The sequence below is a fragment of the Streptomyces sp. L-9-10 genome (genome assembly GCF_004151105.1).
Lineage (GTDB): Bacteria > Actinomycetota > Actinomycetes > Streptomycetales > Streptomycetaceae > Streptomyces.
The window spans coordinates 1-57,671 of the sequence record NZ_PHRF01000089.1; the positions used below are offsets into that span (position 1 = coordinate 1).

The 57,671-nt window shown below is 72.1% G+C and carries 47 protein-coding genes; 10 read left to right on the top strand and 37 right to left on the bottom strand.

All coding sequences use genetic code 11. The features are described 5' to 3' along the window. Positions 1-569, top strand: a 569-nt coding sequence (locus tag CU044_RS20080; protein WP_129770098.1) for a lytic polysaccharide monooxygenase, incomplete at its 5' end; no start/stop codon positions are given. Positions 570-674: 105 nt separating this feature from the next. Here CU044_RS20080 and CU044_RS20085 read toward each other — a convergent pair. The 9 genes from CU044_RS20085 to CU044_RS20125 form a co-directional block, all read right to left on the bottom strand. Next, positions 675-1,580 carry an alpha/beta fold hydrolase gene (locus CU044_RS20085; protein ID WP_129770099.1) on the bottom strand — a complete coding sequence of 302 codons (906 nt, stop codon included), beginning with the start codon at positions 1,578-1,580 and terminating at the stop codon, positions 675-677. Positions 1,581-1,794: 214 nt separating this feature from the next. Next, entirely contained in the window at positions 1,795-2,817 is a 1,023-nt protein-coding gene (locus CU044_RS20090; protein WP_129770100.1) for a hypothetical protein, read from the bottom strand. After that, positions 2,814-6,368: a DNA polymerase III subunit alpha gene (locus tag CU044_RS20095; RefSeq protein ID WP_129770101.1), complete on the bottom strand. Its 3,555-nt coding sequence runs from the start codon at positions 6,366-6,368 to the stop codon at positions 2,814-2,816. The genes CU044_RS20090 and CU044_RS20095 overlap by 4 nt, the downstream gene beginning before the upstream one ends. 239 nt (positions 6,369-6,607) lie before the next feature. Next, entirely contained in the window at positions 6,608-7,789 is a 1,182-nt protein-coding gene (locus CU044_RS20100) for a S1 family peptidase (protein WP_193564020.1), read from the bottom strand. A 186-nt stretch (positions 7,790-7,975) separates the two neighbouring features. After that, positions 7,976-8,818 carry a DUF1684 domain-containing protein gene (locus CU044_RS20105; protein ID WP_129770103.1) on the bottom strand — a complete coding sequence of 281 codons (843 nt, stop codon included), beginning with the start codon at positions 8,816-8,818 and terminating at the stop codon, positions 7,976-7,978. After that, the gene (locus CU044_RS20110) at positions 8,815-10,158 is read right to left on the bottom strand and encodes an NtaA/DmoA family FMN-dependent monooxygenase (protein WP_129770104.1); all 1,344 of its coding nucleotides are present in this window, start codon (positions 10,156-10,158) and stop codon (positions 8,815-8,817) included. Before CU044_RS20110 ends, CU044_RS20105 begins: the two co-directional genes overlap by 4 nt. Next, the gene (locus CU044_RS20115; RefSeq protein WP_129770105.1) at positions 10,155-11,300 is read right to left on the bottom strand and encodes an LLM class flavin-dependent oxidoreductase; all 1,146 of its coding nucleotides are present in this window, start codon (positions 11,298-11,300) and stop codon (positions 10,155-10,157) included. The genes CU044_RS20110 and CU044_RS20115 overlap by 4 nt, the downstream gene beginning before the upstream one ends. A gap of 15 nt (positions 11,301-11,315) precedes the next feature. Continuing rightward, on the bottom strand, positions 11,316-13,376 hold the full coding sequence (locus CU044_RS20120) for an FAD/NAD(P)-binding protein (RefSeq protein WP_129770106.1): 2,061 nt from the start codon (positions 13,374-13,376) through the stop codon (positions 11,316-11,318). A gap of 401 nt (positions 13,377-13,777) precedes the next feature. Next, a complete protein-coding gene (locus tag CU044_RS20125; RefSeq protein WP_129770107.1) occupies positions 13,778-14,971 on the bottom strand; it encodes a DUF5685 family protein in 1,194 nt (397 codons plus the stop codon). Between the two features lie 237 nt (positions 14,972-15,208). Between CU044_RS20125 and sepF the strand changes: the two genes are divergently transcribed. Then, positions 15,209-15,643 carry a cell division protein SepF gene (gene sepF / locus CU044_RS20130; RefSeq protein ID WP_129770108.1) on the top strand — a complete coding sequence of 145 codons (435 nt, stop codon included), beginning with the start codon at positions 15,209-15,211 and terminating at the stop codon, positions 15,641-15,643. Between the two features lie 36 nt (positions 15,644-15,679). Here the strand turns inward: sepF and CU044_RS20135 are convergent, their stop codons facing one another. Both CU044_RS20135 and CU044_RS20140 read right to left on the bottom strand, forming a co-directional pair. Further along, a complete protein-coding gene (locus CU044_RS20135; protein WP_129770109.1) occupies positions 15,680-16,921 on the bottom strand; it encodes an acyl-CoA dehydrogenase family protein in 1,242 nt (413 codons plus the stop codon). 208 nt (positions 16,922-17,129) lie between these two features. Further along, a complete protein-coding gene (locus CU044_RS20140) occupies positions 17,130-18,881 on the bottom strand; it encodes an MFS transporter (RefSeq protein ID WP_129770110.1) in 1,752 nt (583 codons plus the stop codon). Between the two features lie 425 nt (positions 18,882-19,306). Here CU044_RS20140 and CU044_RS20145 point away from each other — a divergent pair, with 425 nt between their 5' ends. Next, positions 19,307-20,308 (top strand): phosphatase PAP2 family protein, encoded by a 1,002-nt coding sequence (locus CU044_RS20145; RefSeq protein WP_129770111.1) that lies wholly within the window; start codon positions 19,307-19,309, stop codon positions 20,306-20,308. Between the two features lie 157 nt (positions 20,309-20,465). Here CU044_RS20145 and CU044_RS20150 read toward each other — a convergent pair whose 3' ends face one another. From CU044_RS20150 to CU044_RS20160, 3 genes are all read right to left on the bottom strand, one after another. Further along, positions 20,466-20,681, bottom strand: a complete 216-nt coding sequence (locus tag CU044_RS20150) for an I78 family peptidase inhibitor (RefSeq protein WP_129770112.1) — start codon at positions 20,679-20,681, stop codon at positions 20,466-20,468. 342 nt (positions 20,682-21,023) lie between these two features. Continuing rightward, on the bottom strand, positions 21,024-21,983 hold the full coding sequence (locus CU044_RS20155; protein ID WP_129770113.1) for a YafY family protein: 960 nt from the start codon (positions 21,981-21,983) through the stop codon (positions 21,024-21,026). A 117-nt stretch (positions 21,984-22,100) separates the two neighbouring features. Beyond that, positions 22,101-23,033: a hypothetical protein gene (locus CU044_RS20160; RefSeq protein WP_129770114.1), complete on the bottom strand. Its 933-nt coding sequence runs from the start codon at positions 23,031-23,033 to the stop codon at positions 22,101-22,103. 634 nt (positions 23,034-23,667) lie between these two features. Here CU044_RS20160 and CU044_RS20165 point away from each other — a divergent pair. Together CU044_RS20165 and CU044_RS20170 are read left to right on the top strand one after the other, a co-directional pair. Next, complete coding sequence (locus CU044_RS20165) at positions 23,668-24,462, top strand: hypothetical protein (protein ID WP_129770115.1); 795 nt, start codon at positions 23,668-23,670, stop codon at positions 24,460-24,462. A 101-nt stretch (positions 24,463-24,563) separates the two neighbouring features. Further along, positions 24,564-24,917 (top strand): hypothetical protein, encoded by a 354-nt coding sequence (locus tag CU044_RS20170; protein WP_129770138.1) that lies wholly within the window; start codon positions 24,564-24,566, stop codon positions 24,915-24,917. A 125-nt stretch (positions 24,918-25,042) separates the two neighbouring features. Here the strand turns inward: CU044_RS20170 and der are convergent, their stop codons facing one another. The 5 genes from der to aroH all read right to left on the bottom strand — a co-directional run bounded on the left by der (position 25,043) and on the right by aroH (position 29,647). Then, the gene (der, locus tag CU044_RS20175; RefSeq protein ID WP_129770116.1) at positions 25,043-26,503 is read right to left on the bottom strand and encodes a ribosome biogenesis GTPase Der; all 1,461 of its coding nucleotides are present in this window, start codon (positions 26,501-26,503) and stop codon (positions 25,043-25,045) included. A gap of 73 nt (positions 26,504-26,576) precedes the next feature. Continuing rightward, positions 26,577-27,164 carry a lysophospholipid acyltransferase family protein gene (locus tag CU044_RS20180; RefSeq protein ID WP_129770139.1) on the bottom strand — a complete coding sequence of 196 codons (588 nt, stop codon included), beginning with the start codon at positions 27,162-27,164 and terminating at the stop codon, positions 26,577-26,579. 107 nt (positions 27,165-27,271) lie between these two features. Beyond that, positions 27,272-27,985 carry a (d)CMP kinase gene (cmk, locus tag CU044_RS20185; protein ID WP_129770117.1) on the bottom strand — a complete coding sequence of 238 codons (714 nt, stop codon included), beginning with the start codon at positions 27,983-27,985 and terminating at the stop codon, positions 27,272-27,274. A gap of 217 nt (positions 27,986-28,202) precedes the next feature. Next, complete coding sequence (locus CU044_RS20190) at positions 28,203-29,288, bottom strand: prephenate dehydrogenase (protein WP_129770118.1); 1,086 nt, start codon at positions 29,286-29,288, stop codon at positions 28,203-28,205. After that, positions 29,285-29,647, bottom strand: a complete 363-nt coding sequence (gene aroH / locus CU044_RS20195; protein ID WP_129770119.1) for a chorismate mutase — start codon at positions 29,645-29,647, stop codon at positions 29,285-29,287. The genes CU044_RS20190 and aroH overlap by 4 nt, the downstream gene beginning before the upstream one ends. A gap of 177 nt (positions 29,648-29,824) precedes the next feature. Between aroH and CU044_RS20200 the strand changes: the two genes are divergently transcribed. Then, positions 29,825-30,508: a nucleotidyltransferase domain-containing protein gene (locus CU044_RS20200; RefSeq protein WP_129770120.1), complete on the top strand. Its 684-nt coding sequence runs from the start codon at positions 29,825-29,827 to the stop codon at positions 30,506-30,508. A 58-nt stretch (positions 30,509-30,566) separates the two neighbouring features. On the opposite strand, the gene CU044_RS20205 is transcribed toward CU044_RS20200, so the two are convergent. The 11 genes from CU044_RS20205 to CU044_RS20255 form a co-directional block, all read right to left on the bottom strand. Next, positions 30,567-31,589, bottom strand: coding sequence for an ADP-ribosylglycohydrolase family protein (locus CU044_RS20205; RefSeq protein ID WP_129770121.1), 1,023 nt, complete (start codon positions 31,587-31,589; stop codon positions 30,567-30,569). Then, on the bottom strand, positions 31,586-32,326 hold the full coding sequence (locus CU044_RS20210; RefSeq protein ID WP_129770122.1) for an NUDIX domain-containing protein: 741 nt from the start codon (positions 32,324-32,326) through the stop codon (positions 31,586-31,588). Before CU044_RS20210 ends, CU044_RS20205 begins: the two co-directional genes overlap by 4 nt. 280 nt (positions 32,327-32,606) lie before the next feature. Beyond that, positions 32,607-33,812, bottom strand: coding sequence for a pseudouridine synthase (locus CU044_RS20215; protein ID WP_129770123.1), 1,206 nt, complete (start codon positions 33,810-33,812; stop codon positions 32,607-32,609). Continuing rightward, positions 33,812-34,411, bottom strand: a complete 600-nt coding sequence (gene scpB / locus CU044_RS20220) for an SMC-Scp complex subunit ScpB (protein ID WP_129770140.1) — start codon at positions 34,409-34,411, stop codon at positions 33,812-33,814. Before scpB ends, CU044_RS20215 begins: the two co-directional genes overlap by 1 nt. 86 nt (positions 34,412-34,497) lie before the next feature. Beyond that, on the bottom strand, positions 34,498-35,616 hold the full coding sequence (locus CU044_RS20225) for a segregation/condensation protein A (protein WP_129770124.1): 1,119 nt from the start codon (positions 35,614-35,616) through the stop codon (positions 34,498-34,500). Positions 35,617-35,663: 47 nt separating this feature from the next. Next, positions 35,664-36,266 (bottom strand): hypothetical protein, encoded by a 603-nt coding sequence (locus CU044_RS20230; protein ID WP_129770141.1) that lies wholly within the window; start codon positions 36,264-36,266, stop codon positions 35,664-35,666. Further along, positions 36,263-37,384, bottom strand: a complete 1,122-nt coding sequence (locus tag CU044_RS20235; RefSeq protein ID WP_030354916.1) for a ParA family protein — start codon at positions 37,382-37,384, stop codon at positions 36,263-36,265. The genes CU044_RS20230 and CU044_RS20235 overlap by 4 nt, the downstream gene beginning before the upstream one ends. A 382-nt stretch (positions 37,385-37,766) precedes the next feature. Then, entirely contained in the window at positions 37,767-38,882 is a 1,116-nt protein-coding gene (ald, locus tag CU044_RS20240) for an alanine dehydrogenase (RefSeq protein ID WP_129770125.1), read from the bottom strand. A 174-nt stretch (positions 38,883-39,056) separates the two neighbouring features. Next, the gene (locus CU044_RS20245) at positions 39,057-41,060 is read right to left on the bottom strand and encodes a tetratricopeptide repeat protein (RefSeq protein ID WP_345790142.1); all 2,004 of its coding nucleotides are present in this window, start codon (positions 41,058-41,060) and stop codon (positions 39,057-39,059) included. 872 nt (positions 41,061-41,932) lie between these two features. Beyond that, on the bottom strand, positions 41,933-42,559 hold the full coding sequence (locus CU044_RS20250; RefSeq protein WP_129770126.1) for an NUDIX hydrolase: 627 nt from the start codon (positions 42,557-42,559) through the stop codon (positions 41,933-41,935). A 98-nt stretch (positions 42,560-42,657) separates the two neighbouring features. Continuing rightward, positions 42,658-44,376, bottom strand: a complete 1,719-nt coding sequence (locus CU044_RS20255; RefSeq protein ID WP_129770127.1) for a CTP synthase — start codon at positions 44,374-44,376, stop codon at positions 42,658-42,660. 416 nt (positions 44,377-44,792) lie between these two features. Here CU044_RS20255 and CU044_RS20260 point away from each other — a divergent pair, with 416 nt between their 5' ends. After that, the gene (locus CU044_RS20260; protein ID WP_240045728.1) at positions 44,793-46,619 is read left to right on the top strand and encodes a glycoside hydrolase family 15 protein; all 1,827 of its coding nucleotides are present in this window, start codon (positions 44,793-44,795) and stop codon (positions 46,617-46,619) included. Between the two features lie 81 nt (positions 46,620-46,700). Beyond that, positions 46,701-48,329, top strand: coding sequence for a PucR family transcriptional regulator (locus CU044_RS20265; protein ID WP_129770128.1), 1,629 nt, complete (start codon positions 46,701-46,703; stop codon positions 48,327-48,329). Positions 48,330-48,388: 59 nt separating this feature from the next. Here the strand turns inward: CU044_RS20265 and CU044_RS20270 are convergent, their stop codons facing one another. The 5 genes from CU044_RS20270 to CU044_RS39640 all read right to left on the bottom strand — a co-directional run bounded on the left by CU044_RS20270 (position 48,389) and on the right by CU044_RS39640 (position 54,154). Beyond that, positions 48,389-49,480, bottom strand: coding sequence for a glycosyltransferase family 4 protein (locus CU044_RS20270; protein WP_129770129.1), 1,092 nt, complete (start codon positions 49,478-49,480; stop codon positions 48,389-48,391). 597 nt (positions 49,481-50,077) lie between these two features. Further along, positions 50,078-51,832: a DNA repair protein RecN gene (gene recN / locus CU044_RS20275; protein ID WP_193564019.1), complete on the bottom strand. Its 1,755-nt coding sequence runs from the start codon at positions 51,830-51,832 to the stop codon at positions 50,078-50,080. A 154-nt stretch (positions 51,833-51,986) separates the two neighbouring features. Then, on the bottom strand, positions 51,987-52,892 hold the full coding sequence (locus tag CU044_RS20280; protein WP_129770131.1) for an NAD kinase: 906 nt from the start codon (positions 52,890-52,892) through the stop codon (positions 51,987-51,989). Then, positions 52,889-53,704: a TlyA family RNA methyltransferase gene (locus tag CU044_RS20285; RefSeq protein ID WP_129770132.1), complete on the bottom strand. Its 816-nt coding sequence runs from the start codon at positions 53,702-53,704 to the stop codon at positions 52,889-52,891. The genes CU044_RS20280 and CU044_RS20285 overlap by 4 nt, the downstream gene beginning before the upstream one ends. Before the next feature lie 36 nt (positions 53,705-53,740). After that, positions 53,741-54,154, bottom strand: a complete 414-nt coding sequence (locus CU044_RS39640; RefSeq protein ID WP_240045729.1) for a hypothetical protein — start codon at positions 54,152-54,154, stop codon at positions 53,741-53,743. A 42-nt stretch (positions 54,155-54,196) separates the two neighbouring features. On the opposite strand from CU044_RS39640, the gene CU044_RS20295 reads away from it, so the two are divergent. After that, positions 54,197-54,544 (top strand): SCP2 sterol-binding domain-containing protein, encoded by a 348-nt coding sequence (locus CU044_RS20295; protein WP_129770133.1) that lies wholly within the window; start codon positions 54,197-54,199, stop codon positions 54,542-54,544. A gap of 39 nt (positions 54,545-54,583) precedes the next feature. Here the strand turns inward: CU044_RS20295 and CU044_RS20300 are convergent, their stop codons facing one another. Next, entirely contained in the window at positions 54,584-55,489 is a 906-nt protein-coding gene (locus CU044_RS20300; protein ID WP_129770144.1) for an ABC transporter ATP-binding protein, read from the bottom strand. Positions 55,490-55,553: 64 nt separating this feature from the next. On the opposite strand from CU044_RS20300, the gene CU044_RS20305 reads away from it, so the two are divergent. After that, the gene (locus CU044_RS20305; protein WP_129770134.1) at positions 55,554-56,480 is read left to right on the top strand and encodes a siderophore-interacting protein; all 927 of its coding nucleotides are present in this window, start codon (positions 55,554-55,556) and stop codon (positions 56,478-56,480) included. Positions 56,481-56,536: 56 nt separating this feature from the next. On the opposite strand, the gene CU044_RS20310 is transcribed toward CU044_RS20305, so the two are convergent. After that, the gene (locus tag CU044_RS20310; protein WP_129770135.1) at positions 56,537-57,610 is read right to left on the bottom strand and encodes an HAD-IIA family hydrolase; all 1,074 of its coding nucleotides are present in this window, start codon (positions 57,608-57,610) and stop codon (positions 56,537-56,539) included. Positions 57,611-57,671: the final 61 nt, after the last annotated feature.

Genomic DNA, 57,671 nt, shown 5'->3' on the forward strand with positions numbered 1-57,671 from the left:
TGGAGAGCGGGGCCTATGTCTTCGACGGCGTCGTCCCGAACAAGTCGGGCCGTCATCTGATCTACTCCATCTGGCAGCGGTCGGACAGCCCCGAGGCCTTCTACACCTGCTCCGACGTGGTCTTCGGGCAGGACAACGGCGGTGCGGGCGGCGCCGCGCCGGCCGCCTCCGCGCCCACCGACGAGAAGATCGCGGAAGGTACGGAGAAGTCCACCGTCGAGCACAACGGCCATGGTGACCTCGGTACCGACGCGTCGAAGGTCTCGGCGAAGGACACCCCGGCCACGGCCACCCCGGCCACCCCGGAGAAGCAGCCGGACACCGGCACGGACGGCTACTCCGACGCTGATGCCGGAGCCGAAGCCGGAACCGGAGCGGAAGCCGGAGCCGAGGCCAACTCCCTTGAGACGAAGGGCGCCGGCGGTCAGGACACCCTCGCGGAGACCGGCGGCGACAGCGCCACCTCCTACCTCGCGATAGGTGGCGCGGCGGCGCTCGCCATCGGTGCCGCGGTGGCCTTCGGAACCGCTCGCCGCAAGGCCGTATCGGCCGGGCGTCACAGCCGCTGACCCCCGCCGCACGGCACCGCGCACTGCCTTCCGCCACCGGGACTCCCCGGTGGCGGAAGGCAGTCGTGTGTCCGCAGGGAGTACGGGAGGGGGTACGGGTACGGGTCAGCCGATCACCGAGGCGCAGGTGGTCGGGGTGGCACGGGCGGGATCGAGCGCGTTGTTCACCTCGTGGAAGGCGATCCTGTCGATCGTCCCGATCGCCACATGCTCGGAGAGATCGACCGGGCACAGATCCTGGAGCAGCACATTCCGTACGTTGGGGCCGGTCAGGAACTGTGACCGGTACGGGGTGACCACCTCGTCGTACCGGGTGGCTATCACGGTGTAGCGCACCCCGGGAACGGTGTCGCCGCCCGCGTTGAGCTTGGTGAGGAAGGCGGATCCGGCCACCTGGTCGGCGAGCCCGGGGGTCTTCTCGTTCAGCAGCTCGCCCGCCCCGGGGAAGTACGGCAGCAGCCGGGAGAGCCCGAGCAGGGTGCTGCCGCGGTTGGAGGGGGCGAGGCCGACCAGGGCGTTCACCTTCGCCGCCCCGCCGAGGAACTTCAGGTAGTAGCGCGGCATCATGCCGCCCTGGGAGTGGCCGACGACATCGGCCTTCGCGGCGCCGGTGGCCGCGAGCACCTTGTCGACATAGGTGGCGAGCTGCCCGGCCGAGGCGTCGATGGGGCCGAGGCCGTGGAAGAACGGGACGCCGGGGAGCTGCCCGTAGTCGAGGGAGAAGACGCAGTATCCGCGGTTCACCAGATACGGGGCGAGGCCCAGCCAGTTGTCGATGGCGTTCCCGAGGGTGCCGTGGACGAGGACGACGGGACGGGGATGGGCGGCGGAGGGCTTGCAGGAGTAGTCGTTCCAGCCGCTGCTCGACGACGCGGGGACAGCGGGGGCGGACACGGACGTGGGGGTGGTGGGGGCCGCGGTGGGGGTCGCGGCGACGGCGGGGGTGGCCAGGGATGTAGCGGCCAGCAGCAGCGCGGTCAGCGGTCCGAGCGCGCGCTTCCAGGGCAGCATCGTGTGATCTCCTTGCGGCTCAAGGGAATTGGCGATGTCTGTCAGCCCTGTGGCCCGGACCACAAAGATGCTTCCGCTATGAAGTTACGCATGAGTAAGGTGAAGAAGGGAAGTTACGCGTCGGTAAAAAGTGCGACGCGTGATGCCGTCCGTTGCCAAGAGGCCGGAGAGCGGCAGGAGAACGGCCTGAGAGCGGCCGGAGATACGTGACGCGCTACGCGGCCAGCGACCCCGGCACGATCGCACGCGGGCCGAACTTCGCGCGGGCCCGGTCGGCCACCGCTTCGATCCGGCGGGCCCGGTCGTCCACCGGGTCGAACGTCAGCTGATGGGTGGCCTGTCCGGCCGGGACCAGCCCCTCGGCCCGTACCGAGAGAGCCCGTACCCGCGCCCGTTGCAGCCCGAGCGACTCATGGATCCGGTACGCGACGCCGGCGAGCGCCGCCGAGTGGGCGGTCGGCTCGCGCAGCGCGCGCGTACGGGTGGTCGTGGAGCGGTCCGCGTACCGCACGGTGAGTGTCAGTGAGCGGCACACCTGGTCCGTGCCGCGCATCCGGACGCCCAGTTCCTCGGTGACCGAGAGCAGCGCGCGCCGGTGCCGCTCCTGGTCCAGCTCGTCGCGGGAGAAGGTCCGTTCGGCGGCGAGCGAGCGGGCGGCGGCGTTCGGGGCGACTCCCGTACGGTCCACGCCGTGGGCCTTCTCGTACAGTTCACGCCCCATCCGCACCCCGGTGATCCGCTGGAGTGTCGACAGCGGCACGGCCGCGGTCCTCCCGATGGTGTCGAGTCCGTACGCGCGCAGCGCGCGGGCCGTCGCGGCGCCGATGCCGGGCAGTTCGCCGACCGGGCCGGGCTCCAGGAACCGTTCGATCGCGCGCTCGTCGTCCGCCACCACGAGCGTCGTGCCCGGCGCGGCCCGGCGCGCGGCCATCCGCGCCAGCATCGGGGTGGGGGCCACACCGATCGTGCAGCCGGTGCCGAGGTGCGCGAGCGCACGGACCCGCAGTACGGAGGCGATCCCGGCGGCGTCCTGTCCGAAGTACCGTTCCGCACCGCGTACATCGACGAGCGCGGTGTCGGGCGGCAGTGCCTGGACGGCGGGGCTGATGTCCTCGATCAGCCCGACCAGCGCGGGCAGCGTCGCCTCGGACCCGCCCCCGCCCCGGAGTTCCGGACCCTGGGCTTCCGGCCTTCCCCGGAGTTCCGGGCCGGAGTGGAACCGTATACAGAGGATCATCCCGCGCTCCCCGGGCTGGAGTGCCACAGCTTCCGTCCGGTCGGCAGCCCTTCGCCGGGCGGCTTGAGGTCCGCCCAGGGGTTCATCTCGTAGCCCGTGGGCAGATGGATGCGCCGGCCGTCGTCCCCCTGAGGACCGCCGGAAGGCGACGCCGGGGCCGCGGACGCCGGGGGCGCGTCCAGCGCGGCCGCGACCGCGTCCAGCCCGCCCTTCTCGCGCAGTTCCACCAGCTCCGCCAGGTTCCAGGCCGCCGCGCCCACCACGCTCAGACTCCGTGGACCGCGCCGCTGCACCACCCCGCGCACCAGCAGCAGCCAGGAGTGGAAGACGGTATGCGCGCACGCCTCGTGGCTGTCGTCGAAGAAGGCCAGATCGACCAGGCCCGTACCGTCGTCCAGCGTCGTGAAGATGACCCGCTTGCCGGAGCGGATCGGCGGGGTCTGGGTCGCCACCTTGGCGCCCGCGACCAGTACGGTCCTGCCGTGCGGCACCTCCCGCAGCCGCTTGGCCGACATCACCCCCAGTTCCTTCAGGAATGCGTAGTGGTCTCCCATCAGATGGCGGGAGGCGTCCATGCCGAGGACACCCAGCTCGGCGCTGAGACGCTCCGCGTCCCCCAGGTCGGGCAGTCCTGCGGGGGCGGTGCGCCGCCCGCCCTCCAGCGGGAGCTGGTCTCCGTACGCGCCCGCTCTCCGCTGCGCTCCGTGCAGTTCGGACAGATGCAGCAGCAGATCGCGCCGGTTGGCGCCGAACCTGTCCAACGCGCCCACCTGCGCGAGCCGTTCGGCCACCGGCCGGGCCGGTCTGGCCCGCTGCCAGAAGTCCAGCAGCGAGGAGTACGGCTGTCCCGCCTCGATCCGGGCCGCTTCCGCCTCGCTGATGCCATGGACGTCGGAGAGCGCCAGCCGCACCCCCCAGACACCTCCGGCCGCACCGGCCGCACCCGTCCCCGAGGCTCCACCCTCAGACACCAGTTCGATTCTATGAGCGACTGTCGAACGGTTCACATCCAACGGCAGCACCGGCACCCCCCGCCGCCGCGCGTCCGCGAGCAGCAGCCGCTTGGGATACATCCCCGGATCATGGGTGAGCAGCCCGGCGTAGAAGGCGGCCGGATGGTGCGCCTTGAGCCAGGCCGACTGATAGGTCGGTACGGCGAACGCGACGGCGTGCGCCTTGCAGAAGCCGTACGAGCCGAACGCCTCGATGATCTCCCAGGTCCGCGCGATGACCTCGGGCGTATATCCCCTCCGCCGCGTCCGCCGCTCGAACCAGGCGCGGATCCGGGCCCCCGACCCGGGGTCGGACAGCCCTCGCCGCACCTTGTCCGCCTCCTCCCGGCCGCAGCCGGTCATGATGTCCACCATCCGGATGATCTGCTCGTGGAAGACGACCACGCCATAGGTCTCGCGCAGCGGTTCCTCCAGGTCGGGATGGGGATGGCGGACGGGCGCGCGGCCGTGTCTGGCCTCGATGAACGGCCGCACCATGTCGGCGGCCACCGGTCCCGGCCGGAAGAGCGAGATGTCGACCACCAGATCGTGGAAGGTGGCGGGCTGGAGCCTGCCGACCAGATCGCGCTGGCCGGGCGACTCGATCTGGAAGCAGCCCAGGGTCTCGGCGGACTGGATCAGCCGGTAGGTCTCGGGGTCGCCCTCCGGCACCTGTTCCGGGTCGTCGATGTCCAGCCGCTCGCCGGTGGCCCGTTCGATCTCCCCGACGGCGTGCGCCATCGCCGACTGCATCCGTACGCCCAGCACATCGAGTTTGAGCAGCCCCAGCGCCTCGACGTCCTCCTTGTCGAACTGCGACATGGGGAAGTGCTCGCCGCTGGTCGGCACCACCGGGGTACGGCGCAGCAGCGAGGCGTCCGAGAGCAGCACTCCGCACGGGTGCATGGCGACCCCGCGCGGCAGCGCGTCCAGCGCCTCCACCAGCTCCCACAGCCGGCCGTGCTTCGTCCCGTCCCGCCGCAGCTCCCCGGCCAGTTCCCGCAGCTCGGGCAGTTCCTCCATCGCGGCGCGGGCGTCCCTGGCCCGGATGTGCGGGAAGGACTTGGCGATCCGGTCGATCTCGGCCGGGTCCATGGAGAGTGCGGCGCCCACGTCCCGTACGGCGTGACGCACCCGGTAGGTCTCGGGCATGGCGACGGCCGCGACCCGTTCGGGGCCGAAGCGGTCGAGGATCGCCCGGTAGACCTCCAGCCGTCGCGCGGACTCCACATCGATGTCGATGTCCGGGAGTCCGCGCCGCCGGGTGGAGAGGAAACGTTCCATCAGCAGTCCGTGCGCGACCGGGTCGGCGTGGGCGATCCCCAGCAGATGGTTGACCAGGGAGCCCGCGCCCGAGCCGCGCGCGGCGACCCGGACACCCATGCCCCGTACGTCGTCGACGACCTGGGCGACCGTGAGGAAGTAGGAGGCGAAGCCGAGCTCCTCGATCGTGCGCAGCTCGGCGTCCATCCGGGTCCAGTACGTCCGGTGGTCGCGGCGCCGGTCGTAGCCGCGCAGCACCATCCCGGCGGCGCAGCGCGAGCGCAGCACCCGCCCGGCGGTACGGCGGTCCGCGCCGACCAGCCGCGGTTCGGGGAAGTGGACGGTGCCGAGACCCAGATCGTCCTCGGGGTCGACCAGACAGGCGGCGGCGGTCTCCTCGGTCAGGGCGAGCAGCCGGTGCGCGGTGTCGCGGCGGAATCCGGCGGCCTCGGCGACCAGCTCGGCGGTACGCGCCATCCCCGCCGGGTCCTTGAGCCAGCGCTCCCCGCTGTCCAGCCCCCGGCGGGGGTCGATGGGGACCAGCCTGCGGGCCGCGTCGAGGACATCGGCGACCGGTCCCTGCCCGGCGTCGGCGTAGCGCACGGCGTTGCTGAGCACCGCGCGTACGCCCTGCTCGGTGGCGAAGCCGAGGGTACGGGCGGCGTGCCGCAGCGAGCCGGGGCCCGTGCCCGTACGTCCGTGATGCACGACCTCCAGCCGGAGCGCGTCGCCGTAGATCTCCCGCCAGGGCGCGAGCAGCCGGGCGGCCCGGTCGGGGCGGCCCGCCGCGAGGGCGCGGCCGATCTCGGAGCCGGGTCCGAGCAGCACGGTGAGGCCCGTGCCGAAGTTGTCCCGCCAGGGCAGCAGCGGACCGCCGCCGTCCAGTGCGTGCGCGCCGCTCCCCGAAGCGTGCGCGGTGTCCGCCGAGGCGTGCGCGGTGGAGACGAGCCGGCACAGCTCCGCCCAGCCCCGCGCGCCGTCGCGGGCGAGGAAGACCGCGCGGGGCGCGGACTCGTCGATGAAGGCGCCGCCGCGCACGGGCGTACGCCTGCGTCCGGCCGGGCCCGTTTCGCGCGCCCGCTCGCCCACCGCCAGCTCCACCCCGAAGAGCGGCCGTATCCCCTCCGCGGCGCATGCCTTGGCGAAGCGGACCGTGCCCGCGAGGGTGTCGCGGTCGGTCAGGGCGAGGGCGTCCATGTCCCGCTCGGCGGCGCGCGCGGCCAGCCGCTCCGGGTGGGAGGCCCCGTACCGCAGGGAGTACCCGGAGACGGTGTGCAGATGCGTGAAGCCGGGCATCCGCACCTCCTGGATCAGTCCGTTCTCAGTCCGCTCTCACCTCCCCCGCCTCTCCACCATAGACCAAGTTTCGAACGTACGTACGATGCCGCTGCGAGGGCCGGGCACCGGCCGCCCGATCAGCCGTGCGAGCCCTTCCCACCTGCGCCGACACCGAGGGAAGCGGCGCCGTGAACGCCCGGAGGGGCCCGGTCCACCACAGGTGTGGTGGACCGGGCCCCTCCTCTCAGCGGGTTCGGTCAGCCGATCTCGGCGCCGTACGCGGCGAGCGCCTCCGGCACCGGCTGGAAGAACGTCTCACCGCCCGAGGAGCAGTCACCGCTGCCGCCCGAGGTCAGCCCGAGCGCGGTGTCGCCCGAGAAGAGCGAGCCGCCGCTGTCGCCCGGCTCGGCGCAGACCGAGGTCTGGATGAGCCCGTTGACGATGTCGCCGCCGCCGTAGTTCACGGTGGCGTCGAGCCCGGTGACCTCACCGTCGTGCACCTGGGTGGTGGAACCGCTGCGGGTCACCTGCTGGCCGACGGTCGCGTCACCGGCCTGCGTGATCGCCTGCGTGCTGCCGTCGTAGAGGTTCACCTCGCTCGGGTGCTCCACCTCGGCGGTGTACTTGACCAGGCCGTAGTCGTTGTCCGGGAAGCTGGAGCCCTCGTTCGCCCCGATCTCGGTGCCCTGCGCGTCCGACCAGGTCTGGATGGACTCCGTGCAGTGCCCGGCGGTCAGGAAGTACGGCGCGCCGTCCTTGACCACGTTGAAGCCGAGCGAGCAGCGCCCGCCGCCGCCCGTGATGGCGTCACCGCCGGAGACGAAGGGCTTGAACTCCCCGGCCGTCTTCTTCAGTTCGGCCTTGTCGCCGAGCGCCTTCACCACGCCGCTGAGCTTGTCCCAGGACGCGCCCTTGACCGTACGGTCGGCCGTGACGACCACCTTGTTGGTCATCGGGTTGACGGCCCACGACGTGCCCGGGATGGTCGCCCGGTCCGCGAGGGTCTGCCGGGCGCTCTTCAGCTCGGCCAGGGAGTTCTGAACCATTCTGGCCTTGGCACCGGCCTGGCGCACGGTCTCGGCCGCCTGCTCGTTGACGACATTGACCACGAGCGCCTTCGACTTGGCGTCGTAGTACGTGCCGGCCGCGTCGGCGCCCAGGCTGTCGTCCAGGGTGGACGCGAGAGTTCCGGCCGCCGTGGCGGTCAGCGACTTCACCGTGAACCGGGGTGTGCTCTCACTGGCGTTCGCAGTCTGGAAGGTGACACCCGCGAGCACCAGAGCGACCGCGGCACCTCCCGCCATCGTCACTCGCTTCTTGGATATACGCCGATGATTCAACGTCAGCCTCCTGTGGGGGGACCGCGTCAGGCCATGTGGGGTGTACCTGACACGGAGGTTGAGGCGCCCACTATTCCGAGACTGACCAGTAACACACAAGGTCGACTTCAGGACGGACACTCGCGGCACCCCCGGTACGCCGCGTCACCGGCCGACCGCCTCACGGCAAGGGAAGTTCCATATGCGAACACCCGGTGCGATCACCTTGTCATCAGCGGGTGAGGACTAGTCCTGTCTTGAAATCACCCCTGTCCTCCTGGCGCGATCCACCCCCGGCCGGCGCCGTCAGCCCGGCAGCAGGTCGCGCTCACCCGCCGGTACGGCGATCGGAAGGGTGTTGCCGGGCGGCGGGAACGGGCAGATGAAGTGGTCCGCGAAGGCGCACGGCGGCAGCAGGGAACGGTTGAAGTCGACCGTCACCGTCCCGTCCGCCGCCGGGGCGGCGGGCCGCAGGAAGCGGAAGCGATAACTGCCGTTCCCGCTCGTGGTGTCGGCGAAGACCGCCCAGAGCGAGCCGTCCGGCTCGATCGCGACCTGGAGGGTGTGCTCCGTACCGTCGACGGTGAAGGCGATCTCACCGCCGAGCCCGAGGCCCCGCTCCCTCCCGTCGGCGTTCTCGACCCGGACCGTGCGGCTCGTGTCGTACGGCCGGAAGCGGCCCGGCAGCGTCCAGTCCCGGTCGTAGGGCGTGGCCTCGATGCCCCGGAACGCGCGCCGCGCGGCGGACTCCGGGTCGAAGGCGCGGACGGCCCAGAGCCCTTCGCGGCGCAGCACGACGAGCCTGCGCCCGCCGGCCGCGATCCGGGACTCCTCGAACGGACCGCTGTCCGCCGTCAGCCGGATCTCCCCGGCGAGCGGCCGGCCGTCGGCGGTCAGACCGTCTCCGTCCGCCGCTGTCAGCACCACCTCGTCGGCGTTCTCGTCCGCGCGCCATACCCCGGGAATATCCGGGAGTTGACCTTCCGGATGGTCGGCGAGCCAGTGCGTGCCGGTGAGCGAGAGCGGTCCGTACGGCGCCGAGACCGTGACCGTACGGCGCTCGCGCCACCTCTCCCAGTCCTGCGCGGCGATGGCGGACACCGCGGATACGGGGGATGCCGCAGATACGGGGGATGCATCAGTGCTCATGCCGCTGAACCCTTCCATTCGGGTACGGGAAGCCCGAGATGTGAGCGCAGGGTGGCGCCCTCGTATTCCGTGCGGAAGGCCCCGCGCTCCTGGAGAAGCGGTACGACCCGGTCCACGAAGTCGTCCAGACCGCCCGGGGTCAGATGCGGCACGAGAATGAAACCGTCCGCCGCCCCGGTCCTGACGAAGGTGTCGAGGCTCTCGGCGACGCTCTCCGGGGTGCCGATGAAGGACTGCCGCGCGGTGGTCTCGATGACGGTCTGCCGGATGGAAAGCCCCTTGGCCTCGGACAGCGCCCGCCACCTGGCGGCGACCGCGAGCGGATCACCGGTCCTCACCCGGCCCTGGACCAGCGAGGAGTCCGGGTCCGGATCGATCCCGGGCAGCGGCCCGTCCGGGTCGTACGCCGAAAGGTCCCGCCCCCAGACCTGCTCCAGGGCGAGGATCGCGTTCTGCGGGGAGACCTGCTGTCCGCGGATCTCGACGGCCCGCTCCCGCGCCTCCGCGTCACTGTCGCCGAGGACGCAGGTGACCCCCGGCATGATCTTGAGATCGTCCGGGTCCCTGCCGTACTTCGCCAGCCGGGACTTGGTGTCGGCGTAGAACGCGCGGCCCGCCTCCAGGGTGCCGTGGCGGGTGAAGATGACATCCGCGGCGGAGGCGGCGAACTCCCGGCCCTCCTCCGAGTCGCCCGCCTGGATGATCACCGGGTGCCCCTGTGGGGAGCGCGGGACGGTGAACTCCCCCTCGATCTCGAACTGCCGCCCGGAGTGGGCGAACGGGCGCGGTGTGCCGTACGGGACGCCGGGCGCCGGCGGCGTCCAGGAGTCCCACAGTTCCCGCGCGGTCGCGACGAACTCGGCGGCCCTGGTGTAGCGGTCGGCGCGGTCGAGATAGCCGCCGCGCCGGAAGTTCTCACCGGTGAAGGCGTCCGAGGACGTCACCACGTTCCAGGCCGCGCGGCCCGCGCTGAGATGGTCGAGGGTGGCGAGCCTGCGGGCCAGTTCGTAGGGCTCGTTGAAGGTGGCGTTCACGGTGGCGGCGAGACCGAGCCGGCCGGTGACGGCGGCCAGCGCGTTCAGCACGGTGAGGGACTCGGGGCGGCCGACCACGTCCAGATCGTGGACGAGGCCCTTGTGCTCGCGCAGCCGCAGCCCCTCGGCCAGGAAGAAGAAGTCGAACTTCCCGCGCTCCGCCGTACGGGCCAGCGCCTCGAAGGAGGAGAAGTCGATCTGGGACCTGGAACGGGGATCGGTCCATACGGTGGTGCTGTTGACCCCGGGGAAGTGCGCGGCGAGATGGATCCGTCTGCGCGGGGTACGGGAGGTGTCGGTCGTCATGAGGTTCCCCCGGCGGACGCGTACTGGTTGGCCGGGCGTGCGAGGCTCAGATGCTCGCGGAGCGTGCCGCCCGGATGGAAGGTGCGGAACAGACTGCGGTGCTGGAGCAGCGCCACCGTCCCGTTGACAAGCCGTTCGAGATCGCGCCGCGGCTCGGCGGGCGTGAGGTGGAAGCCGTCCACGGCGCCGGTGCCGTGCCAGGTGGTGATCAGGTCGGCGAGATCGACGGGGCCGCCTCGGTAGTGCGGTCCGGTGTCGCCCGCGGTGGTGCGCGGCGCGCTCTCCGGACCGGGCTCCCCCGGACGTTCGCCGTCGCCGAGATCGATGGTGAGCGCGGCGAGCACCCGCAGCGTGTCGGGGTCACGGCCGTGACCGGCGGCCCGTGACCGGAGCCTCTCCCGTACCGCCGCCGCCTCTTCGGGCCGGCCGGCCCCGACCAGGACGACATCCGCGTGGCGCGCGGCGGTCTCCTCGCTGTGCCCCTCGGTCGCGTCGATCACGGTGACGGGGTGGCCCTGCGGCGGGCGCGGCACGATGGACGGGCCGCGGACCGTGAACGTGGCCCCCTCGAAGTCGACGTAGTGCAGCTTGTCGCGGTCGATGAAGCGTCCTGTCGATATGTCGCGGATCTCGGCGTCGTCCTCCCAGCTGTCCCAGAGCCGGACGGCCACGTCGGCCACCTCGCCCGCCTCCTGCCACAGGGCGGGGGCGGGAGCGGCCGGGCGGCGGCCGAACAGCCGGGCCTCCGCCGGGGTGGTGGACACATCGACCAGCCAGCCCGCCCGGCCACGGCTCACCCAGTCCAGGGTGGCCACGGCCGCCGAGACATGGAACGGCTCGGTGTGGGTGGTGGTGACGGTGGGCACGAGCCCGATGCGTTCGGTCGCGGGCGCGACCCGGGAGAGCACGGCGAGCGCGTCGAGGCCGGGGCGCGCGAAGGAGTCCTGGAGCGTGACGAAGTCGAGGGCGCCCCGCTCGGCGAGCCGGGCGAGTTCGACGTACCACGCGGCGTCGTAGGCCCGCTGACCGCCGATCTCGGCGGCGAGATACAGCGGCCGGTGTGACGGGCGGTACGGCGGGCGGTGCTGCGGGGTGTGTCGCGGGGTGCGCCGAGGTCGGTGCGGAGGCCGGGTGGCGGTCATGACGGGCCTTGCCTTTCAGCTTCGGACGGGCTGCCCGTCCGGTGGTTGAGGAGCCGAAGCGGCCGTGGACGGTGTGCCCGCGGGCGGTGTGGCCGGAGACGGTGTGGCCGGAGACGGTGTGGCCGCGGCCGGGGGCCGCGCGAGGCCGGCGAGCAGGGTGAGCGCGGCCCGCGCGGTGGCGTCGTTCTGCCGGAACGCGGGGCCTCCCGTACGCGGCCGGGTGAAGGCGCCGCTGGACCGGGCGGTGGTGTTCGGGCCGAGCGCGAAACGGCGGGGATGCGGGGTGCCGTCGCGCTCCAGCAGCCGCCCGTCGTCGGGATCGACCCGGACCAGCCCCGCCGAGACCGCCGCGGCCCCCTCCTCGTACAGCGCGCGCAGCAGCGGGCTCCGGGTGCGTTCGGGCGAGGGGTCGGGCAGCCGGGCCTCGACGAGTGCGCGCGCCTCGACGTACTCCCCCGGTACGACGGCGCTGCCCGCCCGGAAGATCCCCCGCCGCCCGTCGGCCTCGACCGACATGTCCGCGCCCAGGAAGCGGACGACCCCGGCCCGGGAGAGCGCGAGCAGCTGGCGCAGCCGGGGTCCCGGCGGGCCGGAGGCGACATAGCTGAAGAAGCCGTGCCAGCTGCCGCCGGAGTCACCGAGGTCGCCGAGGCGGATCAGCTGGCCGTAGACGGAGAGCAGCCCGAAGAAGACGGCGAGGTCCGCGCTGTGGGACGGGTCGTGTCTTCGGCCGAGATCCGCGCGGATGTAGTCGCGCAGCCCGTCCTGGAGCGCGTCGTACGAGGGGAAGCGCAGCCCGTCCAGCGGCCGGTCGAGGGCGGCGAGATCGAGCCGGTCGGCGGGGTCGGGTACGGCCGCGCCGACCAGGGCGTCCAGCTCGGGGCCGCCGGCGTCGGCGGCGGCGTACTTCTCCTCGAAGTCGGTCCAGTCGACGCGGGTGCGTTCGGGGTGCGCGGTGAAGAGGCGGTGGTAGTACGCGAAGCCGAGCTCCTTGTCGATCAGCGGCCGGACATCGCGCCGGAAGTCGGGCGGCACCGGCCGGCTCAGCAGCGCGTCGATCTGCTCGGGCCCGAAGAAGCGGGGCAGCGGGGGCCGTTCACCGTCCAGCCCGTAGCCGATCTTGGAGTGGTACGGGACTCCGCGCCGCGACCCGACGTACAGGACCGGTTCGCGTCCCGAGGGGTGGTAGACCAGTTCCCCGTCGTCGTGGCCGGCGCTGCCCGAGTAACGTCCGCCGCGCCCTTCGGTGACGAGCACCATCAGATCGACGAAGGCGAGTCCGAAGCCGCGGACGAGGACGGGGTCACCGGCGGGCAGGGCCGACAGATCGCTGTCGGCGGTGAAGTCGGGCGGCAGGTGGATCAGTCCGTGCTGTTCGGCGAACCGGCTCAACTCCACCTGTTCCGCGTCCGGTTCGGCGTCGAGATGGCCGAGGGTCAGCACGACGAGGTCGGCGAGGAGCGGTTCGGTACGGTCCGCAAGCCAGACGCGCTGGCGTCCGCCGCGCGGGCCGGTGACGCGCACGGCGTCGGTGCGGTGCTGGTGGACGGTGACACCGGGCGGCAGGGAGGCGACGGTCTGTTCGTACACCCAGCTCAGATAGGCGCTCTGCACCCGGCGGCTGGGGAAGGTCTGGCCGGTGAGGGCGGCGATCTCGGCGCGGAGCCCGGACCCGTCCCCGGACCCGGGCGGAGCGAGCGCCTCCTCGGCCGCCTCGGCCGCCTCCGACTCGGCGGAGAGCCGCGCCCTGCCCTCCCTGATGTCCCGCGCCCACTCGTGCAGCGCGGGTCCGTGCCGTACAGGACCGGCCAGGGCCACCGTGTCATCGGTGAACATGGTCACGTCCTCGGCCATGGAGTTCATCCAGAGCAGCGGCGACTGATCACGGCGCCAGACCCGCCCGGCACCCGGCGGATGCGGGTCCACGAGATGGATGTCCAGCGGCAGACCGTCGTACAGGAAGCGCGCGTTGGCCGCGATACGCTCCAGAAAACCCGTGCCGCGCGGGCCTGTTCCGACCACGACGACAGCCGGGGTCGAGGACGGGGTGCGGACGGTGACCGAGGACACAGGCATGCGAAGGCTCCGTGGATACAGCGATCGAACACGGGAGTGCCTTCACAGAAAACTTCACACAAAACACAGGCGGACCGGCCCCTCAGCACGGTCCACTTGCCCCTACGAGGCTAAGTGGTGTGTACGGCCGGTTGTCAAGCTTGTCCGTACTGTGAGCCGACCGTCTCGGCTTGGTTGACGCGGAAACGGATGCCTGTTCCACTTGGCTCATGTATTCGCAGCAGTGGCTGGTCACGCGCTCCCACATCGACTTCGGTCGCGTGTGGTCCTCTTCCTGTTGAGCTGACGCCCTGCACGGCCTCCCGTACTTCCGGCGCTCGCGCGCCGTTTCCCCGCGTGCCTTCACACGCAGAGCGTCACGCTTCTCCCTCCCCTCGCCCGCCCGTCAGCCCGGCCGCCCGTCAGCCGCAGTCGCAGCAACTACAGGCGTCACAGCAGTCGCAGCCATCACAACAGTCGCAGCAGTCGGACTGGTCGCAGCAGCCCTCACGCTTCTTGCGTGACCACGGGCCCTCGTACTCGTCCGCACAACAGATTCTGCAGGTACAGCACAGTCCGACGAAGACCGCGCAGCCGGCCAGGAAACCGCGCCTGCCCGGCCTCGGCGGCGGCTGCTGCCCGAAGCCGGGTGGCAGCCCTCCGTCCTGACGGACCGGGCCGCCGGGGGCGCCTGAGCCGCCGTGCCCTTCGTGCGCGCAGGCCGTCGTGCCGAAAGCGCGGTCGGCGGAGGCCCGCAGTTCGTGCGCCAGCAGCACATGCGCCAGCCTGCCGTCGGTGAACTCCGCGTCCCGCAGCGCGAGCCGGATGCCGTGCACCGCGTCGTCGGCGAGCCGCCGCGCCTCCGCCCGGGACGTACCGGTCGCGGTGAGCGGGTTCCACGCACCCGACGCGGCGTCAGCCGGCTGGTCCTCCACGGCGTCCAGCAGATGCGCGAGCCGCCCGAAGAGCCGCCCGGCCTCGGCGAGCGGGGCGCTGTTGCCCGGCCGGCCCGCCAGCACGGCGGTGTACGCGAAGGCGGCGGCGGTCGCCGTCTCGGTCGGCTCGGTGACGGCGAGCAGCGGGGTACCGGGACCGGCCACCATCTCGATCCCCTGCTGCCGCTCGACGGCGTCGACCAGTACGGCCGTGTCGAACCCCAGCTCCGCGCCGGTGCGCGCGCCCGCCCAGTCCCAGCCGTGGGCGACCCGGCGCGCGGCGGCGGCCAGCGGCCGGCGCCTCAACAGCCCGTCCCCGTCCGCGACGTGGTCCCGGATCTTCGCCGAGGCGAGCACCAGTGACACGGAGGCGGCGAGCCGCGCGCCCTCGCCCCTGGCTATCGGCGCCGTACGCATACCGCGCAGCGGGCAGGGGCCCGCGGTACGCCGCTGTCGCGCGGCGCGTTCGGTCTGAGCCTCCGTCAGAACCGAGACGATCAGGCCGTCGTAGTTGGTGACGACCCGGGAGAACTGCCCGTGGTCCGCGCGAAGTGCCAGACAGAGCCCGCAGAGATGGGCCATCCACTCGGTTCTGAGCCCGTCGGCGAGCCGGTGCGCGCATGGTCTGACGATTCCGAACACGACAGTCCCCCGAGAGTCGTTCACAAGTGCGTGACGCATCGTACCGAGCGAACGGTTCACCCGTACGTCCCCAGCCTCACCCATCTGGCCCGAACGTACTATTTTGTACCGACTCAGGCCCTGTACGCTGGAAGAACCTTGACGAACCGCCACATCTTCTGCACCAGTACCGTCACGAATCATCTGCGCGCCGACTATCCCCTTGGCGCGCGATCCGCATGATGGTCGACCATAGGGATAGGGAACGTCATGTGACCGCGGTGAAAGGAGGCGTCCATGGGATCGGTGCGCAAGGCGAGTGCCTGGCTGGGCCTCGTTGAGGACAACGACGAGCGTTACTACGACGACGAGTACGCCGAGGGTGCGGAGAACGGCGACAACTGGCGGACCGACCCGCGCGTACGGGTCGTCGCCGAGGCCGCCCCGGAGCAGGACCGCAGAATCGCCACCGTGTCCCCGGACAGCTTCCGGGACGCCCGGACCATCGGCGAGCTCTTCCGGGCCGGCACCCCGGTCATCATGAACCTCACGGCCATGGAGCCCGCCGACGCCAAGCGCGTGGTGGACTTCGCCGCCGGGCTGATCTTCGGGCTGCGCGGCTCGATCGACCGCGTGGCCACCCGGGTCTTCCTGCTGAGCCCGGCCGACACCGAGATCGTCACCGGTGAGGCCGCGGGCCACGGCAAGGACGGCTTCTTCAACCAGAGCTGAGCAGGGCGCTCACCGGTTCGCCCGGTACCGACGGGGTCACCGGAAGGCGTCGAGGCCGGTGAGCGCCTTGCCCAGCACGAGCTGATGCATCTCGACGGTGCCCTCGTACGTGAGCACCGACTCCAGGTTCGTCGCATGGCGCATCACGGGGTACTCCAGCGAGATCCCGTTGGCGCCGAGGATGGTCCGCGAGGTGCGGCAGATCTCAATCGCCTCCCGCACGTTGTTGAGCTTGCCGAAGCTGATCTGCTCGGCGCGGAGCCGGCCCGCGTCCATACGCCGCCCCAGATGGTGGGCGAGCAGGATGCCCTTGTGCAGTTCGAGGGCCATGTCGGCCAGCTTGGCCTGGGTGAGCTGGAAGCCGCCGATCGGCCGGCCGAACTGCTCCCGGGTCCTGGCGTACTGAAGCGCCGCCTCGAAACTGGCGCGCGCCGCGCCCATCGAACCCCAGACGATTCCGTACCGCGCGTGGCTCAGACAGCTGAGCGGACCGCGCAGTCCCATGGCCTCCGGGAGGACGGCGTCGGCGGGCAGCCGTACATCGTCGAGGACCAGTTCACTCGTGACCGAGGCACGCAGTGACCACTTGTGGGTGATCTCCGGGGCCGAGAAGCCGGGGGTGCCCGCCGGGACCAGAAAGCCGCGAATGGAGGAGCCGGCGGCGCTGGACTCGTCGGTCCGCGCCCAGACGACGGCGACCCCCGCCACCGACCCGTTGGTGATCCACATCTTGCGGCCGTTGAGCACCCAGTCGGTGCCGTCCCGCTTGGCGTGGGTACGCATTCCGGCCGGGTCGGAGCCGTGGTCGGGCTCGGTGAGTCCGAAGCAGCCGATGATCTCGCCGGCGGCCATGCCGGGCAGCCAGCGCTGTTTCTGCTCCTCGGAGCCGAAGCGGTGGATCGCGTACATGGCGAGCGAGCCCTGTACGGAGACGAGGGAGCGGATCCCGGAGTCGGCGGCCTCCAGCTCCAGGCAGGCGAGTCCGTACTGGACGGCGGTGGCACCCGCGCAGCCGTATCCGGTCAGGGACATCCCGAGCGCGCCGAGTCCGCCGAGTTCACGGGCCAGTTCACGGATGACGGGCAGTTCGCCGCGTTCGTACCACTCGGCGATGTGCGGCAGGACCCGGTCGGCGGCCCAGGTCCGTACGGTGTCCCGGATCGCCAGGTCCTCCGGTTCGAGCAGATCATCGAGGCCGAGAGGGTCGCCGGGGTCGAAGGGCGGGGGCTTGGCGACCGACGACGCGGACGGTGCGGTCGGTGAGGACGGTGCGGACATGGGACGGCCTCCGGCGGCTCGCACGGCTCTGACGAGCTGTAACTAGCGGTGCTAGTTACAGCTCGGTGACGACGGTACGACGCGGTGTGCCGCGCGTCCAGACACACCCCGGTCGCCGCGTCCGCGCGTCAGCCGTCCCGTGGGCCGTCCTGCGGGCCGTCCTGCGGGCCGGACACGGGGGCGCCGGCACGAGGGGACGCCGGTACGCCTAACGGGAGCCGCGGCCCGCCGGGACCGCCGCCTCCGAGGACTCACGTGCCGCCGTCGGCGCTCTGCGCGGCTGGGGCGGCCGTGGCTCCTGCGTGCGGGACGGCCGCGCCTCCCCGGACTCCGGCGCCTCTCCGGACGCTTCCTCGCGCGCCTCGCGCGCCTCGGTCGCCTCGGTCGCCTCACTCGTCGCCTCGGTCGCCTCCGGGGGCGGGCACTCCATGATCCTCGGCAGCCGCAGCGCGGCCAGCGCGCCGAGCAGCAGCAGCCCCGCGCTGACGAACAGCGTGACGTGCAGACCGTGGACGAACGAGTGGCGCGCGGCGGTACGCAGACTCTCCCCCGCCGGTCCACCGAGCCGGGCAGCGACCTCGTAGGCCTCGCCGAGCGAGTCGGACGCCGCCGAACCCGCCGACGCGGGGACACCCCTGACCGACGTCAGCGCGGGCGCGTACACCGCGTTCATCACGCTGCCGAGCAGGGCGATCCCCATGCCCGCACCCAGCTGGTACGAGGTCTCGCCGATGGCCGCGGCGCCGCCCGCCTGGTCCGCCGGAGCCTCGCTGAGCATCGACTCGTACGCGCCGAAGAGCGTGGTCTGAAGCCCGAAACCGAGCAGGACGAACCCCGTGGTCAGCAGCCCCGGCCGGTCGTGCTGGCCCATCAGTACCAGCAGCAGAACGGCGCCCGCGGTCAGTACGAAGCCCGAGGCCACCATCCGGCGCGGCCCCACCCGGCGCAACGTGGCCGAGCCGGTGACCCCCGCGGCCATGGCGGCGAAGGTGAGCGGCAGCAGCCGCAGTCCGGTCTCCAGAGGACTGAGTTCCAGCACCAGCTGGAGGTACTGGACGGCGATCAGCTCCAGGCCGACCAGGGCCAGCATGGCGAGGACGATGCAGCCGACGGAGACGGAGAACGTGGGCCTGGCGAACATCCGCATGTCGATCAGCGGATGCGCCCTGCGCCGCTGCCTGCGGACGAAGAGGACGAGGAGGGCCGCGCCGACACAGAGCGGGCCGAGGGTCTCGGGGCCGAGAGGCCCCTCCCCGGCGCCGAGCCGCTTCACCCCGAAGACCACCCCGAGCACCCCGGCCGCGGCCATCAGCGCGCCGAGCACGTCCCAGGGCCCGTCGCCGCAGCCCTTCGACTCGGGCAGCACCAGCCGGCCGAGCGGCAGCAGGAGCGCCAGCAGCGGGAGGTTGATCAGGAAGACCGAGCCCCACCAGAAGTGCTCGACCAGGAAGCCGCCGAGCACCGGGCCGAGGGCCGCCCCGATGGCGGCGACCGCCGTCCAGACGCCGATGGCCATGGCGCGCTCGCGCCGGTCGGGAAAGACGTCGCGCAGGATGGAGAGCGTCGCGGGCATGATCATCGCGCCGCCGACCCCGAGCAGGGCGCGCGCCACGATCAGCACCAGTGGCGTGTCGGCGAGGGCCGCGACGGCCGAGGCCGCCCCGAAGAGCGCGTATCCGATGAGCAGGACCCGGCGTCTTCCGATGCGGTCGCCCAGCGTGCCGAAGAGGATCAGCAGCGCGGCGCAGACCAGTGGATACGCGTCCACGATCCAGAGCAGCTCGACACCACTGGGCCTGAGGTCCGCGGTGACCGCCGGGACGGCGACATGCAGCACGGTCGCGTCGAGCGCGACCAGCAGCAGGCTCACACAGAGGACGACCAGGACGACCCAGCGGTTGGCACCCCCGCGGACCCCGGCCACGCGCAGCCGTGCGCCGGCCGTGGTGCTCCCGGACATCTGAGTACCTCCCAATGCGTCCCTCGCGCTCGGCGGGCCAGCGGGGACACGGGGTCCCTCGGAGCGGCCCGGCATCGACGGGCGAGTGAGCCGCCAGCGTACGCGAGTGAACGCGCGCGCCGCGTGGCGCATCTCTCACCCTTCCGGCCGACGAGTGTGGCGTACGCCACTCCCGCCCGCCAGGGCCGGGACTCCGGGCGCGCACGAGCGGGAGGGAAATTCCGTGCGACGCCCCGGTGAACTAATTCTGTTCCACACAAAGACGGTTCCGGGAACGGCGTGTCGATTAATAGGGCCGAAGGTCCCTTCGATTTCCGGAACGCCCCCTGATAAACCACTCTCCGAGACGCACTCCACATCACATCGTCATCACAAAGAGACCGGATCGACCGGTTCACTCGCTCACTCGCTGTAACGTCGATTGGGTGCGTACCGACATCTTTGCCCGTCTGGACCGGGAGCCGGAACCGCCGAAGATAGAGATCCCGCGGATGAGCCGCACCCGCAAGGCTCTCTTCGGCGGGACGCTGGCGTTCTATCTCGCCATCGTCGTTGCCGTGCTCGTCTCGTCCTCGCTGGTGATCCTCGACTGGAAGGTCATGCTCTTCCGGCCCTATCAGCAATGGCCGGAACTGCATCCTTTTCTCGACTACTTCGTGGTCCTGGGACAGCGCGGCCCCACGGCCGTGATGATCGCGGCCTGGCTGGGCTGGCGCTCCTGGCGGCAGCACACGCTGCGGCCGCTGCTGGCCCTCGGCACGGCGTTGCTGCTGCTCAATGTGACCGTCGGGGCGGTCAAGCTCGGCCTGGGCCGGCTCGGTCCCCACTACGCGACGCAGATCGGCTCGGCCGAGCTCTTCGCGGGCGGCGATATATTTCCTTCGGGACACACCGCCAACGCCGTGGTGACCTGGGGAATCCTGGCCTATCTGGCCACCACGCCCCGGGCCAGGCGCTATCTGTCGGTCATGTCGGCCGTGGTCGCGCTGGGGGTCGGCGCGACGACCGTCTACCTCGGTACGCACTGGCTGAGCGATGTGCTGCTCGGCTGGGCCGCGGGGCTGCTGATCCTGCTGGCGCTGCCCCTCTTCGAGCCGCTGATCGGCCGGGCCGAGCTGGCGATCTTCGCGGTCCGCGAGCGGTGGCGCGCGCGCCGCAGGACCACGCCGTCGACCCCGGTCGCCTCCGGGGGCCCGCGGCCCGCGGCGGTCCCGCAGGAGGCGTCGGGGCTGGGCGACGAGCCGCCGTGCGGGCCCATCGGAGCAGGTCACGGCGGCCACCCCGGTGCCGGCCGTACCGCCGGCACCGTCGCGGGCACGGGTCAGCTCACCCAGACGAAGCCGCACACGGTGCGCTCGGAGCGTACGCCGATCACCCCGGCCGGCAGCCGTCGGCCGGGGCACTCGCGGCCCATGACGGGCGGCTGACCGCCCCCGAGGACCGCGGGGGCGGTACGCACGGCCCCACCCGCGTACGCAGGAAGGCCCCGGCTCCGGCCGGGGCCTTCCTGCGTGCGCGCTGCGTGCCAGGGGGCCGCCGGAAGGCCGTCAGGAGGCCGTCAGGAGCCCGCGGCGGGGCCGCCGGTCAGCCGAGCCAGCAGCGGATGACCCGGCCCGCCTCGACCTCGAAGTTGAGCCGGCCCGCCACGAACTCCATCGTGATGATCGAGCCCGGGGGCAGCGCCCTGACGGTGGTCCAGCCGCGCTCGCGGGCGCGCCGTTCGGCGCTCCCGGAGTCGAGTCCGACATAGGACTCGGGGGCGTCGTCGGGCTGTCGGGGTGGAGTCGGTATCGGTGACATACCACTCACCGTAGGCGCCGGGGACGGTCGAAGGAAGGCGAACGGATACCTCACCCGTATGCATCTCGTCCCCCCGCGGTCACACTTGTGTCACAGGTTCCGACGCGCTCCGGATGCGAACCGCGTCACTCTTACGGCCCCTTCACATCCGACTTCTTAGAAATTCCATACCTCGAAGATCACATAAATAGCCCACCCGGAATTCCACCGCCCGCGACAGTCGTTTTCCGGCCGACCGCGGAAATCAATTGATGGACCGTCGAGGAATTCACGAGTCCCCCGCACAATCCGCCGCCCGCCGACACGTACCCATACCTGTACGTTCCCGTCGGCGCGGGCGTGTCAGCCCAGGGCGCGGGACAGCCGGTCCCGCAGGGCCCTGAGGTGCCCGGTCAGCTCCGCTGGCTCGATCACCTCGAAGTCGAAGCCGAGCAGCGCCAGATGGATCGCCATCACATCCAGGCTCGCCGCCCCGGTCCGCAGCAGACAGCTGTGCTCGTCGACCGCCTCCAGGACGCCCGTGGACGGTGACACGTCCTGGGCCGCCTCCTCGGCGGACACGTGCAGCCGGATCACGGCCGACGTGGCGTAGGCCCGGGTGGAGACGCCCCGCGAGACATACGCGGCGAGGTCCTCGGCGGGCGGGGTGCGCGGGGTGAAGCGCGGTCCGTGCGGCGGTGTGGGGGTGATCCGGTCCACCCGGAACGTGCGCCAGTCGGCGCGGTCCAGGTCCCAGGCGACCAGATACCAGCGGCGTTCGGTGCACACCAGACGGTGCGGCTCGACGGCGCGGCGGGTGACGGAGTCCTCGTGGTCGCGGTAGGCGAAGCGCAGCCGCTCGCTGTCCCGGCAGGCGTTGGCAACCTCCGTGAGGACGCCGGGGTCGGCCATGGACCCCCGCGGCCCGCGCAGCATCGGCACGGTGAAGGAGTTGAGGGCGCTCACCCGGCGCCGCAGCCGGTTCGGGAGCACCTGTTCCAGTTTCGCCAGGGCGCGTACGGAGGTCTCGCCCATGCCCTCCACGCCGTTGCCCGCGGCGGTGCGCAGGCCGACGGCGACGGCGACGGCCTCCTCGTCGTCCAGCAGCAGCGGCGGCAGCTCGGCCCCCGCGCCGAGCTGGTAGCCGCCGCCCGTGCCAGGGCTGGCGTTGACCGGGTAGCCGAGTTCGCGCAGCCGGTCGACATCGCGCCGTACGGTGCGCGGGGTGACGCCGAGCCGGTCCGCGAGGTCGGCGCCGGACCACTCGCGGTGGGCCTGGAGCAGTGAGAGCAGGCGCAGCAGTCGTGCCGAGGTCTCCAACATGGGCCCCAGTCTGACCCCACTCGCGGACAGCTTCTGTCCGCAAGTCCGCAAATCCGCAAATCCGCAAGTCCGGCGGACGCCGTCCGCCGGAGCGTTCGGCTCGCGGGTCCCTGCCGGTCAGCGCGTCGGCGTCGGCGTCGGCGTCGGCACGGGCGCGGCGGGCACGGGCGCGGGGTCCAGCCGTACGCAGAAGTCGTTGTCATGGGTGTAGCCGGGGGCGGCCAGCCAGCCGTCCGTGCCGTGCGACGCGGAGACGCCGTGTGCCGGATAGACATGGATCGCCCGCTTGTCCCAGATGTCGTCGAGGATGCGGGAGACCCGTATGCCGGCGGCGCCCGGCGCGGGCAGCAGCCACAGATCCCAGTGCCTGCGGTCCCGGCCCGGCCCACCCCGCTCGCCCGGCTCTGCGGCCAGCGGTCCGTACGGCAGGGTGAAGGCGAACACCCCGCCCCGGCCGGTCACGGCCACCCGGTGCGTACGGTCGCCGCCGCGCAGCCGGGCCTCGGCCCGCGCGTGCTCCCCCAGCTCGGCTCCGTACAGCACGCCCTCGACCGACATCCCGGCCGGCTCGCAGCGGACCGTCCCGGCCTCGGCGTGCGGTGCGCGGAGCCAGGTCCTGAGGGCGAGCCGGCCGTCCGCGGTGGGGTACGGGACGCGGGCGGCGACCGGGCCCGCCCCGGGCACCCGGTCGATCAGCGCCCGTACGTCCCTGATCCCGGGCCGCACGGGCAGGTCGCCCGAGGCGCCCGTGAAGACGTCCCAGTGTCCTTCGGCCAGTTCGACGGTGCTGGGCAGGACGGCGCGCAGCCGCGCCCGCCCGGCTCCGGTGACGGCGGGACCGGTCAGCGGCAGCCGTACCTCGTCGTCGCCGCCACCCCACGCCTCGCCGCCGGGCGCCCCGTCGTCGTGGCCCGCGCGGCGGCGCAGCACCAGCGTCGCGTCGGGGCGGGCCGCACCCGTGATGTCGAAGGTGATTCCCCCCGCCGAGTCGGCGATGCAGTCGGCGGTGCACACGGCGGGCGACGGCCGCCCGCTGGGTCTGCTGGTCATACGGTTCTGCCCTTTCGGATCACATCTGCTGCCTTGTCCCCGGCGGTGAACGCCGCCGGGTAAGGCGCCGCCGCCGCGGCACAGCGCGTCGCGGGGCTTCGCGCCCCCGGACGCCGTAGGGAAGGCCGAGAGATGCATGACGTGCCGGGCCTCCCTGGTCCGTGCGGTTTCGGCCGGTCCCTGTTCGGGCCGACTGGGCAGATGCCGACTGGGTAGATGCGGAAATGACCCACATGGTGCCGAGTCGGAGCAGATCCGTACGTTCACGCGCCGGTACGGCACCGGCGAACCGCGTGGACACACCCCGGACGCCACACGCACGCCGCCCGGACCGGACGCCGGGACCACCGAAGGGAGCAATGAGATTCAGCCACCCCATTGATTCGCTGATTTCCCGATTTGTCGACCTGTCCATCTGTCCGTGTGTGGATCAGCGCGTCGGCGTACCGGATCAACTTCCCTTCGCCCGGCAGATGTTGGGCGGCACCGGGCCGTTCCGGCCGACGGCCCACGCCCCGCCCGGGATGGTTCGATTCCGTTCCCCTTCGCGCGTGACCCGGGCGACGGCTCGCCCGTTGTCTTCTGTACGAGCCGGGAACAGCCCGGCCCACGCACCGAGTTCGAGGAGCCACCCGTGCCGCGCATGCTCGATGTCAGCGAGGACGTACGCGCCGAGATCGGCGACGAAGAAGCCGATCGGCTGCTCTCCGGCGAGAACTCCCCGGGCAGCTACGACTGCACGTCCTGCCGGACCCCCGGCGACTCCGAACAGGAGCGGACCAGCACCGTGCTGTTCGTCGGCGAGGAGACCGCCGTTCTCGCCTTCGCCCACGCCACCTGCATTCCCTCCCAGGTCGTCCAGGTCGCCGAGGACCAGCTCCAGGGGGCGGTCCGGTCGATCACGGGCGGCGAGCCCCAGCCCGAGGGAGCGCGGGGGGTCCCGGCCGCGGGCTCCAACCAGGCCGTGCTCGGGGTCACCAGCGGTCTGGTGCTGATCGAGGGCGATCTGCACCCCGCGCTGGTCGTCGAGCCGACCGCCCCGATCGTCCGGCCCGGCTCGGAGGCCACCATCGACGAGTTCCTGCCGCTCCTCATCGAGCAGGGCTTCCAGCCGCTCGGTGATCTGAACCAGGTGCCCGCCCCGCTGCCCGGCTGGTCGGTGCTCCTCGCGATGGGGCAGCTGCACGCCGTACTCCAGCCGGGCACCGGCGGCGGTACCCCGACCGCGTGGTGGCAGGCCCATCAGCCGCTCCAGGTGACCGAGGGCTGGCGGACCGCCGCCAACAAGTCGCACACCGTCCTGGTCTTCGCCGCGCCGGTCGGCTCCATCGGCCAGCAGCCCCGCGAGGACCTGCTGCGCGACGCCCTGGAGAAGGCCGCGGCCAACGGCAAGCTGGTCGCCGCGGCGATGCCGCTGGCCGGCACGTGACCGAGGCCACGCGCCGCGCCCGCCCGCCGCTCCGCATCCCGGCGACGGCGAATTCCCAGGGCAGCCCGCATCCGACGGGCGACGAGGTCGTTGGCACGTACGTGCACTCATACGACCCCACCCGCCAGCAGTACCAGAGCCATATCCCTTCCATGCGCCCCGCGCAGGATGTCGCGGACGGGTTCTCCACGACCCCGATCTACGACGCGCTGTACTCCGAATTCCGCCGGTCCTTCAGGGCACTGCCCGGTGACCGCAGCAATGAGGAGAACCTCGGCTTCACGGCCTTCGGCACCGGGCTGCACGCCGCGCGTGGCGGGTACGGCGCCCACTCCGGACTCGGGCACACGCCGTACCCCGGATCCTGGCAGCGTGATCCCCGGCAGCACTCGGGACGGCCGGCTCAGGCGGCGCTTCCCCCCGCCCTTCCGCCGGGCCCCCGCCGGGGCAGATGACCGCGCCGAGAGCGGTGGGGCCCGGTACGGAATCATCCGTACCGGGCCCCACCGCTCTCGGCGTGCTGTACGCCGGGTTCCGCCCGCCTACTTCTTGCGGCCGCGCTTACTTCTTACGTCCGCGCTTACTTCTTACGTCCGCGCTTCTCGCGCACCCGCACGGAGATATGGATCGGGGTGCCCTCGAAGCCGAACTCCTCGCGCAGCCGGCGCTCCACGAAGCGCCGGTAGCCGGCCTCGATGAAGCCCGAGGCGAAGAGCACGAAGCGCGGCGGCTTGGTGCCCGCCTGCGTACCGAACAGGATGCGGGGCTGCTTGCCGCCCCGTACCGGGTGCGGATGCGCGGCGACCAGCTCACCGAGGAACGCGTTGAGCCTGCCGGTCGGGACCCGGGTCTCCCAGCCCGCGATGGCCGTCTCGATCGCCGGGACCAGCTTCTCCATATGGCGGCCGGTACGCGCCGAGACATTCACCCGGGGGGCCCAGGCGACCTGTGCCAGCTCCGTCTCGATCTCCCGCTCCAGGTAGTAGCGGCGCTCCTCGTCGAGGGTGTCCCACTTGTTGTACGCGATGACCAGGGCACGGCCCGCCTCGACGGCCATCGTGATGATCCGCTGGTCCTGGACGCTGATGGACTCGCTGGTGTCGATCAGTACGACCGCCACCTCGGCCTTCTCGACGGCGGCGGCGGTACGCAGCGAGGCGTAGTAGTCCGCGCCCTCCTGGAGATGGACCCGGCGGCGGATACCGGCGGTGTCGATGAACTTCCAGACGACGCCGCCCAGCTCGATCAGCTCGTCGACCGGGTCACGGGTGGTGCCCGCGATCTCGTTGACGACGACGCGGTCCTGGCCCGCGACCTTGTTCAGCAGGGACGACTTGCCGACATTCGGGCGGCCGATGAGCGCGATACGGCGGGGGCCGCCGAGGGCTGTGCCGAACGTCTGCGCCGGGGCCTCGGGCAGCGCTTCGAGCACCGCGTCGAGCATGTCGCCGGTGCCCCGGCCGTGCAGCGAGGAGACCGGGTGGGGCTCGCCGAGTCCGAGCGACCAGAGCGCGGTGGCGTCGGACTCGCCGCTCGGTCCGTCGACCTTGTTGGCGCAGAGCACGACGGGCTTGCCCGCCTTGCGCAGCAGCCGGACCACGGCGGCGTCGGTGTCGGTCGCGCCGACCGTGGAGTCCACGACGAAGACGACCGCGTCGGCGGCCTCGATCGCGTACTCGGCCTGGGCGGCGACGGAGGCGTCGATGCCGAGGACGTCCTGCTCCCAGCCGCCGGTGTCGACGATCTTGAAGCGGCGGCCCGCCCACTCGGCCTCGTAGGTGACCCGGTCGCGGGTGACGCCGGGCTTGTCCTCGACGACCGCCTCGCGGCGGCCGATGATCCGGTTCACGAGAGTGGATTTGCCGACATTGGGGCGGCCGACGACGGCGAGGACGGGCAGCGGTCCGTGACCGGCCTCATCGATCGCCCCCTCCACCTCCTCGGCTTCGAAGCCCTCGTGAGCGGCAAGCTCCATGAAGTCCGCGTACTCGGCATCGCCGAGCTCTCCGTGCTCGTCGGCGGAGTCGATCTGGTCGTTCATGAAGTCCGTACCTCGTTCATCGTGATCGGTGCGCCGCGGCACGCGGCGCACTACTCAAGTACTCAACTGTCCGCTAGCGCCCGGTCAGGCGCCTGGCGTTTTCCAGGTGGACGGTCAGCCGCTCCTGGATCCGGGCGGTGGCGTCGTCCAGCGCCCTGCGGGTACGCCGTCCGGTGCCGTCCCCCGCCTCGAAGGCGTCGCCGAAGACGACGTCCACGCGGCTGCGCAAGGGAGGCAGCGCCGGTATCAGCCGGCCCCGGCGCTCCGTACTGCCCAGGACCGCCACCGGCACGATCGGCGCCCCGGACCGTACGGCGAAGTACGCCAGTCCGGCGCGCAGTGAGGCGAAGTCTCCCTCGCCCCGGGTGCCCTCGGGGAATATCCCCAGCACGCCGCCGTCCCTGAGCACCCCGAGCGCGTCGGTGATGGCGGTGCGGTCGGCGACCGTACGGTCCACCTTCAGCTGCCCGATGGCCCGCAGGAACGGGTCGAGCGGGCCGATGAAGGCTTCCTTCTTGATCAGGAAGTGCACCGGACGGGGCGCGGTGCCCATCAGCATCGGGCCGTCGATGTTGTGCGCGTGGTTGACGGCGAGGATGACGGGGCCGTCCGCCGGAACCCGCCACGCGCCCAGCACCCGCGGGCGCCACAGGCCGTACATCAGCCCGATGCCGATGCCGCGCCCGACCGCCGCGCCCTTCTCCGAGGCCGGGGCCGGGGCCGCGCCCTTCGGGGACGCGGCTCTGGCCGCCGGCGCTGACGGTGTGCTCACTTCGCGGCCCGCTTCTCCTCGACCAGGGTCACGACACACTCGATGACCTGCTGGAGCGTGAGCTCCGTGGTGTCCACCTCGACCGCGTCCGCGGCCTTCGCGAGCGGGGACGTCGTACGGCTGGAGTCGGCCGCGTCCCGCTTGACCAGGGCGTCCTTGGTGGCGGCGACATCGGTCGCCTCCTTGCCCTTCAGCTCACCGCTGCGCCGGGCGGCGCGGGCCTCCGGGGACGCGGTGAGGAAGATCTTGACGTCGGCGTCCGGCAGCACGGTCGTACCGATGTCACGGCCCTCGACCACGATCCCGTTCCCCGCCGCCGCGGCGATGGAGCGCTGGAGCTCGGTGACGACGGTCCGCACCTCGGGCACGGCGCTGACCGCGCTCACCTTGGAGGTGACCTCCTGGGTACGGATCGGACCGGAGGCGTCCGCCCCGTCCACGGTGATCGTGGGGGCGGCCGGGTCCGTCCCGGAGACCAGTACGGGCTTGTCCGCGGCGGTCGCGACGGCGGCGCCGTCCGACACGTCGACACCGTTGGTGATCATCCACCAGGTCATCGCACGGTACTGCGCGCCGGTGTCGAGGTAGCTCAGCCCGAGCTGGGCGGCCACGGCCTTGGAGGTGCTCGACTTGCCCGTGCCGGAGGGCCCGTCGATGGCGACGATCACAGCGGCCGGTGCGGTCCGGGCGGGGGTTGCTCCGTTGTCCACGGGGGTCGGACACCTTCCTGGTTCATGGGGGTGGATGCGCGGGGACGCACATACGCCCCCGCACAAGGTTACCGAGTACTCAGGACCCCGAATGCACCCGTTCGGCGGGACGCGGGCCACCGCGCGTGACTGCCGCGGGACCACCGCCGGATCGCCGCCCGGCCACCGGCCGATCGCCACCGGACCCCGGACCACTGGCGGCTCGCTCGCCGCCGGACTACTGCCGGATCGACCAGCCGCGTTCCCGCAGGGCCGCCGAGAGCCCCGGGGCCGCCGACGGCTCCACCATCAGCTGCACCAGACCCGCCTGCTGCCCGGTCGCGTGATCGATCCGTACGTCCTCCACGTTGACCCCGGCGCGGCTCGCGTCCGCGAAGATACGGGCCAGCTCGCCCGGCCGGTCGCTGATGAGGACGGCCACGACCTCGTACGTCGCGGGGGCGGCGCCGTGCTTGCCGGGCACCCGCACCCGTCCCGCGTTGCCGCGCCGCAGGACGTCCTCGATCCCGGCGGCCCCTCCGCGCCGCTTCTCCGCGTCCGAGGACTGGAGCGCGCGCAGCGCCTCGACCGTCTCACCGAGGTCGGCGGCGACCCCGGCCAGTACGTCGGCGACCGGGCCGGGGTTGGCGGAGAGGATCTCGACCCACATCCCGGGGTCGGAGGCCGCGATCCGGGTGACATCGCGGATGCCCTGGCCGCAGAGGCGTACGGCCGTCTCGTCGGCCGCCTCAAGACGGGCGGCGACCATCGACGAGATCAGCTGCGGGGTGTGCGAGACGAGGGCGACCGCGCGGTCGTGCGCGTCGGCGTCCATCACCACCGGCACGGCCCGGCACAGCGCGACCAGTTCCAGGGCGAGGTTCAGCACCTCGGTGTCGGTGTCCCGGGTCGGGGTCAGCACCCAGGGGCGCCCCTCGAAGAGATCGGCGGTCGCGGCCAGCGGTCCCGAACGCTCCTTGCCGGCCATGGGGTGCGTACCGATGTACGCGGCGAGATCGAGGCCGAGCGCCTCCAGCTCGCGCCGGGGGCCGCCCTTCACGCTGGCCACGTCCAGATAGCCGCGGGCCACGCCGTCACGCATCGCCGAGGAGAGCGTGGCGGCGACATGCGTGGGCGGTACGGCGATGATCGCGAGGTCGACGGGGCCCTCGGGCGCCTCGTCCGTCCCCGCGCCGAGCGCGGCGGCGGTCCTGGCGCGGGAGGGGTCGTGGTCGCTGAGATGGACGGTGACCCCGCGGCCGGCCAGGGCCAGCGCCGCCGAGGTGCCGATCAGGCCCGTACCGATGACGACGGCGGTTCTCACTGGGCGATGTCCTTGCGGAGGGTGGCCGCGGCGCCGAGGTAGACGTGCGCGATCTCGGACTTGGGCAGGTCGGACTCGATATGGGCGAGGATACGGACGACGCGCGGCAGGGCGCCCTCGATGTCCAGTTCCTGAGCGCAGATCAGGGGGACGTCGACTATGCCGAGCCCGCGGGCCGCGGCGGCCGGGAAGTCGCTGTGCAGATCGGGCGTGGCCGTGAACCAGACGCTGATCAGATCGTCCGCGGTGAGCGCGTTGCGCTCAAGGATCGCGGTGAGGAGCTGCCTGACCTGGTCGTCCATGTGCCCGGCCTCGTCCCGCTCCAGCTGGACCGCTCCGCGCACCGCTCGTACCGCCACGACGTTCTCCTCAGTGATCGAGTGCTCGTCCCAGGGTAGTCAGCCGCGCGGAACGGGGGCGCGGCGACCTTTCCCGCCGACGGGAGCGGGCCCGCTCGCGCCCCGGCGCGAGCGGGCCCGCCGGGCCGCCGGAAAACCACTCGGACCCCTGCCCGGTGCCCCCGTAGCCTCTCCCCCATGACCTCGCCGGAAGCGCTCGTCCGTGAACACACCGTCTACGCGTGTGTGATGGGCTCGCGCGCCTTCGGACTCGCGACGGAGGGCAGCGACACGGACCGGCGCGGTGTCTTCCTCGCCCCGACCCCGCTCTTCTGGCGCTTCGAGAAGCCGCCGGCCCATGTCGAGGGCCCGGCCCCGGAGCAGTTCTCCTGGGAGCTGGAGCGCTTCTGCTCCCTCGCCCTGCGCACCAACCCGAATGTCCTGGAGTGTCTGCACTCCCCGCTCGTCGAACGGATCGACGACACCGGCCGTGAACTGCTCGCCCTGCGCGACGCGTTCCTGTCCCGGCGGGCCCACCGGACGTTCGTCCGCTACGCCGAGGGCCGGCGCCGGAAGCTGGAGGCGGACGTACGCCTGCACGGCGCCCCGCGCTGGAAGCACGCCATGCATCTGCTGCGGCTGCTCGCCTCCTGCCGGGATCTGCTGCGTACGGGCAGCCTGGTGATCGGCGTCGGCCGGAACCGGGACCACCTGCTGGCGGTCAAGCGGGGCGAGGTCCCGTGGCCGGAGGTGGAGCGCCGGATGACCCGCCTCGTGGCCGAGGCCGACGAGGCGGTGTCCCGCTCCCCGCTGCCGGCCGACCCGGACCTCGCGCGCGTGGAGGACTTCCTGACCCGCGTGCGCCGCGCCTCAGCGCTCTGAAGCACGGCGCTCTGAAGCACGGTGCTCGGAACATGTGCGGGCGGTCCGCTGACGCGGCTCAGGAATCCCAGAGCGCTCCCAGCGCCATCAGATCGCCGTGGTACTCGATCCGCTCCGCCCACTCCCGGGGCCACGCTCCCGCGCCCAGATGGGCGCCCGCGAACGCGCCCGCGAGGCAGGCGAGGGAGTCGGAGTCGCCTCTTGTGCAGGCGGCGCGGCGCAGGGCGGTGACCGGGTCCTGGGGGAAGAGGAGGAAGCAGAGCAGACCGGTGGCGAGGGCTTCCTCGGCGATCCAGCCGTCTCCGGTGGCCAGACAGGGATCGGTCTCCGGCGAAGGGGCGCGCAGGGCCGCCTGGAGGCGTTCCAGGGCCTCCAGGCACTCGTCCCAGCCCCGGGCGATGAAGGTCTCGGGCGTGGGATCGCCGGAGAGCGTCCAGAGGTCGCCGAGCCAGCGGTGGTGGTAGCGCTCGCGGTTCTCGTACGCGTACGAGCGCAGCTGGCCCACCAGCGCCTGCGGCTCGCCGCCGTGCGCCAGCAGACAGACCGCGCGGGCCGTCAGGTCGGAGGCGGCGAGCGCCGTCGGATGGCCGTGGGTGAGCGCCGCCTGCAACTGCGCGGCGCCGCCGCGCTGTTCGTCGCTGAGGCCGGGGACGAGTCCGATCGGCGCGACCCGCATGTTGGCGCCGCAGCCCTTGGAGTGCGTCTGGCTGGCCCGCTGCCAGGGGCGGTCGCTGTCGAGGAGCCGGCAGGCGGTGAGGCAGGTGTTGCCGGGGGCGCGGTTGTTGTCCGGGGAGTGGTACCAGCGGACGAACTCGTCGCGTACCGGCCGCTCCAGCCGCAGCGGACCGAGCACGCCCCGGTCCATCGCCGTCCTGATCCCGCGCGCGAACGCCAGCGTCATCTGGGTGTCGTCCGTGACGAACGCGGGCTCCGGCAGCGCCATCTCGCGCCAGGGACCGCTCTTGGCGAGGATCGACGGCACGTCGTTGAACTCGGTGGGGAAGCCCAGCGCGTCACCGAGCGCGAGCCCGATCAGCGAGCCCGTGGCAGCCTGTTTGGTCTGGGCCCTCGCGATGATCATGCCTTCCGTCCTTCCGGTCGCAGCAGAGGTGGGTGCAGCGTGGTGGCGGGGCCCGCGCGGTACAGCGCCGCCGGTTTCCCCCGGCCACCCGTCCGGCGCGGCGGCCCCTCCACCGTCTGCACGAAATCCGGCGTGGTGAGGACCTTGCGCCGGAAGTTGGGGCGGTCGAGCTCCACGCCCCAGACCGTCTCGTACACCTGCCGCAGCTCCCCGAGCGTGAACTCGGGCGGGCAGAAGGCCGTGGCGAGACAGGTGTATTCGAGCTTGGCGCCGACCCGGTCGTAGGCGTCGGCGAGGATGTGTTCGTGGTCGAACGCGAGCGGCCCGCGGGCGCCGAACTCCACCCACTGGGCGCGGGCGGCGTCCCCGCCGCCGCGCGGCTCGGGCAGGTCGGGGACGAGCGCGGTGTACGCCACGGACACCACCCGCATCCTGGGGTCGCGGTCCGGATCGCTGTAGGTGCGCAGCTGCTCCAGATGGAGCGCGCCCGCGGTCGGCGCCGACAGGCCCGCCTCCTCGGCGAGTTCACGGCGGGCGGCCTGTCCTGCGGACTCCCTCGGCCGTACGAAACCACCGGGCAGCGCCCAGTCGCCCCGGTACGGTTCCTCACCCCGCTCGATGAGGAGTACGTGCAGCCGGCCGAGGCGCACGGTGAAGACGGCGAGATCGACGGCGACCGCGAACGGCTCGAAGGCGGCGGGGTCGTAGCCCCCCGGCGCCCGCCCCCGAGCCGTCATGACCGCTCCGGAGGCCGAGGTCCTGTCCGGTCGGTCCTCGCGGGTCCGTGAGGACCGACCGGACCGGGCCTGGAGCCTGGGCCACCCCCGTGGGTCCAGGTCCACCGGCCGTACGTGCGCACGGCCGTCCGACTCGTGATCGCGCGACGCACGGCCACCTCCTTAATGGTCACATTGACTATAAAGCTGAACGCGCCGTCCGCACAAGGGAGAAGCCCGCGGCCGTCAGGCCGCGGGCTTCTCGATGTCCGGCGTGTCCGGGGAGGACGCCGTGGGCGTGTTACAGCCCGACTTCCTTCATCAGCATGCCGACCTCGGTGTTGGTGAGGCGGCGCAGCCAGCCGGACTTCTGGTCACCCAGCGGGATCGGGCCGAAGGACGTCCGGACGAGCCGGTCGACCGGGAAACCCGCCTCGGCGAGCATCCGGCGCACGATGTGCTTGCGGCCCTCGTGGAGGGTGACTTCCACCAGATAGTTCTTGCCGGTGTTCTCGACGACCCGGAAGTGGTCGGCCTTTGCGTAGCCGTCCTCCAACTGGATGCCGTCCTTCAGCCGCTTGCCCAGATCGCGCGGCAACGGGCCCTGGATCGCGGCGAGATAGATCTTCTTGACGCCGTACTTGGGGTGCGTGAGGCGGTGGGCCAGCTCACCGTGGTTGGTGAGCAGGATGATGCCCTCGGTCTCCGTGTCGAGCCGGCCGACATGGAAGAGCCGGGTCTCGCGGTTGGTGACGTAGTCGCCGAGGTTCTGCCGCCCGTCGGGGTCCCCCATCGTGGAGACGACCCCGGCCGGCTTGTTCAGCGCGAAGAAGAGATGCGACTGCGCGGCGACGGTCAGCCCGTCGACCTTGATCTCGTCGCGGTCCGGGTCCACGCGCATGCCCTGTTCGAGGACGATCTCGCCGTTCACCTCGACCCTGGCCTGCTCGATCAGCTCCTCGCACGCGCGGCGCGAGCCCATGCCGGCGCGGGCGAGGATCTTCTGCAGCCGCTCGCCCTCCTGCTCGGCGCCCGGGTTGGTCCTGGGCGTCTTGACCGAGGGCCGGTCCGCGTACCGGTCGCGGTTGCGCTGCTCGATCTTGGCGTCCAGCTCGCGCGGACGGGACGGGGCACCGCGCCGCGGACCGCCGCGGCCACCGCTCTGCGAAGGCTTGGGGCCGCCCTTGGCACCACCGCGTGCCGCCGCGCCACGGGCACCGCCCTGACGGGAGCCCCCGCCGGAGGAGCCGCCCGCGGAACCACCGGAACCGCCGGAACCGCCGGAGCCACCGGAACGGCGCGCGCCGGCGGGTGCCCCGGACGCGCCGGAACCACCGGTGGGGCCGGAGCGGCCGACGTCGTAACGGCGCTCCTCGGGGCGGGGTCGGGACGGCCGCTTCCGCTCGTCGTCCCGCCCGCTGCCGGCTCCCCGGTTGTCCCGGTCGCCGCCGCTCCCGCCTCCGCCGCTCCTGTTGCCGCTGCCGCTGTTCCTGCCGTTGCTTCGCATCAAAGTTCCGTCTTGTCGTCTGCGTGGGTATCCGGGGCGTCCGGATCGAACGACGGAACGCCTTCCTGGCTCTCGGCCTCGATCGCGTCCGCCTCGGGGAGGAAGGGCGCGAGCTCCGGGAGCTCGTCCAGGCCCCGCAGGCCCATCCGCTCCAAAAAGTAGTTCGTCGTCCTGTACAGGATCGCACCTGTTTCGGGTTCCGCGCCCGCCTCCTCCACCAGCCCGCGCTGGAGCAGGGTGCGCATGACGCCGTCACAGTTCACTCCGCGCACCGCCGAGACCCGGGAACGGCTCACGGGCTGGCGGTACGCGACGACCGCCAGCGTCTCCAGCGCGGCCTGGGTGAGCCGGGCCTGCTGGCCGTCGAGGACGAACGCCTCCACGGCGTCGGCGTACTCGGGCCGGGTGTAGAAGCGCCAGCCGCCGGCGATCAGCCGCAGCTCGAAGCCCCGCCGCTGCACGGTGTACTCGTCGGCCAGCTCGCGCAGCGCGTCGGCGACGGCCCGCCGGGGACGGTCGAGGACCTTGGCGAGATGCTCCTCGGTGGCGGGCTCGTCGACGACCATGAGGACCGCCTCCAGCGCGGGCTTGAGGTCCAGGTCCGCGACCGCGCCCGACGACGAGCGCTCCGCCGCCCGCGCCCTCGCCTGTTCCCGCTCCCGTTCCCGTTCCCGCACCCTCTCGCTCACACCGTCACCTTCTTCTTCTCGTCCGTTCCCTCGCCCGCCCCGTCGGCCGGCCCGGACTCACGGTCGAACTCGTCCGTGACGGCGGCCTCCACGTCACCGTCCCCGCCCGTCCAGCGGACCATGAGCGAGCCGAGCGCCTCCTCCTGGTCCAGGGCGACGGCCCGCTCCCGGTAGAGCTCCAGCAGCGCCAGGAAGCGCGCCACGACGGTGAGGGTGTCCGCGGCGTCCTCGGTGAGCGCCTGGAAACTGATCTCGCCGCGCTCCCGCAGCCGCGCGACGACGATCCCCGCCTGTTCCCGCACCGACACCAGGGGCGCGTGGATGTGCTCCACGTATACCTGCGGTCTGGGCTTGGGCTGCATCGCCTTCACGGCGAGCCGGGCGAAGCCCTCGGGCCCGATGCTGATGATGACCTCGGGGAGCAGCGCGGCGTGGTGCGGCTCCAGCCCGACGGTACGGGGGTAGCGCCGTGCCTCGGCGTCCAGGCGCTCGCTGAAGATCTCCGCGACCTGTTTGTACGCGCGGTACTGGAGGAGCCGGGCGAAGAGCAGGTCCCGCGCTTCGAGCAGCGCGAGATCGGCCTCGTCCTCGACCTCGGCGGCGGGCAGCAGCCGGGCGGCCTTCAGATCCAGCAGGGTCGCCGCGACGACCAGGAACTCGGTGGTCTGGTCGAGGTCCCAGTCCGGGCCCATGGCGCGGATGTGCGCCATGAACTCGTCGGTGACCTTCGACAGCGCGACCTCGGTCACATCCAGCTTGTGCTTGGAGATGAGCTGGAGCAGCAGGTCGAAGGGGCCCTCGAAGTTCACCAGCCGTACGGTGAACCGCCCGTCACCGGGCGCGGACTCGGACGCGGACTCCGACGAAGGCTCGGGCGAAGGCACCGGTACCGGCTCCGGCGCGGGCGAAGGGTCCGGCTCCGGGTCCGGCACGGAGGCAGGCTCGGGCACCGGCGGCGGTTCCGGTCCGGCAGCTGGCTCCACCACGGGCTCCGGTACCGGCACAGGCACGGATACGGGAGCGGGCCCGGAAACCGGCTCGGGCGCCGACGCCCCTGGCCCGCGGCCCAGAGTGCGGCGGGACGGGCGGTGGAGACCGGGGGGCGGGGGCGGCATCGGGGTCCTGAGGGCGGGAGCGGAGGGACGGCCCGCGCAGGCTATCCTCAGCGCCCGCGCAGGCGCCGTACGAGGATGCTCGCGTCGCCGCGCGATTCGAGGTCGGCGAGGACCACGGCGACGGCCTCGCGGACGATCCGGCCACGGTCCACGGCGAGTCCGTGCTCACCGCGCAGCACGAGCCGCGCGTGTTCGAGGTCCATCAGTTCCTCGGCCGAGACATAGACCGTGATCTTCTCGTCGTGCCGTTCGCGTCCGCTGGGGCGGCGGTTGGCGCCACGTCCCCGGCGGCGCTGCTGCCCGCCCTGCGGCCCCGCGGCCTGCGTCTGGCCCTGTGCCTGCCCCTGGCCCGCGGAGGCCGCGGAAGCGGCCTCCTGCGGCCGTCGCCCCTTCACGGAGGAGGCCGCCTGCTCGGCGTCGGCGGTCCTGCTCCGGGACGGCTCCTGGGCGTCCGTACCGGCGGCGGAGTGCTCCTCCACCGCGGTGGAGGAGGAGGCGCCCGCCGCTTCGCCGGACGGATCGCTCTCCCCCGCCGGAGCGGGCACCCGGGGCTCGCCGTTGGCGTTCCTGCGCCGGTCCGCCGGCGGGGAGGACTGGAGCGCCATGCCGCCGGTGGTACGGAACAGTTCGTCGGCCCCGGGCAGACTCACTCGGCGTGACACCGGGCGAGCACCTCCCTGGCGAGCTGGCGATACGCGGCGGCGCCGACGGAGTTCGAGGCGTACGTGGTGATCGGCTCACCGGCGACCGTGGTCTCCGGGAAGCGAACGGTCCGTCCGATCACCGTGTGGTAGACGTGATCGTCGAAGGCCTCGACCACGCGCGCGAGGACCTCACGGCTGTGCACCGTACGGGAGTCGTACATGGTGGCGAGGATGCCGTCGAGCTCCAGCTCGGGGTTGAGCCGCTCCTGGACCTTCTCGATGGTCTCCGTCAGCAGCGCCACCCCGCGCAGCGCGAAGAACTCGCACTCCAGCGGCACGATCACCTTGTGCGCGGCGGTCAGCGCGTTCACGGTCAGCAGACCGAGCGAGGGCTGACAGTCGATCACGATGTAGTCGTAGTCCTGCATCAGGGGCTTCAGCGCCCGCTGGAGCGTGGACTCGCGCGCCACCTCGCTCACCAACTGCACTTCCGCGGCCGAGAGGTCGATGTTGCTCGGCAGCAGGTCCATGTTGGGCACGGCGGTCTTCAGCAGCACCTCGTCGGCCGCCATGCCCCGCTCCATGAGCAGGTTGTAGACGGTGAGGTCCAGCTCCATCGGGTTCACGCCGAGACCGACCGACAGGGCTCCCTGCGGGTCGAAGTCGACGAGCAGCACACGCCGGCCGTACTCCGCGAGCGCGGCACCCAGGTTGATGGTCGACGTCGTCTTGCCGACGCCGCCCTTCTGGTTGCACATCGCGATGATCTTCGCGGGGCCGTGGTCGGTGAGCGGGCCCGGGATCGGGAAGTACGGCAGGGGACGCCCGGTCGGGCCGATCCGCTCGCGACGCTGGCGGGCCGCGTCGGGGGCGAGGGTGGCCGCGTACTCGGGGTCGGGCTCGTACTCGGCGTCGGGGTCGTAGAAGTGCCCCTCGGGCACTTCGTCGTAGTCGGCGAATGGAGTGGACTCTCGGCCACCCTCGTTGCCGGCCATGGCGTTCACGTGTTGGCCGTCCATCATCTGGTGGGCTGTCGTCATGTGCTGGTGGGTGGCGAAGGTGCGGACCGCTACGGAGCCGACAGCCTTGAGCCCGGACGACGGGCTCTGGCTCCTCACAGGCATTCCTGGTTGACCACCCCCGGGAGTAAATGTCGACTCATTCACAAGTCGTCTTACCTCCTTGGACGGGACCAGGAAACTTATCGATAGGTCAGCGTGGCACCATGCCGACGGTTGGCGACTCTATGGCGTGTCACCGCTTCGCAGCAACACAATCCGCCGGACCCGGCCCGATGTGTCGGCAACGGAACACCTCTCTGTCAAGGGCGCACAAGCCTCTCACCAAGGCATGCCCGGCCTGTTCCGCCGACGCGCGAAACGGTTGAAAGCGTTATGTTCGAGGCGCGTTGACCCGCCGTTCGGCAGCCACCGGACACGCGTACGGCCGGACCTCGCTCCGCAAGATCCGGCCGCTGGCGCGATGTTGACGAGACGAGTTGACACATCAGCCCAGAAGCGCGGCCAATTCGGCGTGATCCAGCCCATGGGCCTCGGCGACCTCGCGGTAAATGACCTGGCCCTCATGGGTGTTGAGCCCCTTGGCGAGGGCCGGGTCCCGGCGCAGCGCGTCGAGCCAGCCGCGGTTCGCCAGCTCCACGATGTACGGCAGCGTGGCGTTGGTCAGCGCGTACGTGGAGGTGTGCGGTACGGCGCCCGGCATGTTGGCCACGCAGTAGAAGACCGAGTCATGGACCCGGAACGTCGGCTCGGCGTGTGTCGTCGGCCGCGAATCCTCGAAGCAGCCACCCTGATCAATCGCAATGTCGACAAGTACACTTCCGGGCTTCATCTTGGCGACGAGCTCGTTGGTGACCAGCTTCGGCGCCTTCGCGCCGGGGATGAGAACGGCCCCGACGACGAGGTCCGCCTCGACGACCGCCTTCTCCAGTTCGAAGGCGTTGGACACGATGGTCTGGACCTTCGTGCCGAAGATCCGGTCGGCCTCGCGCAGCTTGTTGATGTCCCGGTCGAGCAGCGTCACGTGGAAGCCCATGCCGACGGCGATCTGCGTGGCGTTCCATCCCGAGACACCGCCGCCGATGACGACGGCCCGGCCGGCCGCCGTACCGGGCACGCCGCCCGGCAGCACACCCCGGCCGCCGGCCGAGCGCATCAGGTGGTACGCGCCGACCTGCGGCGCCAGCCGGCCCGCGACCTCGGACATCGGGGCGAGCAGCGGCAGCGCGCGGTTCGCGGTCTCGACGGTCTCGTAGGCGATGGCGGTGGTGCCGGAGTCCAGCAGGGCGTCCGTGCACGCGCGGGAGGCGGCGAGATGCAGATACGTGAAGAGCGTCTGGCCCTTGCGCAGCCGGTGGTACTCCTCGGCGATCGGCTCCTTGACCTTCAGCAGCAGATCGGCGGCGGCCCAGACCTCGTCGGCGGTGGCCAGTATCCGGGCGCCGGCCGCGGCGAACTCCTCGTCCGTGATCGAGGAGCCCGCTCCCGCGTTCCGCTCGATGACGACCTGATGCCCCTGGCGTACCAGCTCATGGACGCCGGCCGGGGTGATGGCCACCCGGAACTCGTTGTTCTTGACCTCACGGGGGATACCGACCAACACGGCAGATCACGGTCCTTGGCTCAGGGGATGTCCGGGGATGTCCAGGGGCGATCCCATACATACCCGGGCGCACACGGCGCACGGGAAGACGCCGCGGTGGGGTGCGGCGTAGCCAGTCTAATGAAGGATTTCTCGGTGTCTAGCCTTGCAAAGCATCAATCACCAGTGGAAGCACTACGGATTTCGTAGGTGTTTTCCCTCCGTTTCCAGCAGACGATCGGCCGTGGCCCGGTGCAGCCTCGCCGCGGTCGGGTCGCCGAGCCGGTCCAGGGTGTCGGCCAGCCTCAGCTGGAGCGCGGCCTGGAGCCGTTCGTCCCCGGCCAGCCGCGCCCACTCGACCGCCTCCTGGCAGGTGCGCAGCGACTCCTGCGGCCGGCCCGCGTACTCCTGGACCCGGGCCGCCTCGCTCAACGCCCTTGCCTGGCCCGGGAGATCGCGCAGCCTGCGGTAGCCCGCGACGGCGGCCCGCCAGTTGCGCAGCGCCTCGCCGTACAGCCCCGCGTACGTGAAGACGGTGCCGAGGCGGCCGTACAGCCGGGCCTCGTCGGCCCGCTCGCCCCGGCTCAGCCGCTGGGCGAGCGCCCTGCCGTACCAGTCGGCGGCCCGCTGCCAGTCGCGCAGATCCTGGTAGGCGCCGCCTACGGATTCCATCGCGCGGCCGGTCGCGTAGAGATCGTTCGCGGCCCTTCCGGCGTCCAGCGCCGCGCGGTAGCGGGCGAGGGCGTCCTGCGTGCGGCCGGTCCGGGCGTCCAGATCGCCGATGTTCAGCAGCGCGGCGGCCTGCTCGCGGTGCAGCTCGCGCCGCTCGGCGATATCCAGCACCAGCTGATGGAGCCCGTACAGCTCGGGCGCCGCGGCCTCGGTGCCCCGGTGCGCGGCCAGCGCCCTGACCAGCGCGGCCACCAGCCGCCTTGCCAGCGTGTCCAGCTCGCCGTCGGCGACCGCGAGCCGCGCGGAGGCGAGCAGCGCGGTCTGTCGCGCGCCCAGCCATCCGGCCGCCGCCGCGGCGTTCGGGAAGCGCAGCGCGCGGGGCAGCGCGGCCAGCTTCTTGCGGGCCGGGGAGCCGTCGGGTTCGGTGACGGCGCGGCAGGAGGAGAGCAGCCGTACGCTCCGCTCCAGCATCCGCGCGCGGGCCAGCTGCACCTCGGCGGGCCGGTCGTGCTCCTCCATGACGCGCCGCAGCAGCGGAACCAGGCAGCCGGGCACCTGGTACTGCTCGGCGTCGACCGCCCGGAGCAGTCCCCGTACGGCGAAGTCGTCCAGTGTGGTCCTGGCGGCCGAGACCGAGCAGCCGGCCAGCGCGGACGCGGTGTGCGCGTCGGCGAGCCCCGCGGGCGCGAGCGCGAGCAGTCGCAGTATCCGGGCGGCGGGCGACGGCAGCGTCTCGTAGACGAGATGGAAGGCGCGCGCGAGCGGCCGGTCGCCGACGGGCCGGTCCCAGTCGTGCGGCAGCGCCCGCAGCTGTTTGGTCACATCGGCGACGGACGCGGTGGGCCGGGCGGCGAGCCAGCCGCCGGCCAGCACGAGCGCGGCGGGCTGGCCGCCGCACTCCTCGGCTAGCGACTCCGCGGCCTGCGGATCGACGGTGATCCGGACGGCGCCGGTGAACGTGCCGAGAAGCTCGATGGCGGACTTGGCGTCCATCCCGCCGAGCGTGCACGGACGGACGTCGGGGATCCCGGTCAGCGGGCCCTGCGCCACCGCGACCACCAGACAGCCGGGGTTGTCGGGCACCAGCGGATCGACCTGCTCGGCGTCGACGGCGTCGTCGAGGAGCAGCAGCACCCGCCGTGCGGAGAGCGCCTCGCGCACCATCTCGGACAGCTCGTCCTCGCCCGCGCCCGGCGGGGTGGCGAGGCCGAACGCGTCGAGGATCTCGCGCGCGGTCCGCTCGGTGGGCACCGGCTCGCCGCCGGGCTCGGTGAGCCGGGTCCGTACGACACCGTCCGGATAGCCGTCGCGCAGCTGCCGGGTCAGCTCCTCGGCCAGCGCGGTACGCCCCGAGCCGGGCCGGCCCGCGATCAGCAGCACCCGGGCGCGCGGCTCCTTGCGGCCGGAGAGCGTGTTGAGCCCGGCCCGCTCGATGTCTCCGCGCAGCGCCTTGATCTCCCGCTGCCTGCCGAAGAACTCCCCGTCGTGCGCGGGCCGCCCCGGGTGCGGGGCGCGTGCGTCGGACAGCGGTCCGGCGGAACCCGTCCGGGCGGAGGGAGGCGGCGACTGGACGGGCCGCGCGAGATCCGGAGGGGATACGGCCGGCTCGGCGGGAACGACCGGGGCGAGGCAGCCGGCTCCGGGCCCTGACGGCAGCCCACCCGCCCCGGACGCCAGGTCCTTCGGCCCGGACGAATCGGACCCGGCGGACGGATCGCCCGCCCGGGACACCGGGTCCTTCGCCCCGGACGTCGGATCGTCGGCCCCGGATGCCAGGCCGCCCGGCCGGGACCGTGGAGTGCCGCCGCCGGGGCCGGCCTCCGCCGGAGCCGGATCGGCGGGTCCGACGGGCCCGGCGGGTCCGGCTGATCCGTCCGCCGGGTCCGATTCGTCCGCGCCTGTGCCCTCGCGCGCCGCCTGCCGCGTGTCACCACGCTCCGTCACGCCGTCCGGCGCCGGCCTCTCCGTGCCACTCTCGCTCACGGCGTCGGTCGCGTCTTCGGGACCCTCCGGGATACTCACCCGGGCCGTACCTTTCGTCTCGGAACCCGCTGTCGACGGCTTCTTGGCGGCCGACGTGGAACGACTCCGCCGTTTGCCCGACGGCCCGTCAGTTTCGTTCGTTTCCGCGGCGGTTGGCTTCCCGGTCCGGGTGCTGCCGCGCTTTCCCCCGGCGCCCGGACGGCCGGGGCCACTCACATCCACCGCCTGATCCGTCACGGGCCACGCTCCGTCCGCCTGCGCACGAGCCGAGCCCGGCGGGTCTCCGCACGGGCGGTCCGAGCGTAGTTCACTCTCAGCGACGAGACCGAGGGAACGTGGCCGATATGTCCCCCAATCGGATCAGCATTTTTTCAGACTGGAGAATGATCGAACACCCGAAACGCAAGGATCCCTGTTCAGGACTCGAACGGGCGCGCGGGCCACGGCGCCTCGGCCGGCCGGAGCGACTCGATGCCGTCGCCCGCCAGCGCCGCGGTGAGCGCGAGCACCCCCACCGCCAGGCAGTTGTTGTGCAGCTCACCGGCGAGCACACCCCGTACCAGCTCCGCCGTCTCCACCCGGGCCAGCTCCATGTCCGCCTCCTCCTCGGAGACTTCGAAGCGCTCGCCCTCCGCCTCCGACAGACCGCGCGCGAGGAAGATCCGTACCGCCTCGTCACAGCCGCCCGGCGTGGTGTAGACGTCCGTCAGCACCCGCCAGTCCTCGGCCTTGACGTGGGCCTCCTCGTACAGCTCGCGCTGGGCCGCGTGCAGCGGGTTCTCGCCCGGCACGTCGAGCAGACCGGCCGGGATCTCCCACAGCTTCTGGCGGACGGGGTGCCGGTACTGGCGCAGTACGAGGACCCGGCCCGTGTCGTCCAGCGCGAGGATCGCCACGGATCCGGGGTGGACCTGGTAGTCGCGCGACACGACCGTACCGTCGGGCATGACCACGTCATCCGTACGGACACTGGTCTTGTTGCCGCGGAAGGGCGTCGAGGTCGCGGTGACCCGCCACTCCTCGGGGGCGTCCTTGATCGTCATGAAACCGTCCTCCCACACAGTGGCGCACAAGCGGAAACCGGGGCACAGGTCCCGAAAGACCCGTGCCCCGGCTCCCACCGTATCGCTTGGCGGACCGCTCAGGACTGGGCGGCCACCGGCTCCACCGGCGTCCGCTGCCCGCCCTGGCCCGCGCCCTCGCGCGCGGCCAGCTGACGCTCCACCGCGGCCTTCACCAGACCGGCGAAGAGCGGATGCGGCCTGGTCGGCCGGGACCTCAGCTCCGGGTGGGCCTGGGTGGCGACCAGATAGGGGTGCGTGGCGCGCGCGTACTCGACGTACTCGACCAGCTTGTTGTCCGGGGACGTGCCCGAGAAGACCAGACCGGCCTTCTTCTCCAGCTCCGCGCGGTACGCGTTGTTGACCTCGTAGCGGTGGCGGTGGCGCTCCTCCACATACGGCTGGTCGTCATAGACCTCGCGCACGATCGAGCCCTCGGCGAGCTTCGCCGGGTAGAGCCCGAGCCGCATCGTGCCGCCCAGGTCTCCGGCGCCCTCCACGTAGGCGAGCTGCTCCTCCATCGTGGAGATCACCGGGTGGGCGGTGCCGGAGTCGAACTCCGTGGAGTTGGCGTCGGGGATCCCGGCGACATTGCGCGCGGCCTCGATGACGATGCACTGGAGGCCCAGACAGAGCCCCAGCAGCGGGACCTTGTGCTCCCTGGCGTACTGGATGGCGCCGACCTTGCCGGTGACACCGCGCTCGCCGAAGCCGCCGGGGATCAGGATCCCGTCGACGTCGGCCAGCTGCCTGGCGGCGCCGGCCGGGGTCTTGCAGTCGTCCGAGGTGACCCACTTGACCTTGACGCGCGCCCTGTTCGCGAAGCCCCCGGCACGGATCGCCTCGGTCACCGAGAGATAGGCGTCCGGGAGGTCGATGTACTTGCCGACCAGCGCGACGGTGACCTCGTGGTCGGGGTTGTGGACGCGGTCCAGCAGATCGTCCCAGACCGTCCAGTCCACATCGCGGAACGGCAGATCCAGCTTGCGCACGACATAGGCGTCCAGGCCCTCGGTGTGCAGCACCTTGGGGATGTCGTAGATCGACTTGGCGTCCACGCACGCCACCACGGCCGACTCGTCGACATCGCACATCAGCGAGATCTTGCGCTTGATGGCGGTCGGGACGTCGCGGTCGGCGCGGAGCACGATCGCGTCCGGCTGGATGCCGATGTTGCGCAGCGCCGCGACCGAGTGCTGGGTCGGCTTGGTCTTCAGCTCGCCGGAGGGGCCGATGTACGGCAGCAGCGAGATGTGCACGACGAAGACGTTGTCGCGGCCCACCTCGTGGCGCACCTGGCGGACGGTCTCCAGGAACGGCAGCGACTCGATGTCGCCGACCGTGCCGCCGACCTCCGTGATGACGACATCGACGTCGTCGGCCGCCATGCGCCGGATGCGGTGCTTGATCTCGTTGGTGATGTGCGGAATGACCTGAACCGTGTCGCCCAGGTACTCGCCGCGCCGCTCCTTCGCGATGACCTGCGAGTAGACCTGGCCGGTGGTGACATTGGCCGAGCCGTCGAGGTCCACGTCGAGGAAGCGCTCGTAGTGGCCGATGTCCAGGTCGGTCTCGGCTCCGTCGTTCGTGACGAATACCTCACCGTGCTGGAACGGGTTCATCGTCCCCGGGTCGACGTTCAGATACGGGTCCAGCTTCTGCATGGTGACCCGCAGACCACGCGCCTTGAGCAGCGCACCCAGACTGGAGGCGGTCAGGCCCTTGCCGAGGGAGGAGGCAACACCCCCGGTGACGAAGATGTGCTTGGTCGTCGAGGATGTCGAGGATCGGTTCGGCATGGCCAAGAGGGGGCTCCCGTGGTCGCGGTCTGAGGTGCGTGCCGGTGTCCCGGTCGAAGACTGAAGGGACTTCCGTCGCTGCGGGTACGGGGCCCCGTTGCGTTGCAGGGAGTCCACCGGTCCACGGGCTACCAGGGTATCAGCGCTGAAGGGAGGGTGCTTCCGGCCACGCGGCGTCCCGCGCATCCGAAGAGCCTTTCCCCCGAGTCAGACTTTTTCCCCCCAGTCACCCTTGGCCTACCCGTTCGGCGGACCGATGTTGTCGGGACCGTGGCGCAGAGCCCCGTGGTGCGTCGTATCCTGCTCAAACATTCGCTGCCGAGTCCGGCCGGCAAACGGCACCATCCCCGCCCGATTTCCCGGAAATAGAGCTCGTCAACGACCCTTGACCGAAGTACGCGCCCCACGGGGCGGACATGGCCGTTCGACTGGAGATGCACGTGGCCGGGCGCATCGAGGATTACGCACTCATCGGAGACATGCAGACCGCTGCCCTGGTCTGCCGGGACGGCACAGTCGACTGGCTGTGCCTGCCCCGCTTCGACTCGCACGCCGTGTTCGCGGCACTGCTCGGCACCGATGAGCATGGTTTCTGGCGACTGGGACCCGCGCACCCCGCGGGCTCCGTGCCGCCACGGGCCACACGGCGCCGCTACCGCGGAGACTCACTGATTCTCGAATCGGAGTGGGACACCCCACGCGGCACCGTCAGAGTGACCGATTTCATGCCCCCGCGTGACGGCGCTCCGCAGGTGATCCGGATCGTGGAGGGCATCAGCGGACGCGTGCCGATGCGGTCCGCGCTGCGGATGAGGTTCAGTTACGGGCGGGTCGTGCCCTGGGTCCACAAGGTGGACAACCGCACGGTCGCCGTCGCGGGGCCCGACTCGGTCTGGCTGGATACGGACGCCGAGACATACGGCAAGGACCTCACGACGTACTCCGACTTCACGGTGGCGCCGGGAGACCGGATCGCGTTCACGATCAGCTGGCAGCCCTCGCACCGGCAGCCGCCCGCGCTGCCCGACCCCGAGGGGTCACTGGAGGCGACCTCCGACTTCTGGCGTGAATGGGTCGAGCACTGCACGTACCACGGCCCCTACCGGGAGGCGGTGGTCCGTTCGCTGATCACGCTCAAGGCGCTGACCTACGCGCCGACGGGCGGGATCGTGGCGGCGCCGACGACCTCGCTGCCGGAGGAGATCGGCGGCGTACGGAACTGGGACTACCGCTACACCTGGCTGCGCGACGCCGCGATCACGCTCTCCTCGCTGCTGCGCACCGGCTACCGCGAGGAGGCCCGCGCCTGGCGCGAGTGGCTGCTGCGCGCGGTCGCGGGCGACCCGGAGAATCTCCAGATCATGTACGGCATCGCTGGCGAGCGCGAGCTGGGTGAGGCGGAGCTGGACTGGCTGCCCGGCTATGAGCGCTCGGGCCCGGTCCGGGTCGGCAACGGCGCCGCGCACCAGCTCCAGCTGGACGTGTACGGCGAGGTCACCGAAGCGCTGCATCTGGCGCATATGACCGGTCTCGCCCGCAATGACTACGCCTCGGTGCTCCAGCTCAAGCTGATCCGGTATCTGGAGAAGCACTGGGACCAGCCGGACGAGGGCATCTGGGAGGTGCGCGGTCCGCGCCGGCACTTCGTGCACTCGAAGGTGATGGCCTGGGTCGCGGTCGACCGCACGATCAAGCTGATCGAGTCGGGCGACGCCGACGGGCCGCTGGACCGCTGGCGCGAGATGCGGGACGACATCCACCGCGATGTCTGCGAGAAGGGGTACGACAAGGAGCGGAACACCTTCACGCAGTCCTACGGCTCCAAGGAGCTGGACGCGTCGCTGCTGCTCATTCCGCAGATGGGCTTCCTGCCGCCGGACGACAAGCGGGTCATCGGCACGATCGAGGCGATCCAGCGGGAGCTGTCCACGGAGGACGGCTTCATCATGCGGTACCCGACCTCGGGCGAGGACGCCGGAGTGGACGGTCTGGAGGGCGACGAGGGCGCGTTCCTGGCCTGCTCGTTCTGGCTCGCCGACGATCTCGCGATGATCGGGCGGGTGGACGAGGCCAGGAAGCTCTTCGAGAAGCTGCTCGCGCTCCGTAACGATCTGGGGCTGCTGGCGGAGGAGTGGGACTCCCGGCTCCAGCGCCAGGTGGGGAACTTCCCGCAGGCGTTCAGCCATGTCCCGCTGATCGACACGGCGCTGAGGCTGACGGCCTCGGGGGCGTACGGCGGCTGACGCCTGGAGTGTGAGCCCCGGCCGTCGCCACCGCGTACGGCCGGGGCGGTCCCGCGCGCTTTTCCAGTAGCCTCCGGCGTCATGGACAGTCAGGGCGGAATCACCGTGCGGCGGGCCCTTGAGCTGCCGGGACTCCGGGCCGGCCTGCCCGAGGTCGTCGCCTGCGCGGACCGGCTGGACCGTACGGTGCGCTGGGTGCACGCGGGTGAGGTGCCGTACATCGCGTCCCTGCTCAAGGGCGGCGAGCTGCTTCTCACCACGGGGCTCGGGCTGGGCAGCCGCCCGGCCGAGCAGCGGGTCTTCGTCCGCAGGCTCGCCGAGCGCGGGATCGCGGCACTGGTGGTGGAGCTGGGATCCCGGTTCGACCGCCTTCCCGCGACGATCGTGGAAACGGCTCGGGCCGCCGGGCTGCCGCTGGTGCAGCTGCACCGCGAGGTGCCGTTCGTCTCGGTGACCGAAGAGGTGCACACCGAGATCGTGAACGGCCACTACGCGCTGCTGCGGCAGGCCGAGGAGGTGCACCGGCGGTGCACGGAGGCGCTGCTCGACGGGGGCGGGGTGCCGCAGGTGCTCCGTATCCTCGCGGACTTCGCGGGCAATCCGGTCTTCCTGGAGACGGCCGAGGGACGTCTGCTGTACGCGGCGGCCCCCGGCGCCGGTCCGGCCGCCGCCGATCCGCTCCAGATCTGGGAGGGGCTGCGCGGCCAGCGGGCGGCGCGCGCGGCGGGACCGCCGGCCGGGGCGGTGCTGGTGGACGTACCCGGCGGCGGGCACGGCACCGGGGCGGTACGGGCGCGGCTGGTGCTGCCCGCCGTCTCCGCGCCGCCGCTGCCGGTGCACCGGCTGGCGGCCGAGCGCGCGGCGGACATCCTGGCGGTCGTCCTGATGCAGGCACGTCAGGAGGAGGAGCTGGCGGCCCGAGGCCGTGGCGACTTCCTGACAGATCTCGCGGAGGGCCGGATCCTCGCGGAGGACGCGCCCGCGCAGGCGAAGGTGCTGGGTTTCAAGCCGGGTGAGGGGCCCCTGCTGCCGGTCGTGATGCGGCTGGCGCCCGAGTCGGCCCCGGCCGGCAACTGGGCGCTGCTCGCCAGGGCGGTGCTGGAGGAGCTGTCGTCGGTGGGGGTGCCGGTGCTGCTGGGCGTACGGCCGGTGGAGGGGCGGGTTCCGCTGCTGCTGGGGCTGCGCACCGAGTCCGAGCGCACGGCGGTGGCCGACCGGGTCGCGACGGCGCTGCGCGCGGGCGTGGAACGGGCCGGACTGGAGCGTCCCGGGACACAGCCCCCGGTGGTGGTCGTCGGTGTCGCGGGCGGCTGGGCGGCGGCGAGCGCGGGGCTGCGGCACGCGGCGGAGACCGCGACGGCGGCCCAGGGGCTGCCGGACCGCGCCTGGTACGACGCCCGCAGGCTGGATATCGATCTGCTGCTGTGGCGGCTGCGTGAGCACCCCGATCTGGCGGCCTTCGTGGACCGCGCGATCGGCCCGCTGCGCGCGCACGACCGGACCTCGCGCCCCGCGCTGCTGCCCACTCTTGAGGTCTATCTGGCGCACGCGGGCCGCAAGGCGGAAACGGCGCGCGAGCTGCATCTGAACCGCCAGACGCTCTACAACCGGCTGGCACGGATCGCGGAGCTGCTCGGCACGGACCTGGACGATCCGCAGACGGTGCTGGCCCTGAGCCTGGCGCTGCGGGCGAGACGCCACACGCTCTGAGCGACGGCACCGCAGTCAGCCAGTCGGCCGGTCAGTCGGCCGGTCAGCCAGTCGGTCGGTCAGTGGGATCGCTGGGGCTGCGTCAACTCGTCGTACACGCTGAGCACTTGCGCGATGGTCTCGTCCTCCGTCGGCCAGCTCGCCGCCCGCGCCAGGCCCGTCGCGGCGAGTTCCCGGCAGCGCTCGGGATCGCCGAGGAGGCGTATCACGGCGTCCGCGAGGGCCGCCGCGTCCCCGTACGGTACGAGTTCCGCCGCGTCGCCGACCAGTTCGGGGACGGCGCCGACCGCCGTGGCGACCAGCGGGACGCCGAGCCGCAGCGCCTCCTGCGCGAGGACCGAGCGGCCCTCCCAGCGGCTGGGCAGCAGGGCGACATCGGCGGCGGCGAGGAGTTCGGAGACGTCGTCGCGGCGGCCGATGAGCTGTACGGGCAACTCGGCGTCCTCGATGCGGCGCTGAAGCCTGGCGCGCTCCCGCCCCTCGCCCGCGATGACGACCAGCGGGGTGGGATCGAGGTGACGCCAGGTCCTGGCCGCGTCCAGCAGCGTGTCGTATCCCTTGTCGGGGACGAGGCTGCCGACGGCCATCAGTAACGGCCGGTCGACGGCGCCGAGTTCGGCGCGCGACTTGTTCTCGGGATCGTCGTCGGCGGCCCGGTGGGGCGCGGGCACCGCGACCGACGCGAGACGGGCGTCGCGCGCCCCGCGCTCGCGGGCCCGGTCGACCAGTTCCGAGGAGGTGCCGAGCACAACGGCCGCCGCTCTGGCGGCTCTTCGCTCCATCAGCCGCAGCAGCCGGCCGCGCGGTCCTTCGGCGTGCGCGCGGGTGTGCCAGGTGACGACGAGCGGCACGCGCATCCCGCCGAGCGCGATCGCGGTCCGTACGGCGGCGTGCACACCATGCGCGTGCACCACGTCCGCGCCGGCGCAGGCCGCCCGCAGCGCCGCGACGGCCGCCGGATCACTGCGCCGGGGCACGGGCACGTGATACGCCCCCGCGCCCCGGAAGTCGTAGGCGCGGTCGACTTCGGCGGGGGCGCACACCGTCACCCGCACTCCCCTGGCGGCCAGACCGGCCGCCAGCGAGCGCACGTGCGCGCTGCTGCCCGCACTGCCGCCGCCGAGTACCTGGACCGTACGCAGTTGTGTCACGTGGTCAAGGCTCCTGGCTCGGGATGGGGGAACGGATGGACGACCGGGGTGCCCGGAACGGCACGGCGCGGGCCCGAAAGTCGCTGCGCCAAGGATGCCAGTCCGTACGCACGTTCCGGCACCGCCGGGGCGTCGTTCGTGTGTCCGGCCCCTCAACTCGGCGCCCGGATCACTCACATGGGTGAGGACGCGCGTCGGCCGACCCGGTCACCGTACGCCGTCACGGCGACAACTCCCAGTGCGCGAAGGGCCGGCCCGGCCCGGCCGTCGCGGCGCCCGCGTCCGGATCCGGCCTGCGCCCGGCGTAGCCGGCACCCGGACTCCGAGCCTCCGGCGGCCTGTTCACGGAGCACTTCGTATACGGGCTATACGGCGCGCGTGATCCCCGGCGCGGTGACGAACGCGGCGGTCCTGCCGCCTCGGGCCGCCCTACGGTCAGCGCGGGGGCGGCCGGGGCGACACACCCGTATGTCCAGGCCCTGTCCGGATCCAGGCCCGGCCCGGCCCCAGGCCCTGTCCGGATCCAGGCCTGGTCCGGTCGATCTTCGCGGGCCCGCACCGCCCTGCGGGCGGACGGCGCTACGTTCGCGACACGCCCTAGCCGCCGGAGGCGGCACCGCGCGCCGTGGCCAGCAGTTCCTCCGCGTGCGCCCGCGCCGTTTCCGAGTCCTCCTGGCCCGCCAGCATCCGCGACAACTCCCGTACCCGGTCCTCGCCTTCCAGGACCGTCACCCCGGAGCGCGTCACCGAGCCGTCCACCGTCTTCTCGACCAGCAGCTGCCGGTCGGCGAAGGCCGCGACCTGCGGAAGGTGCGTGACCACGACCACCTGCGCCGACGCGGCCAGTTTCGCCAGCCGGCGGCCCACCTCGACCGCCGCTTTGCCGCCGACGCCCGCGTCCACCTCGTCGAAGAGATACGTCGGCACCGGATCCGAGCCCGCGAAGACCACCTCCACCGCGAGCATCACCCGCGACAGCTCACCACCGGACGCGCCCTTGGCGATCGGCCGGGGCTGGGCGCCCGGGTGGGGTGCCAGCAGCAGTTCGACCTCGTCGACGCCGTGCGGCCCGTACACGACCGCGCGTCCGCCGACCTCGACACCGTCCGCCTCGTCGGCGGACTCGGTCTGGCGGATGTCGAACGAGACGCGCGCGTGCGGCATGGCGAGCGAGGCCAGCTCGGCCGTGACGGCCTGCGCGAAGAGCGCCGCCGCCGCCGTACGCGCGTCGGTCAGCGCCTGCGCGAGTTCGGACAGCTCGGACCGCAGGGCGTCCCGCTCGGCCGTCAGCTCGCCGATCCGTTCGTCGTCGCCCTCCAGCTCGGTGAGCCGCGCGCTGCTCTCCTCGGCCCAGGCCAGGACGGTGGTGATGTCCTCGCCGTACTTACGGGTCAGCCCGGTGAGCGCCGCCCTGCGCTCCTCCACGGCGGCCAGCCGCAGCGGATCGGCGTCCAGATTGTCCGCGTATCCGGCGAGTTCACCGGCCACATCGGCGAGCAGGATGGAGATCTCGCCCATGCGCTCGGCGAGCCCGGCGAGCGCGGGGTCATGGGACCGTACGGCCTCCAGCGCCCGGCCCGCGCCCCCGACCAGGGTGGTCGCGTCGACGCCCTCCGGGTCCTCGGGGTTGCCGGCCAGCGCCGCGTGCGCGACGGACGCGGCGGACGCGAGCGCCTCCGCGTGTCCGAGGCGCTCGGCCTCCGCGGCGAGTTCGATGTCCTCGCCCGCCCTCGGCTCGACCGCCCCGATCTCGTCCAGCCCGAAGCGCAGCAGATCGGCTTCCTGGGCCCGCTCACGGGCCCGGGTGGTCAGTTCGTCCAGCTCCGCTGCGACGGTGCGCAGCCTGCGGTACGCCTCGGTGTAGGCGGCGTACGGAACGGCGACCGCGTCACCCGCGTACCGGTCGAGCGCCTTGCGCTGCCGCGCGGGCCGCAGCAGCCCCTGCTGGTCGGTCTGGCCGTGCACCGCGACCAGGTCGTCCGCCAGCTCGGCCAGAACGCCCACGGGCACGGAGCGCCCGCCGAGATGGGCGCGCGAGCGCCCCTCGGCGGAGACGGTCCTGCTGATGAGCAGCGTTCCGTCGTCCAGTTCCGCCCCCGCCTCCTCGGCACGCAGGGTCGCCGGGGCACCGGCGGCGAGGGTGATCCGCCCCTCCACGACCGCCGACTTCGCGCCGATCCGCACGAGGGCGGGATCGGCGCGTCCGCCGAGCAGCAGTCCGAGACTGGTGACGACCATGGTCTTGCCCGCGCCCGTCTCACCGGTCACCGCCGTGAAGCCGGGTGACAGCTCGACGACCGCGTCGTCGATGACTCCGAGCGACCGTATCCGCATCTCCTCCAACACGGTCATGACCATACGAGGTCCTGGAGCCCCCGCGCGACGGACCCCACCCCCGATTCCCCCGACCGGGCAGTGTCCGGGTGGTGCACGGCCTGAGCGTTACATACCGATTCCACCCGGAAACACCCCTACGTCCTGTCGGTCATGCCACCGGCCGGTCCGGTCAGTGCGGTGCCCCGCGCCAGCCGGACACCGGCAGCGCGAACTTGGCCACCAGCCGGTCGGTGAACGACGCGTGATGCAGTCGCGCCAGCCGTACCGGGACGGCTCCGCGCCGTACCTCCACCCTCGCGCCCGGCGGCAGTTCCACGGTCCTGCGCCCGTCGCACCACAGCACCCCGTGCGGGGTGTTCGCCTGCACCTCGACCGCCAGCACCGTGGTCGGCGAGGTCACCAGCGGCTTCGCGAAGAGCGCGTGCGCGCTGATCGGCACCATCAGCAGCGCCTCGACCTCCGGCCAGACGACCGGCCCGCCGGCCGAGAAGGCGTACGCCGTCGATCCCGTGGGGGTGGCACAGACGATCCCGTCACAGCCGAACGCGGTGACCGGCCGTCCGTCGATCTCCAGGACGACTTCGAGCATCCGTTCCGGTGAGACCTTCTGCACGGCCGCCTCGTTGAGCGCCCAGTCCCGGTGGACCACATCGCCGTTGCTGCGCACGACGACATCGATGGTCATCCGCTCCTCGACCTCGTAGGAGCGGGTGACGACGCGGTTGACGACCTTGTCCAGATCGTCACGTTCCGCCTCGGCGAGGAAGCCGACCCTGCCCAGATTGACCCCGAGCATCGGGACGCCCGAGGCCCGCGCGAACGCGGCGCCGCGCAGCAGCGTGCCGTCCCCGCCGAGCACGATCAGCAGCTCACAGCCGTCGAGCGCGGCCGGGGTGGCGTCCGGGACCGTCTCCACGGACTCCGGCAGCGGCAGGTCGACCGCCTCCGCCGCCAGGACCCGTACGCCGAGACCGCTGCGTACCAGTCCGTTCACGACCAGTTCCGCGCTGCGGATCGCCGCGGGTCTGCCGGTGTGGGCCAGCAGGAATACGGTGCGTTCTGCGTTCGACGTCAACGGGGTCCCTCCGCCACTGCACGGTCGACATCGGCCGGGTCCAGTTCGGGGGCTCCGGCCCTGAGCCACAGAAAATACTCAACATTTCCGGAGGGTCCCGGCAGCGGACTGGCGGTGACCCCCCTTACCCCGAGGCCGAGTTCACCCGCGCGCCGTGCCACGGTCCGTACGGCCTCGGCGCGGAGTCCCGGGCTGCGTACGACCCCTCCGCTGCCCAGCCGCTCCTTGCCCACCTCGAACTGCGGCTTCACCATCAGTACGAGATCGGCGTCCGGGGCGGCGCAGTTCACCAGCGCGGGCAGCACCACCCCCAGCGGGATGAACGACAGATCCCCCACGATCAGATCCACGGGCTCCCCTTCGATCGCTTCGAGCGTCAACTCACGTACGTTCGTACGATCCTTGACGGTGACGCGTTCATCACTCCGCAGTGACCAGGCGAGTTGGCCGTAACCGACGTCCACCGCGACGACATGGCCGACACCGGCCCGCAGCAGGACATCCGTGAAACCGCCGGTGGACGCGCCGGCGTCGAGCGCCCGGCGGCCGGCGACCTCAAGTCCGAGCGGTACGAAGGCCGCCAGCGCTCCGGCGAGTTTGTGCCCGCCGCGCGAGACGTAGTCGGGATCGCCGTCGTCCTCGGTCACGACGACGGCGGCGCTGGTCTCCACCTGGGTGGCGGGTTTGGTCGCGGTGGTGCCGCCGACGGTCACCCGGCCCGCGGCGATCAGCTGGCTCGCGTGCTCACGCGAGCGCGCGAGGTTACGGCGTACCAGCTCGGCATCGAGACGGCGGCGTGCCAGTCCAGCCACGTTCGGTTCAGCTCCTGTGGTCGTACGCGGGAGAAGTCAGCGGGGCGTCGGCTGCCCCCGGGGCCCCTGAGGTGGTGGAAACCCCTGGGGTCCTGTGACGCCCTGAGGTGCCGGACGTGCGTCGAGCGCGGTCAGCGCGTCGCGCAGGCCCCGGTGTACATCCTCGTACACCTCGACATGGCCGTCCGCAGGGAGGTGGTCGGCGTCGGCGAGCCGGGTCAGCAGCGCGTCCACCTCGGCGTCGCCGGTCGGGATCCGCTCCAGGCCGAGAGGCAGGGGCGCCGCGGGGTCGTGGGCGGCGGGCCCGGCGGCCCCGGTCTCCCGAGCCGTCTCCCCTGCCGGCTCCCCTGCCGTCTCGCGCTCTGGCCGCTCCCCGGTCCATTCCCCGGTCCGTTCTCCGGGCCGCTGCTCGGACCCTCGCCCGGCCGGGCCCGCCATCGAGTCGCTCATGCCCAGACGCTACCGCGAAGCCCTGCGGTACCGTCGATCGCGATGGCGACGATGGAGGAGTGCCGCGGCGCACTCGACAAGCTCTCTGACAATCTGGCGCAGGCGGACGGAAAGGTCCGCACGGCGGCCGGCTTCGACCGCTCGCTGAGCTGCCACATCACGGATCTTGATGTCACGTTCACCGGACGTCTGGTGAACGGACGGATCGTGGTGACCGACACCGTGGAGGGCCCACCACCGGAGAAGGCCGAGATCAGACTCGCCATGACGGGCGACGACCTGGTGGCGCTGGTTGACGGTGAACTGAACTTCGCCCGCGCCTGGGGCTCGGGCCGGGTCAGGCTGGAGGCCGGTTTCCGCGATCTGCTGCGGCTGAGGTCGCTGCTCTGAGGGCTCGCCGTCGAGGCCGATGGGCGGGCGCACTCCGGCTCACTTCCCCGACGGTACGGATTCGCGCGGCACGGACTCCGGCGGTACGGATTCGCGCGGCACGGACTCCGGCGGTACGGATTCCCGCAGTACGGGTTGCGGCGGCACGGATACGGGCCGTCGCGCCCGCCGACCCGCCGGGACCACCAGCGGCGTACCGGTCTCCGGATCGTCGATGACCTGGCAGCGCAGCCCGAACACCTCCTCCACCCGCTCCGCCGTGACGACGTCCGCCGGAGTGCCCTCGGCCACGATCCGCCCGTCGCGCATCGCGATGAGGTGGGTGGCGTACCGGGCCGCGTGGTTGAGGTCGTGCAGGACGGCGACGAGCGTACGGCCCTGTGTCTCGTGCAGCTCGGCGCAGAGGTCCAGCACATCGATCTGGTGCTGGATGTCGAGAAAGGTGGTCGGCTCGTCCAGCAGCAGGAGCGGCGTCTGCTGGGCGAGGGCCATCGCGATCCAGACCCGCTGACGCTGACCGCCGGACAGTTCGTCGACATAACGACCGGCGAGCTCACCGACCCCGGTCGCCGCCATCGATTCCTCGACAATCCGCTCGTCCTCCGGCGACCACTGACGCAGCAGCCCCTGGTGCGGATAGCGACCGCGCGCCACCAGATCCGCGACCGTGATGCCGTCGGGCGCGATGGACGACTGCGGCAGCAGCCCCAGGGTCCTGGCGACCTTCTTGGCGGGCAGGGAGTGGATGGCCGTGCCGTCGAGCAGTACGCGCCCGCCGGACGGTTTGAGCATCCGCGAAAGCGCGCGCAGCAAAGTCGACTTGCCGCAGGCGTTCGGACCCACGATCACCGTGAAGGACCGGTCGGGGATCTCGACCGACAGGTCACTGGCGATGATCCGCTGGTCGTAGCCGAGGGTCACCGATTCCGCGGTGAGGCGCTGCATGGTCATCAAGTTAGGTTAGCCTACCCTCGCAATCGATCCCGCTGCGGGAAAGGCGAAGAGCCCCATGACCGACGCCCCCTTCCAGTTCTTCACCGTCGAGGTGCTCCGCACGGAGCGCGTCACCCCGTCGATGGCGCGGGTCGTCCTCGGCGGACCGGACCTGGCCCGGATGGCCACGGCCGGACGCGACCAGCGCGTCAAGCTGTTCCTGCCGCGGCCGGGCCAGAGCGAACCGGTCATGCCGGACGTGGCGCGGCCCGACTGGTACGACGCCTGGCGCGAGCTCGACCCCGGGGTACGCGGCGTCATGCGTACGTACACCGTGCGCGAACTGCGCCGCGACCCGCACGAGTTGGTCATCGATTTCGCCCTGCACGGCACGGAGGGCAACGGCGAGGACAAGAGCAAGGGCAAGCCCGGCAGCAGGGACGAGGCCAAGGGCGAGGAAGGCGGCGGCAGTTGTGGTGGCACGGCCGTGGACGCCGCGTCAGGACCCGCCACCCGCTGGGCGCGAGCGGCCCGGCCCGGCGCCCGGATCACCGTCCTGGCACCGGTCGACGAGGAGAACGCCGGCTATGAATTCCAGCCCCCGGCCGACACCGGCTGGATCCTGCTGACCGCCGACGAGTCGGCCCTGCCCGCCGTCGCCGGGATCCTGGAATCCCTGCCGCCCGGCATGCCCACCCGGGTCTGGATCGAGGTCCATGACCCGGCCGACCGCCAGGAACTCCCCACCAAGGCCGACGCCGAGATCGTCTGGCTGACCCACGGCCATCACGCGTCGTACGCCACGGCGGACGCGATCCGCGCCGCCACTCTGCCCGGGGGCACCCCGTACGCCTGGATCGCCGGTGAGTCGGCGACGGTGAAGGCCGTACGCCGCCATCTCGTCGGAGAACGCGGCTTCGATCGTAAGGCCGTCAAGTTCAGCGGCTACTGGCGCCGGGGTGCCTCCGAGGACCATCTGACGGTCACCGGAGAGGCGGCCTGACCATCCCGCCTGACTGCGGGGACCAGGCACAGAGCCGGGGACCCGCTGCGGGCCCGCTACAGACCGAGCTTCGCCAGCGCCTTGCCCGCGTCCCGCGTACAGGAGCCGTCACCCGCGTCCGTCCAGGCCGCCGCGCACAGCGCGCGCAGCCCGTCCAGCGCCACGCCCTCCCCGTCGAGCACCAGCGCGCCGGCGCTGACGTACGCGGTCCAGCCACCGCACCCGAAGGCTCCCGCGGTTTCGCCGGCCCCAGATACGCCGACGGCAGGGGCGGCATCGGTGACTTCGGTGACTTCGGGCTGGCCGGTCAGCAGCCCGCGCAGATCCAGGTCCACATACGTCGGCCGGTGCCGGGGCTCGGCGGTCAGCAGCTGCGCCGCGTCCGTCACACCCGTCAGGACGAGCAGCGAGTCCACCCCTCCGTTGAACGCCCCTTCGATGTCGGTGTCCAGCCGGTCCCCGACCACCAGCGCGTGCCTGGCCCCGGTCCGCAGGATGGTCTCCCGGTGCATCGGGGGCAGCGGCTTGCCCGCCACCTGCGGCTCGGCACCCGTCGCGATGCGTACGACCTCGACCGCCGCGCCGTTGCCCGGCATGATCCCCCGCGCGCTCGGAATCGTCAGATCCGTATTGGACGCGAACCACGGCACTCCGTGGTTGATCGCGTAGCACGCCTCGGCGAACCGTCCCCAGGCCAGGTCGGGCCCCCCGTACCCCTGCACCACGGCGGCCGGGTCGTCGTCGGCCGACTCCACCGGTTCGAGACCGCGCTCGCGCAGCGCGATCCGCAGCCCCTCACCACCGATGACCAGCACCTTGGACCCCGGCGGAAGCTGCTCGGCGATCAGCCGGGACACCGCCTGCGCCGAGGTGATCACATCGGCGGGGTCGGCGGGCACACCGAGCTCCGTCAGATGCGCGGCGACGGTGTCCGGCGGACGGAGCGCGTTGTTGGTGACATACGCGAGGCGCATGCCCCTGTCGCGGGCCGTGTTGAGCGACTCGACCGCGTAGGCGATGGCCTCCCCGCCCGCGTACACGACCCCGTCGAGATCGAGCAGAGCCGTGTCGTACGCCTCGTTCAGCGCGGTCGTACTCCCGCTCGGCCTGGTCCTGCTCTGCTGGCTCATCCGTCTTACGCTCCTCGCTCGGGTTATCCCCCGATCATCGCTCATCCCCGTACCGCACATA

Excerpts from the sequence above, each read along its gene's own strand:
- CU044_RS20085 (WP_129770099.1), bottom strand. The coding sequence starts at position 1,580 with ATGCTGCCCTGGAAGCGCGCGCTCGGACCGCTGACCGCGCTGCTGCTG.
- CU044_RS20090 (WP_129770100.1), bottom strand. The coding sequence starts at position 2,817 with ATGATCCTCTGTATACGGTTCCACTCCGGCCCGGAACTCCGGGGAAGG.
- CU044_RS20095 (WP_129770101.1), bottom strand. The coding sequence starts at position 6,368 with ATGCCCGGCTTCACGCATCTGCACACCGTCTCCGGGTACTCCCTGCGG.
- CU044_RS20105 (WP_129770103.1), bottom strand. The coding sequence starts at position 8,818 with ATGAGCACTGATGCATCCCCCGTATCTGCGGCATCCCCCGTATCCGCG.
- CU044_RS20110 (WP_129770104.1), bottom strand. The coding sequence starts at position 10,158 with ATGACGACCGACACCTCCCGTACCCCGCGCAGACGGATCCATCTCGCC.
- CU044_RS20115 (WP_129770105.1), bottom strand. The coding sequence starts at position 11,300 with ATGACCGCCACCCGGCCTCCGCACCGACCTCGGCGCACCCCGCGACAC.
- CU044_RS20120 (WP_129770106.1), bottom strand. The coding sequence starts at position 13,376 with ATGCCTGTGTCCTCGGTCACCGTCCGCACCCCGTCCTCGACCCCGGCT.
- CU044_RS20125 (WP_129770107.1), bottom strand. The coding sequence starts at position 14,971 with ATGCGTCACGCACTTGTGAACGACTCTCGGGGGACTGTCGTGTTCGGA.
- sepF (WP_129770108.1), top strand. The coding sequence starts at position 15,209 with ATGGGATCGGTGCGCAAGGCGAGTGCCTGGCTGGGCCTCGTTGAGGAC.
- CU044_RS20135 (WP_129770109.1), bottom strand. The coding sequence starts at position 16,921 with ATGTCCGCACCGTCCTCACCGACCGCACCGTCCGCGTCGTCGGTCGCC.
- CU044_RS20140 (WP_129770110.1), bottom strand. The coding sequence starts at position 18,881 with ATGTCCGGGAGCACCACGGCCGGCGCACGGCTGCGCGTGGCCGGGGTC.
- CU044_RS20150 (WP_129770112.1), bottom strand. The coding sequence starts at position 20,681 with ATGTCACCGATACCGACTCCACCCCGACAGCCCGACGACGCCCCCGAG.
- CU044_RS20155 (WP_129770113.1), bottom strand. The coding sequence starts at position 21,983 with ATGTTGGAGACCTCGGCACGACTGCTGCGCCTGCTCTCACTGCTCCAG.
- CU044_RS20160 (WP_129770114.1), bottom strand. The coding sequence starts at position 23,033 with ATGACCAGCAGACCCAGCGGGCGGCCGTCGCCCGCCGTGTGCACCGCC.
- der (WP_129770116.1), bottom strand. The coding sequence starts at position 26,503 with ATGAACGACCAGATCGACTCCGCCGACGAGCACGGAGAGCTCGGCGAT.
- CU044_RS20180 (WP_129770139.1), bottom strand. The coding sequence starts at position 27,164 with ATGTACGGCCTGTGGCGCCCGCGGGTGCTGGGCGCGTGGCGGGTTCCG.
- CU044_RS20200 (WP_129770120.1), top strand. The coding sequence starts at position 29,825 with ATGACCTCGCCGGAAGCGCTCGTCCGTGAACACACCGTCTACGCGTGT.
- CU044_RS20205 (WP_129770121.1), bottom strand. The coding sequence starts at position 31,589 with ATGATCATCGCGAGGGCCCAGACCAAACAGGCTGCCACGGGCTCGCTG.
- CU044_RS20210 (WP_129770122.1), bottom strand. The coding sequence starts at position 32,326 with ATGACGGCTCGGGGGCGGGCGCCGGGGGGCTACGACCCCGCCGCCTTC.
- CU044_RS20215 (WP_129770123.1), bottom strand. The coding sequence starts at position 33,812 with ATGCGAAGCAACGGCAGGAACAGCGGCAGCGGCAACAGGAGCGGCGGA.
- CU044_RS20225 (WP_129770124.1), bottom strand. The coding sequence starts at position 35,616 with ATGCCGCCCCCGCCCCCCGGTCTCCACCGCCCGTCCCGCCGCACTCTG.
- CU044_RS20235 (WP_030354916.1), bottom strand. The coding sequence starts at position 37,384 with ATGCCTGTGAGGAGCCAGAGCCCGTCGTCCGGGCTCAAGGCTGTCGGC.
- CU044_RS20250 (WP_129770126.1), bottom strand. The coding sequence starts at position 42,559 with ATGACGATCAAGGACGCCCCCGAGGAGTGGCGGGTCACCGCGACCTCG.
- CU044_RS20255 (WP_129770127.1), bottom strand. The coding sequence starts at position 44,376 with ATGCCGAACCGATCCTCGACATCCTCGACGACCAAGCACATCTTCGTC.
- CU044_RS20260 (WP_240045728.1), top strand. The coding sequence starts at position 44,793 with ATGGCCGTTCGACTGGAGATGCACGTGGCCGGGCGCATCGAGGATTAC.
- CU044_RS20265 (WP_129770128.1), top strand. The coding sequence starts at position 46,701 with ATGGACAGTCAGGGCGGAATCACCGTGCGGCGGGCCCTTGAGCTGCCG.
- recN (WP_193564019.1), bottom strand. The coding sequence starts at position 51,832 with ATGACCGTGTTGGAGGAGATGCGGATACGGTCGCTCGGAGTCATCGAC.
- CU044_RS39640 (WP_240045729.1), bottom strand. The coding sequence starts at position 54,154 with ATGAGCGACTCGATGGCGGGCCCGGCCGGGCGAGGGTCCGAGCAGCGG.
- CU044_RS20295 (WP_129770133.1), top strand. The coding sequence starts at position 54,197 with ATGGCGACGATGGAGGAGTGCCGCGGCGCACTCGACAAGCTCTCTGAC.
- CU044_RS20300 (WP_129770144.1), bottom strand. The coding sequence starts at position 55,489 with ATGCAGCGCCTCACCGCGGAATCGGTGACCCTCGGCTACGACCAGCGG.
- CU044_RS20305 (WP_129770134.1), top strand. The coding sequence starts at position 55,554 with ATGACCGACGCCCCCTTCCAGTTCTTCACCGTCGAGGTGCTCCGCACG.
- CU044_RS20310 (WP_129770135.1), bottom strand. The coding sequence starts at position 57,610 with ATGAGCCAGCAGAGCAGGACCAGGCCGAGCGGGAGTACGACCGCGCTG.